The organism is Streptomyces roseofulvus (assembly GCF_039534915.1).
GTDB lineage: Bacteria > Actinomycetota > Actinomycetes > Streptomycetales > Streptomycetaceae > Streptomyces > Streptomyces roseofulvus.
In genome coordinates this window covers 7,838,318-7,894,436 of the sequence record NZ_BAAAWE010000001.1, presented here as the reverse complement: position 1 = coordinate 7,894,436, position 56,119 = coordinate 7,838,318, and the positions used below count along the sequence as shown (strand labels likewise).

Here is a 56,119-nt window from a genome sequence, read left to right as displayed (position 1 = left end):
TGCAAGCCGCGTTGTCCGACCGCGAGTTGGACTGTCCTGCGCAACGACGAAGCTCCTGGTAGACGGGTTCTCGACCAAGATCACCCTGATCCGCCAGGAGCTTCGCGTGCTTGTCTACCCGTCCTCGATTGATCTGTCCAGCCGCACCCTGCGGTTCCTGACCGGACGACTGACAGCCCGGCGGCAGGAGATCGGAACGCGGTGGCGGCGCCTTCCCGCCGCACGTGAGGCACTGCTCGCCCTGGCCCATCTACGGTGCGGTGACACCTATGCCCAGCTCGCTGCCGGGTTCGACATCGGGATCGCGACCGTCTACCGCTACATACGTGAAGCCATCGAGGCCCTGGCCGCCCTCGCCCCGTCCCTGGCCGAGGCGATGAAGACGATCCGGACGAAGGCGTCCGTGATCCTCGACGGCACCCTGCTGCCGATCGATCGCATCGCCGCCGACACCCCGTACTACTCCGGGAAACACAAACGCCACGGCATGAACGTCCAGATCCTCACCGATCCGTTCGGACGGCTGCTCTGGGCCTCGCCGGCTCTGCCCGGCTCGACTCACGACCTGACCGCCGCGCGGCAGCACGGCATCATCGAAGCCCTCGCCGATGCGGAACTCAAATGCTGGGCGGACAAGGCATATCAAGGCGCAGGCGGGCCCGTCCGTGTACCGTTTCGGGGCCGCCGCCTCAAGCGATGGAAGCGTCGCCACAACACCACCCACGTCAAGATCCGCTGCCTCGGCGAGCGGGCCATGGCTACCACCAAGGGCTGGCGCCTCCTGCGGAAGCTCCGCTGCAGCACCAACCGAATCACCGACGTCGTGAAGGCCGTCCTCGTCCTTCACCACGCATCAGTGTGAGGTTGGAAAAGGCTCAGTCTCTGGAACGCAGAAAAGCCCCGCACCAGAAGGTGCGGGGCTTTCCCACAATGATTGTTCGGCGGCGTCCTACTCTCCCACAGGGTCCCCCCTGCAGTACCATCGGCGCTGAAAGGCTTAGCTTCCGGGTTCGGAATGTAACCGGGCGTTTCCCTAACGCTATGACCACCGAAACACTATGAAGTTGAACTCAACCGGAACATGGGAGTTCGTTACTTCAGAACTAACACAGTGGACGCGAGCAACTGAGGACAAGCCCTCGGCCTATTAGTACCGGTCAGCTCCACCCATTACTGGGCTTCCACATCCGGCCTATCAACCCAGTCGTCTACTGGGAGCCTTACCCTCTCAAGGAGGTGGGAATACTCATCTCGAAGCAGGCTTCCCGCTTAGATGCTTTCAGCGGTTATCCCTCCCGAACGTAGCCAACCAGCCATGCCCTTGGCAGGACAACTGGCACACCAGAGGTTCGTCCGTCCCGGTCCTCTCGTACTAGGGACAGCCCTTCTCAATATTCCTACGCGCACAGCGGATAGGGACCGAACTGTCTCACGACGTTCTAAACCCAGCTCGCGTACCGCTTTAATGGGCGAACAGCCCAACCCTTGGGACCGACTCCAGCCCCAGGATGCGACGAGCCGACATCGAGGTGCCAAACCATCCCGTCGATATGGACTCTTGGGGAAGATCAGCCTGTTATCCCCGGGGTACCTTTTATCCGTTGAGCGACGGCGCTTCCACAAGCCACCGCCGGATCACTAGTCCCGACTTTCGTCCCTGCTCGACCCGTCGGTCTCACAGTCAAGCTCCCTTGTGCACTTACACTCAACACCTGATTGCCAACCAGGCTGAGGGAACCTTTGGGCGCCTCCGTTACCCTTTGGGAGGCAACCGCCCCAGTTAAACTACCCATCAGACACTGTCCCTGATCCGGATCACGGACCCAGGTTAGACATCCAGCACGACCAGAGTGGTATTTCAACGGCGACTCCACAACCACTGGCGTGGCTGCTTCAAAGTCTCCCACCTATCCTACACAAGCCGAACCGAACACCAATATCAAACTGTAGTAAAGGTCCCGGGGTCTTTCCGTCCTGCTGCGCGAAACGAGCATCTTTACTCGTAGTGCAATTTCACCGGGCCTATGGTTGAGACAGTCGAGAAGTCGTTACGCCATTCGTGCAGGTCGGAACTTACCCGACAAGGAATTTCGCTACCTTAGGATGGTTATAGTTACCACCGCCGTTTACTGGCGCTTAAGTTCTCAGCTTCGCAACCCCGAAAGGTCACTAACCGGTCCCCTTAACGTTCCAGCACCGGGCAGGCGTCAGTCCGTATACATCGCCTTACGGCTTCGCACGGACCTGTGTTTTTAGTAAACAGTCGCTTCTCGCTGGTCTCTGCGGCCACCCCCAGCTCAGAGTGCAAGACTCATCACCAGGCGTGGCCCCCCTTCTCCCGAAGTTACGGGGGCATTTTGCCGAGTTCCTTAACCATAGTTCACCCGAACGCCTCGGTATTCTCTACCTGACCACCTGAGTCGGTTTAGGGTACGGGCCGCCATGAAACTCGCTAGAGGCTTTTCTCGACAGCATAGGATCATCCACTTCACCACAATCGGCTCGGCATCAGGTCTCAGGCTACGTGTTGTGCGGATTTGCCTACACAACGCCCTACACCCTTACCCCGGGACAACCACCGCCCGGGCTGGACTACCTTCCTGCGTCACCCCATCGCTTACCTACTACCACCTTGGTTCGCCGGCTCCACCACTTTCCTTTCCCCGAAGGGTCCGGAACGGCTTCACGGGCTTAGCATTAATGGGCTCGATATTGGGCGTTTCAAAGCGGGTACCGGAATATCAACCGGTTGTCCATCGACTACGCCTGTCGGCCTCGCCTTAGGTCCCGACTTACCCTGGGCAGATCAGCTTGACCCAGGAACCCTTAGTCAATCGGCGCACACGTTTCTCACGTGTGTATCGCTACTCATGCCTGCATTCTCACTCGTGAACCGTCCACAACTCGCTTCCGCGGCTGCTTCACCCGGCACACGACGCTCCCCTACCCATCACAGCGGGCGTTGGCCCTCATGCTGCAATGACACGACTTCGGCGGTACGCTTGAGCCCCGCTACATTGTCGGCGCGGAATCACTTGACCAGTGAGCTATTACGCACTCTTTCAAGGGTGGCTGCTTCTAAGCCAACCTCCTGGTTGTCTCTGCGACTCCACATCCTTTCCCACTTAGCGTACGCTTAGGGGCCTTAGTCGATGCTCTGGGCTGTTTCCCTCTCGACCATGGAGCTTATCCCCCACAGTCTCACTGCCGTGCTCTCACTTACCGGCATTCGGAGTTTGGCTAAGGTCAGTAACCCGGTAGGGCCCATCGCCTATCCAGTGCTCTACCTCCGGCAAGAAACACACGACGCTGCACCTAAATGCATTTCGGGGAGAACCAGCTATCACGGAGTTTGATTGGCCTTTCACCCCTAACCACAGGTCATCCCCCAGGTTTTCAACCCTGGTGGGTTCGGTCCTCCACGAAGTCTTACCTCCGCTTCAACCTGCCCATGGCTAGATCACTCCGCTTCGGGTCTTGAGCGTGCTACTGAAACGCCCTATTCGGACTCGCTTTCGCTACGGCTTCCCCACACGGGTTAACCTCGCAACACACCGCAAACTCGCAGGCTCATTCTTCAAAAGGCACGCAGTCACGAGACACAAGCAAGCTTGCGTCCGACGCTCCCACGGCTTGTAGGCACACGGTTTCAGGTACTATTTCACTCCGCTCCCGCGGTACTTTTCACCATTCCCTCACGGTACTATCCGCTATCGGTCACCAGGGAATATTTAGGCTTAGCGGGTGGTCCCGCCAGATTCACACGGGATTTCTCGGGCCCCGTGCTACTTGGGTGTCTCTCAAACGAGCCGCTGACGTTTCGTCTACGGGGGTCTTACCCTCTACGCCGGACCTTTCGCATGTCCTTCGACTACATCAACGGTTTCTGACTCGTCCTGTCGCCGGCAGACGACAGAAGAGAGATCCCACAACCCCGCATGCGCAACCCCTGCCGGGTATCACACGCATACGGTTTGGCCTCATCCGGTTTCGCTCGCCACTACTCCCGGAATCACGGTTGTTTTCTCTTCCTGAGGGTACTGAGATGTTTCACTTCCCCTCGTTCCCTCCACACTGCCTATGTGTTCAGCAGTGGGTGACAGCCCATGACGACTGCCGGGTTTCCCCATTCGGAAACCCCCGGATCAAAGCCTGGTTGACGACTCCCCGGGGACTATCGCGGCCTCCCACGTCCTTCATCGGTTCCTGGTGCCAAGGCATCCACCGTGCGCCCTTAAAAACTTGGCCACAGATGCTCGCGTCCACTGTGTAGTTCTCAAGCAACGACCAGCCACCCATCACCCTGACCACTAAGGACCAGGTTCACTGGGGCCGGCATCGCGAAGATACAACCTTGCGGCCGTACCCTCAGATACCCAACAACGTGCCAGATGCGAGCGCCGTCCGTGTCATCCGTTCCACGCCGAAGCAGTACTTGGAGACCTTCAGGTCACTCGCATCCAATAATCAACGTTCCACCCATGAGCTGACCGTGCAGAACGTTTGCCTGCAATCGGTACTGTGCTCCTTAGAAAGGAGGTGATCCAGCCGCACCTTCCGGTACGGCTACCTTGTTACGACTTCGTCCCAATCGCTGGTCCCACCTTCGACAGCTCCCTCCCACAAGGGGTTGGGCCACCGGCTTCGGGTGTTACCGACTTTCGTGACGTGACGGGCGGTGTGTACAAGGCCCGGGAACGTATTCACCGCAGCAATGCTGATCTGCGATTACTAGCAACTCCGACTTCATGGGGTCGAGTTGCAGACCCCAATCCGAACTGAGACCGGCTTTTTGAGATTCGCTCCGCCTCACGGCATCGCAGCTCTTTGTACCGGCCATTGTAGCACGTGTGCAGCCCAAGACATAAGGGGCATGATGACTTGACGTCGTCCCCACCTTCCTCCGAGTTGACCCCGGCGGTCTCCTGTGAGTCCCCATCACCCCGAAGGGCATGCTGGCAACACAGGACAAGGGTTGCGCTCGTTGCGGGACTTAACCCAACATCTCACGACACGAGCTGACGACAGCCATGCACCACCTGTATACCGACCACAAGGGGGCACCCATCTCTGGATGTTTCCGGTATATGTCAAGCCTTGGTAAGGTTCTTCGCGTTGCGTCGAATTAAGCCACATGCTCCGCTGCTTGTGCGGGCCCCCGTCAATTCCTTTGAGTTTTAGCCTTGCGGCCGTACTCCCCAGGCGGGGAACTTAATGCGTTAGCTGCGGCACCGACGACGTGGAATGTCGCCAACACCTAGTTCCCAACGTTTACGGCGTGGACTACCAGGGTATCTAATCCTGTTCGCTCCCCACGCTTTCGCTCCTCAGCGTCAGTAATGGCCCAGAGATCCGCCTTCGCCACCGGTGTTCCTCCTGATATCTGCGCATTTCACCGCTACACCAGGAATTCCGATCTCCCCTACCACACTCTAGCCTGCCCGTATCGGATGCAGACCCGGGGTTAAGCCCCGGGCTTTCACACCCGACGTGACAAGCCGCCTACGAGCTCTTTACGCCCAATAATTCCGGACAACGCTTGCGCCCTACGTATTACCGCGGCTGCTGGCACGTAGTTAGCCGGCGCTTCTTCTGCAGGTACCGTCACTTTCGCTTCTTCCCTGCTGAAAGAGGTTTACAACCCGAAGGCCGTCATCCCTCACGCGGCGTCGCTGCATCAGGCTTTCGCCCATTGTGCAATATTCCCCACTGCTGCCTCCCGTAGGAGTCTGGGCCGTGTCTCAGTCCCAGTGTGGCCGGTCGCCCTCTCAGGCCGGCTACCCGTCGTCGCCTTGGTAGGCCATTACCCCACCAACAAGCTGATAGGCCGCGGGCTCATCCTTCACCGCCGGAGCTTTCCAGACGAGGAGATGCCTCCCCGTCTCGTATCCGGTATTAGACCCCGTTTCCAGGGCTTGTCCCAGAGTGAAGGGCAGATTGCCCACGTGTTACTCACCCGTTCGCCACTAATCCACCCCGAAGGGCTTCATCGTTCGACTTGCATGTGTTAAGCACGCCGCCAGCGTTCGTCCTGAGCCAGGATCAAACTCTCCGTGAATGTGTACCCGTGATCGGGTTCAACACTCGCGTTGAGCGGGACGGTCAGGTCGGAATAAGACCGACCGTCCACAGCGTCCTCGCTGTGTTTTGTTTCAAAGGAACCTCGACCAACCGAAACCGGCTGGACGGGGTATCAACTAATCTGGCGTTGATTTTTGGCACGCTGTTGAGTTCTCAAGGTGCGGACGCTTCCTTCGTTCCTGTTTCCAGGCCCTCCGGGCGCTTCCTTCGTTTCCGACTCTATCAGATCTTTCCGATCCGATTTCCTCGGTGCTTTCCAGTCCCTTTCGCTTTCGCTCCGGGCCCTTCCGGCGTTTCCGACTCTATCAGATCCTTTCGGCGTCTGATTCCCAGTCAGCGGGGTTTGCCTTCCGGGCTGTTGGGCCGTTCCGACGAGTGAGACTTTAGCGGATTCCCGGGCTCCGAAGCGAATCGGGGCCGGCGTCCAGACTTCGAACGTGGATTCCTCATTTCGCAAAAACGCACGGAAAGCAGAACGGCACGACGAATCGCGGCCGTCAGGCTCAGTGGTTCTTGCGGAATGGCTGTCCGGGGCCGACCGGGGCCGGTGCTCACGTCGGACAACTCGGAGGAGAGTACGCATCCGGTAAACCCGTGTCAACTTCGGCCTCGACCGAGCCCGCGGTTGTCTACCCGGCTGCGCCGGCGGGGGGCCTGCCATGAGCGTGGCCGCGGAGGTGCCGTTGTCCTGCATTGACGGCCGAAGGCTTCGTAGCGGCCTGCGAGCGAACCGGTGGTTCGGGGGCGGCGAGGCTGGGGGCCTCAGTGGCGAGGGCGACCTTGCGCATGTCTAGACCCCGAAGTGACGGTCCGGGATGCGTTGGGCACGACGACGTCCGTCGGGCCAGCAGCCCTCTCGCAGGTCACGCGGATGCGGTGCGCGTCCAGGGGGATGGGGGTGATCATGTCGCCGGCTCTCGGCGGAGTCCTTGCTCGCTTCCTCGACGACGGCGTCGTACAGCGCGGGACGGCAGACATGCGGAGGTTGCCCATGGCTGTCGGGAGCCGCTCAGACGGACGGCTCGCGGGCGCGATCGTCCGAGGGGAGACGCCCCGTGACCGGGTAAGCGTTGACCTGATGGTGTTGACCTGATGGTCGACGCAGGCGCTGCCGCAGAGGCCGTGCTGGCGGGCGCCTTCAGGCGACCATGCGAAAGCTCGGCCACTGGTCGCACGTGGCCTGGGCTCCGACGTAGGGGTGCGGGGGTGTGGCGTGGAGGAGTACGGCCGGAGGTGGTTATCGAGCACGGTCGGTCCTCGGCCGGGCACTCTCCGAACTCCCAGGGGCGATGTTGGTGGCCGGGGGCCTGCGAGGGGCACTCACGCGGCTTCTCCACCGCACCAGCAGATGCACCCTGCGCTGCCAGGCCGCGTCGCTCCAGGCAGCGGACGGCGCCCGCACCGACCCCACCGCCGGCCTTCGCCGGCTCAAGAAAGCGGGGGACTACGCACTGGGCCACCAGGACAAAGCTCCCTGGCAGTGCCTTGTCGACCGGCTGATGGAGGTGGTTCGAGACGCGAGGGCCTGGGCCGTTCACGCGGCGGCTTCACCAGCAAGATCCACCTGAGCGCGGACGGATTGTGCCGCCCGCTGTCCCTGATCGTCACGCTGGGGCAGCCAGCCGACTGCACCCAGTTCACTGCGGTGCTGGAGAAGATCCGGGTCCCCCGGCCCGGGGCAGGCAGGCCCCGCAAGAAGCCCGGCAGCGTGGCGGCCGACAAGGCATACGGCAACGGCCTTTGCCGTCAGTACCTGCGGCGCCGCGGCATCCGGAACGCGATCCAACACCGTCGATCGGGCCATCAACAAGCTGCAGAACTCCCCCGCCGTCGCGACCCGTTACGACGACGACCGCGAACACGTCTTCCTCGGCACCGTCACCGCGGCCGCACTCGTCACCTGGCTCCGCACCTGGTTTCGTAACGCGGCCTCAGTCCGCCGAGGCACCCGAAGCCAGTTCCAGGCCCGCCGTCGCGAGGAGGTCTTCATGGGTGATGTCATCGCCGCCGGTGCCGTCGTCCCATTCAGCAAAGAGCCCCGAGCGGCCATCGTCCCGGGACTCCGGCGTGTCGTCCTCGACATCCGGGCCGGGATGCCACTCGACGCTGCCCACGCCATACCTGTACCGGAGGTACCGGAGGTGCAGGTACTCAGCGTGTTCGGTCCGGATGGTCGCGCGTCTGCGGATGCCCCACACCACGCGATCGACGTCGAGGCCACCTGGAAGGTGGTCTCGAGGAACAACCTGCAGCACGCTGCGCGTGATCGGCTCCTAGAACATGGTGTTGTCGTTCCTGGAGGTGGGCGGGATGAGTTGGAGGACGTCCCAGTGTTCGACGATCTTGCCCTCGTCGTCGAAGCGGAAGATGTCGATGCCCGCGTACTCCTCGTCGGGCCAGATCTGGTGGCAGTGCAGGATGACGTGGTCGCCTTCGGCGAAGGCGCGCTTGAAGGTGACGCGCTTGCCCGGGTACTCGGCGGCCATGCGTTCGAAGTAGTCGATGAAGGCCTGCTTGCCGTCGGCGACGTGGGGGTTGTGCTGGGTGTAGGTGTCGCCGACGAAGCGGTCGATGGCTTCGGCCGGGCGGCACTCGTTGAACATGAGGTCGTAGAACGCCTTGGCCGCGGTCTTGTTCTTCTCCGGGTCGCGCATGGTGTCACCGTAGGGTCGGGTTTCGGGTCCGGCATGACGCGTGCGGCAAGCAGGTGCCTGAGGTGTCAGAACAGGCCGTTGGGGTGCGGGAGCTCGGTGGGTGCCGGAGTGATGACGTCCCAGTGCTCGACGATCTTGCCGCCCTGGACGCGGAAGAGGTCGTAGTACGCGACGGGCGCGCCGAACTCGCCTTCGGACTGGAGCAGGACGAGGTCGCCCTGGGCGATCACCCTATGGACGGTCTTGTAGACGAGGTTCTTGCCCTGCTCGGCCCACTTCGCGGCGGCGGCGCCGAAGCCGTCGAGGCCGTCGGCCGCCTCGGGGTTGTGCTGGTGGTACGTCTCGGTCGAGATGTAGTCCGTCAGGACTGTGTAGTCGGCGCCCCTGAGGACCTTCTCCGCGAACTCCAGCACCAGGGCCCGGTTCGCCTCGGTCAGGTGCAGGTCGGACGGCTCGGTGGGGCCGTCGGTCTGGGAACGGCCGGAGACGGTGTCCTTGATCAGCGGGGTCAGGGCGTCCCAGTGCTCGGCGAGCTTTCCTTCGGCGTCGACACGGAAGATGTCGAAGGCGACGAGCGGGTCGGGGCCGAAGCCGTGGTAGGTGCCGTGGAGGGCGACCAGGTCGCCGTCGGCGATCACCCGGGCGCCTTCGTACCGGAAGCCCTCAGGCAGTCCGGCGACCAGGGTGCGCAGGGCGTCCGGGCCGTCGCCGGCGAGCGCGCTGTGCTGGCGGTAGTCGGCGGCGACCCAGCGGTCCACCGCGCCCGGGTCCTTCCTTCCGAACAGCTCGCCGGCGGCGGTCAGGACGGTGTGCACGGTGCTCGCGGTGTGCACGGTGTCCAGGGAGTTCTTGGCGTTGCTCATGGCGGTCTCCTCGCGGATCGGTGCGTGGGGGGGGGCTGGCGGAGGGTCGCCTCGCGCCCAGGTGTCGCTTGCTTCTTTCCGACATCTCCTTGCGCCGGCGGGCTCACTTCTTCCAGCTTGGCGCGTCCGGGCGGCCCGGATCCGGTACGCTGGCGACTCACGATGGCCAAAAAGCGACACGGTGTTGAATCCGAGATCCCCGAGGTCTCCTTCCTCGCCCCCGTCGGTACCCCCGCCGGCGTCGAGGTGCTGGCCCTCACCGACCTCCGCCGCCGGGTGCCCGTCGAGCGGCTCGCGGTGCCCCGGCGGCCGGACTTCCATCACCTGGTCACCCTGACGGGCGGGACCCTGCGGCACACCGTCGATTTCACCGCCCACCTCCTCGAACCGGGCGCCTGGCTCTGGGTGCGCCCCGGGCAGGTTCAGCAGTGGGGCGACCTCGCCCACGCCGAGGGAACTCTGATCCTCTTCCGCCAGGACTTCCTGGACCCCGCGACCTCCGCCGGTGCCCGCGTCGAGGATCCGCACGCTGCCGTGCTGCTACGCCCCCTGTCCGGTGACGCCGCGGCCCTTCGGCTGGCCGCCGATCACCTCGCCGCCGAGTTCCGCGCCCTCGGTCAGCTACCGCTGGAGGTCCACACCGCGGCGCTGCGCCATCTGCTCGCCGTGCTGGTCCTGCGCCTCGCCCACCTCACCGCACCCGTCGGCGCGGCGGTGCCCGAGGCTGACACGACCTATGTGCGTTTCCGCGACGCCGTGGAAAGGGACTTCGCCCGGACTCGCCGGGTGGAGGACTACGCCGGGGCGCTGGGCTACTCGGCGCGTACGCTTTCGCGGGCCACCCTGGCGTTCGCCGGGGTGGGCGCCAAGGAGTTCGTCGACCGCCGGGTCGTGCTGGAGGCCAAGCGCCTGCTGGGGCACAGTGACCAGACGGCCGCGCGTATCGCCGACCACCTCGGGTTCTCCAGCGCGACACACTTCAGCAAGTACTTCCATCAGCGCACCGGGCAGACGCCGATCGCCTTCCGCGAGACGGTGCGCGGGCACTCGACCCTCTGAAGCGCTCAAGCTCCGGTTCGTGCAGCTGCGTGGTGAGAGTGTTCGCGGCCATGTCGCCGGTTCTGGTGCGGCCAGACCAGCCGGGCGACGCTGCCGCTCTCGGCGCCGTAGGCGACCAGGTCCTCCGGCTGGTGGGACCCATCGTGCGCCCTCTCGCAGCGGTGGGGCAGCCCTTGTGTCTCGCGGGACGGGGTGCGTCCGCGTGGGGAGCTGGAGGGGGTGGAACCCGCGCGACGACCCGGCAGCCTCCAGGCCTGACAATCCGTTTCTCCTCCCTTCTCCTGTCGGCTGCTTCGCAGACGTTGCCGACCGCCAGGTCCTGTGACCGCTGGGGACGCGCAGGAGTCCCTTCCTCGATCCTCGTCACGACGAGAGGCGTCGTCGACTCGTGCACCGTGCTCTTGCGGGCGCCGGGTGCGGCGGCGTCCAGGTACCCGGCGGCTGGGGCCTGGGGGCCCCTGACGCACGTCATGGGCTCTCTTCCTCCCCCGTCCTCGTCTGCCGCTTGGACGCACTCGTGCTCAGCACGTACCGAGTGGCTCTGACAGGATGCCGAGATGCCTCTGCCCCGACCTGTTGATCTACCTCGCTGGTCCTGCGGACCGACTTCGGCGACGAGGGGGCCTGGGACGCGGTTCGGGCCGCGTTTGACGCCGCCGGCGGTGCTCACCGCCACGCCACGTACGTGAGCGAGCTTTGCTTTGCCGGTGTGGAGGTCCATGCCCTGACCGCCGAGGGTTCCCGCTCGGTGGTTTCCTGCCATCTCGGCCAACCTGACCATCGCCAACATGGACTGCGCGGAGTTGCCGAGACTGTTGACGAGTCGGGGACGTTTCGCGGCTTCGACGAGAGCTGACGTGATGGCGTCGTAGCTCGTGTGGCGGGATGAGGGTGGGGCCCAGGCGCGGGGGCGCCGCACCGTGCTTGCCGCCTCCTGCTAGGAGCTGTCCGGTCGATCTTGGCGTATGCGGGTCAGATGCCGGTGTTGGTGGCGATCCAGGTCCGGTAGGCGCCGGTGTTGGTGTAGACGGAGGGGTAGTTGCCGCTGCAGTTGGACACGCCCCAGCTGACGACGCCGATGATGAGGCCGTTCTGGATGAGCGGGCTGCCGCTGTCGCCGCCGCAGGCGGCGATGCCGCTGCCCTTGTCGTAGGTGCACAGGTGGGTGAGGTTGATGTTCTGGCCGGGCCAGCGCAGTTGGCACTCGCCCAGGGTCAGGACGGTGACGGTGGCCTGCTGGAGGGTGTTCGGCGCGGTGTCGTTCGCATCGGTGTAGCCCCAGCCGGTGAGGGTGGCGGTGCCGCCGAGCAGGTCGGGCAGGGCGGGCAGGGCGGCCGACTGGACCTGCGGGGTGTAGGTGATCGGGGTGGCGAGTTTCAGCGCGGCGATGTCGTTGGGGATGCCGGCGCCGTTGGCGTTGTAGTTCTCGTGCAGGCGGTACTCCTGCGCCGGGTAGAGGGTGCCCGCGGGGTTAAGGGTGGTGGAGCCGGCCGCGACCCGCAGTCGGCTGGCGGTCTTCCCTTGGAGGCAGTGGGCCGCGGTCAGCACCCATCGCTGGCCGATGATCGACCCGCCGCAGAGGTGGGACCAGACGCCGGAGGTCTGCTGCTGGATCGACACCATGTAGGGGTAGGCGCCCGCTGGGGCGCTGGTTCCGCCGACCACCGCGGCGGCCCTGTCTGCTGTGCCGCCGACCAGCCCCGCCGCTGTCAGTGCCGCCCCGAGCAGCACCGCCAGCAGATGCCGCAGCGCGCCTCGCCGTCGTGCCATCTTCCCGTCCCCCTTTCCGCGCGCCGCCTCCCGGTAGGTGCGGCCCCGGTGGAGCTTTCCGGTCGCGGGGCCGCTCCCGCAAGCGGTGAACCGGTCGTTCCCGATCAACGGGAACGGCCGGACGGCCACCGGGGGCGCGGGGTCAGGCGCCGGTGCCTACGGTGAGGTGGAAGATGTCGGCGAAGGCGGTGCCGAAGGTCAGCAGGGCCGTGGAGCCGATCAGGGCGAGGGCGCGCGCGCAGAGCGCGCGGGCCGTCGTGTCGGCGCGGCGGGTGGTGTTCACGGGCGGGTCCTTGTCTCGGGGCGGGGCGGCCGGGGTTACAGGGGGGTGATGACGGGGCCGAGGATGTTGATCAGGTCGATGATCGTCTGGGTCAGGGTCACGGGGTCTCCTTCAGTGTGCGGATGCGGGTAGGGGTTGGGCCGGGTCCGCGCAGCGGCAGGCCGGTTGTGCGGTGTGTTGTGCTTCGAGGTGGCGCAGGCGACGGGAGAGTTCCTGGACGGCGGCGATCAGGACGCCCTGGGCGTCGACGGTGTCGATGACGGTCTCGCGCCGGCCGTAGCCGAAGGCGGCCCGCCAGTCCTGGGCCATGGGGCCGATGTGCAGGGCATCGGGGTCCCAGTCGTAGCGCCACTCGCTGATCGGAAGGTCGTCCAGGAGGGCGAGGATCTGGGCCCGGGTCAGGGGCTGGTCCCGCTCGGTCCGGGGCGGCCGGGGCCGCAGGAACGTCGAGGCCATCCCCCGGACCAGGGCAGTCAGGTTCACGGCTTGCCCGGTCTGTCGCGGCGGGGTCAGGAGATCGGCTTGATGTCGTGCTTCACGTCACGGTTGCTGGTGATCAGCGGCACGATGATCGGGTCGACGAGGACCTTGAGGACGGCGTCCAGCCAGTTCACGTAGGACTCCACGGGTGAGCGGGGGTGTCGGTCGGCGGACATTTCATCAGCCCGGCCCGCCCGCGTGCAGGGGAAGATCGAAAATGACCGCCGCCCACCGGATTCGATCATGGTGGCGGGCGGGGCTGACCGGGGCGGGCTGCCTCCTCCAGCCCTTGTCCGTTTCGACTCCTTCAGATGTCTTTGATCACCACTTTGGACTTGTGGGATTATTTGTCCGCCACCCGTTCGGGTTCGGCTGTACCCGTCCCGAGGAGTTGCCCTGTGTCCGCATCACCGTCCCCCGCACCGGCCGGCCGCCGGCTGACCTGGCCCTGGTTCCTGGTCGTGGTCGTCGCCTACCTGGCGATCCTCCAGGGCCTGGGCGCGCTGATCGGCGTCGACCGGGGCAGCGGCGACAGCCAGTTCCCCACCACCGAGTCCGTGGTGCGCAACGGCGTGATCCCGATCGGCCTCTCCGTCCTGTTCGGCGCGGCGGTGGTGACCTGGCTCGGCTGGTGGCGCAGCGTCCTGACCTACCGGGCGCCGGTGCGCCGCTGGGTGCGCTTCGTGCCGATCTCCATGCTGGTGGTCGCCGTCATGGCGGTGAACTACCCCAACCTCGCCGACCAGCCGGCCTCGCTGGTGCTCGCGCTGGTGGCGATGACCGCGCTCGTCGGCATCGGCGAGGAGTTGATGTTCCGCGGCATCGGCGTGCAGGTCTTCAAGCGCGCTGGCCTCAGCGAGGGCCAGGTCGCCCTATGGTCCTCGGTGGTCTTCGGTGTCGTCCATGTCAGTAACGCCTTCGGCGAGGGCGCCCAGGCCGTCCTGCAGGCCGTGATCGTCTCCACCTCCGGCTACTTCTTCTACCTGTGCCTGCGCGTCGGCGGCGTCCTGCTGCTGCCCATGCTGGTCCACGGCATGTGGGACTTCAGCCTGGTCTCCAACACGGTCGGCGCCGACCCGAAGACATCCCCCGGGATGGTGCTGCCGATCCTGCTCCAGGTCGTCCTGATCGTCCTGGTGATCGTCAAGCGCCGCACCGTCGAACCGGCCGCCCATCCCGAGGACCCCGCCGTGGCCCCCGCCCACCGCTGACACCCTGCTGCCGTCCGCACCGCCCCGCCACCATGGCGGGGCGGTTTCCTTTGCGGTGCCGGCGGCCCCCGGTCGTGTGACCCCCGGCACTCGCCGCGCGTCGGTACGGGCATGGGGCGGGGAGATCTCACGGACGCCGAATGGGAGCGGCTGCGACCGCACCTGCCGGCCGGCAACCGGCGATGCGGTCGCTGGCGGGACCACCGGCAGGTGATCGACGGGATCCTGCACCGGGTGCGGACCGGAGTGCAGTGGCGCGATCTGCCCGAGCGGTTCGGGCCGTGGAAGACGGTCTACGAACGCCATCGGCTCTGGTCGGCCGACGGGACCTGGGAGCGACTGCTCCAGCGGGTCCAAGCAGAAGCCGACGCGGACGGCGACATCGACTGGGACATCTCCGTGGACTCCACCATCGTGCGCAGCCACCAGCACGCGGCAGGAGCACGCAACGACCCGCCGCCAACCCTTGCGTCAAAGAGGGAACGGGCCGAGAAGACACCAGGACGGGACACCCCGGAAGAGTCGCGCCGCCCACCGGGCGGAGGCGGCGCGGAAGGCGAGGGCCTCGGCCGCTCGCGCGGCGGCTTCACGACCAAGATCCACCTGAGTGCGGACGGCCGCTGCCGACCTCTGTCTCTGATCATCACACCAGGACAACGGGCCGACTGCACGCAGTTCGAACCGGTCCTGGAGAAGCTCCGTGTCCCTCGGATCGGCCCGGGCCGGCCCCGCACGAAACCGGACAGTCTGGCCGCCGACAAGGCATACAGCAACGGGCCGTGCCGTGACTACCTGCGCAAACGCGGAATCCGGCACACGATCCCCGAGAAGACCGACACCCGGGCCGCCCGCCTGCGCAGGGGCGCGCGCGGCGGGCGGCCACCGGGCTTCGACGAGGAGCGGTACAAGAAACGCAACACCGTCGAACGGGCCATCAACAAGCTTAAGCACGCCAGAGCCGTCGCCACCCGATACGACAAACGCGGCTACATCTACCTCGGCACCGTCACCGCAGCATCACTCGCCATCTGGCTTCGCACATGATCGACCGGACAGCTCCTAGCCGGGCCGCCTGCACGGCGCTGGACGCTCAGGTCGCCGCGTACGCCGCCTTCGGTCATCCTGGCCTGCGTAGCGTCGACTGTGAGAGCGGCTCCGCCGCTGTCCGCTCCACCCTGTACGCCCGGGCCCTGCCCGCCCGGGACAGGGGAACGACCCTGGGAATGCTGCGTGCGGTCGTCGGCGGCGGCATCGCCTTGGTGCCGCCAGAGCGCCGGCGCGGGCGCCCTCGTGCTGGCCTGGCACGCTCGCCCCGCCCCGGATCGCAGCCCTGTTCACCATCGCCGGCTGACTTATCGCCGCCGTGCACGTCCTGCTCCTGCGTATCCGCGCCCCCGTTCCGCCGCGCCACCCTGGCGACGAATGCGGTCGTGGTGCTGCTGGCCCTGCGCGAGGTCACATCCCGAGTCGGCAGCTGGACCCTCGCCCTACTGCACACGGCACGTGCCGGGGCACTACGGGCGGGGTCTCCTTCGCCAGCCCGTCGGCCCCATCCTGCTGACCGCCTCTCGTCGTCCCGCGTCCTCGCCGCCGTCATTTCCGGCGCCTCCTCCTCCACGCCGCCCGTCGCCCGGTGGGGCGTGCAGCACCACGCGAAGGCCTACGGGCTGTCCCGTAGACGTTCCCCATGAGCGAGGCTCGGTTCAGGCAGGCAGCTTCGTCGGAGGTTGTGCTCGTGGTGCTCAGGCCTGGGCGGGGAAGTCCGGATGGTCGACGTAGGGCGAGGCGAGGTCGCGCAGGTCGTGGCAGGGCCATGGGTCGCGGGCGTGGCGGGCCAGGATGCGCCGCTTGGCCTCGATCTCGCGCAGGACGCGGGCCGGGTCGTGGAGAGCTACGTGCTGAGCGATCGTGGGGTGGAAGCCGGAGAGGTCGACCTGGCAGAAGTCGACGGTGTGTCCATGGGCAGACCACTCACCGCAGCCGTCACCGTCGCAGCGCCGAGCCAAGTCGGCCTCCTCGTCCAAGCGCGCCTCAAGGAACCTCACCAGCTCGTCAGTCATAGAGGCATTCTCGCGTTGTGCTGGGCCCCGTGAAAAGATCTTGGTGTGGCCGGTGTGATCACGTCGTCGGAGCCTTCCTGTACAGCCCCCATTCACCGGGCTCAGCCCACGGCGGTCCGGCAAGCTGGTGACAGTGCCGCGACGCGCAGGAGCGGACGCGGTCCGCGAGGCCGGCCGTGGAGTGTTCCGCTGGAGGACCGGGCACTGCTGGTTGCGGCCTACTGGCACACGAACCTGCCTGTGCGGCAGCTCGCCCCGCTGTGCGGGGTGTCGAGGTCGGCGGCCGACCGGATCTTCGACCACCTCCCGCCGATGCTCGCCCTCCAGGCCCGCAAGCGGTTCGCGCAGGACAACGTGCTCATCGTGGCTGGCACCCTGGTGCCCACCCGGGGCTCAGGGTGTGCGAGGAGTCCGGCGCGAAAGCCTCCGTCGGCAACCCACTGACGACCGCCGACGGTGGCTAACTTGATCTTTAACGTGCGTCGTCGAACGGTGCGTCGTACTTGATCACTCGGTTCGGTATCCGCCGTACATGGAAGCGGCCTTCGTTTGAACATGTGCTCCGACCAAGGAACACACACGTTCAGCACGAAGGCCGTGAGGATGAGTCTGCAGCATCACGATGCCCGGCGAGAGTCGTTGGCGGAACTGTCACGCTTCCGGGGCGAGTTCTACTCCTGCCTGACTGCTCGTTCGGATGCCCTGTTCGAGCTGGCCGACGCGGTCTTGTGCGGGAACGAGCCGGTGAGATCGCTGGCCGAGCTGTCGCTGGTGGGCGAACACCGCCGCGGGCATGGCGGGCTCTACGCCGCCCTCGCCGAGGGCCGGGTCGACGCCGAGCGGATGCGGCAGGCTCTGACATCGGTGCCGCTGCCTCGGGCGGTCGACGGCCGGCTGGTCCTGGCCGTCGACGTCACCTGCTGGCTGCGGCCGGACGCCCACACCTCACCTCAGCGGATCCTGTGTCACACCTACGGCCGGGGCAAGGACCAGCACATCCCGGTCCCCGGCTGGCCCTACTCGATCGTCTGCGCGCTGGAACCGGGCCGCAGCTCGTGGACCGCGCCCCTGGATGCCCGGCGTCTGGCGCCCGGGGACGACACCGCCACCGTCACCGCACGGCAGCTGCGCGACCTGGTCGAGCGGCTTATCACCGCAGGTCAGTGGCAGACCGGCGACCCGGACATCCTCATCATTGCGGATGCCGGATACGACGCACCCCGCCTCGCCCACCTCCTGCGGGACCTGCCGGTGCAGGTGCTGGTCCGGATGCGGTCGGACCGTGTCCTGCGCAGGCCGGCACCGCCGCGGGAGCCTCACACCAGGGTCCGGCCGCCCCGGCACGGCGGCGAGTTCGTCTTCGGACAGCCCGACACCTGGGGCACCCCGGACACCGAAACCGTCACCGACACCCGCCTCTACGGCACCGCGCTGGCCCGGTCCTGAGACCGCCTCCACCCCAAGCTCACCCACCGCTCGTCCTGGGCCGCGGCCGACGGCACCCTCCCGATCGTCGAAGGCACCGTGATCCGCCTGGACATCGACCATCTGCCCAGCGGAGCCACCCCGAAGCCGGTCTGGCTGTGGTGGTCGGGCACCGACGCCACCGCAGCGGACACTGACCGGCTCTGGCAGGCATATCTGCGTCGCTTCGACATCGAGCACACTTTCCGCCTGTTCAAGCAGACTCTCGGCTGGACCTGCCCGAAGATCCGCACTCCCGAGGCGGCCGACCGATGGACCTGGCTGATCCTGGCCGCCTACACCCAACTGCGACTGGCCCGACCGCTGGCGGCCGATCGGCGCCGCCCCTGGAAGAGGCCCGTTCCCGCCGACAGGCTCACGCCCGCACGTGTCCGCCGCGACTTTCGGCACATCCGCCCGAAGGCCGCCTGTCCCGCCCAAGCACCGAAATACGTCCGCCCTCGACCCGGCAGGCCACCGGGTCGAAAGAACAGCCGGCCCACCCCACGCCACGACGTCCACACAATCCACAAGACGGGCACCACCACGTCTCGGAAGAAGAAATCGACTACCCCACGGCCCCGCCGCACAGGTTAAAGATCAAGTTAGCCTTCGCGCTCATCGGGGCCAGGCCGACGACGCCCCCGCCTTCACCGCCCAGCACCCATCTGCGGCCGTCGTCGCTACGGATCGCGCGGATGTTCACCTGAGAGACGATCCGGTTGCCGCGTTGTTCAACGGCTTCCGCTGAGGGTGGGCGACTGGATCGCCGTCCGGATGCCCAGCCGGAGATGGGATGGTGGCGCCCGTCAACTCCTATGCCACAACACATATTCGATCATGTAAGGTCTGAGCGGCCGGACCACTCCCGGCATCTGCACCGAGCATTGAGCTTGGTGCTCCGTTCGGGACATCACGGGGGTATCCCGAACTCCTTCTTCACCCCGCTCCAGGAGACTTCCATGAAGCGACGCCTGACCGCTCTGGGCGTGACGGTCGCATCGGTTGCCGCTCTGATCGGCTTTGCTCCCGCCGCCAGTGCGGCGGCCGGTCCGTGCACCATTTCCAAGAAGGTTTGGATCAGCGGCCATGAGGCGTGGGTCCCGGCGACGTCCGGCGGCTCGGTCGACTGCATTCTGCGCCAGGGCGACCCGTACCCTAGCGCCATCGGCTCTCTCCAAACCGCTCTCCACTTCTGCAACGGCCACAACAGCCTTTCCAGGGACGGCATCTACGGTCCTCTCACCGCCTCCGCCGTGCGGATCACACAGGAGTTCAACCGGATCCGTGTGGATGGCGTCTACGGACCTCAGACCCGTGCTGCGATGTTCTGGGTGGTCAACGGGGCGGATCACACCACCTGCGTCAAGTACTGATCTCTCGGCCGGAGCGATCGGTCGTCTTCCATGGACGGCGGGCCACGTCGCAACATGTAGGCCGACTCAGCGCGAAGGCTGGCCGCGCATAGCCGTAATCGGCCCTGCCCCTGGACGGCTCCGGGGCAGGGCCGACTGTTTCAGTGGGCAGCGCTGTCGGCGTACTCGCCGATGTGGCTCTGACAAGAATGTCGTGGCTGGAGCCTACCTGCGGCCCTACACCTCGAACGACGAGCGGACAGCCGCCCTGGCAGACTTCCTGCACACCTACAACCACCACCGCTGCCACACCGCACTCGACGGACACCCACCCATCAACCGCGTCAACAACACTGCAGGTCAATACACCTAGCACGGTACCGGGCTCTTCGTCCCGCACCGCCGCAAGCGTGGACAGAACGACGCTCGCGGTGAACCACCCTCAGCCCATGACGGATCCGACCGAGAGGAGACCTTGTCGGCGCAGTCCGGCGGGTCACGCTGTGGTCGATGCCAGCGTCGTTCCACTGACCCCTTTCCAACTTCACGTCGAGCTTCAAGGCGGTCACTCATCCCGGGGGTGGCACTGTCGAGGCTGTAACGGGTTCCGCAGGGATAGTTGACCTGGGAGGATCCCCTCATGGAGGACAATGCGTTGGGGAAGGCCGGAGCGAACGCAGACCTTGAGTGCCAGATCTACGTCGCCGCTCCCAGTCGTGATCGGTTGATGGAGCGGGTGGCAGCGGCCCTGAACGTGTCGCTTGGACCAGACTGCGCGATCTCGTACGGATGTGTCGAGGTGGAGTGGGAGCATAACGGGTACGAAGGCACTGGCGCTCACGTGGAGTTCCTGGACTGGCACTCGCTCCTTGTGTGCCAACCTCGTCCCGACGCCTCACCAACTGCTGTCGTGTCGGACACGGCGACGGTTCTGGAAGCGGTCCGGGAGGTCGGCTACCGGGCCGTCCCCGTTTGCGGCTACGAAGATCTTCTACACAAGCCGGGCACTCAGCCTTATCCAGCCTGACGGTGCTGGCCGTGTGTCGGACAGTTCGGTGAGACAACAAAGCGCCTGGTAGACGGGTTCTCGTCCAAGATCTGCCGAAGCCACCGGGAGCTTCGCGTGCTTGTCTACCCGTCGTCGATGGACCTGTCCAGCCGCACCTTGCGGTGCCTGACGGGACGACTCGCTGCCCGGCGAGGAGAGATCGGGACCCGATGGCGTCGGCTGACCGCCAACCGTCAGGCTCTCCTCGCCCTGGCCCCTCTGCGATGTGGTGACACCTACGCCCAGCTCGCCGCGGGGTTCGGTATCGGCGTCGCAACCGTGTACCGCTACATACGCGAGGCCGTCGATGTGCTGGCCGCCCTCGCACCCACCCTGGCCGAGGCAATGGACATCGCTCGGACCAAGGCGTGCGTGATCCTGGACGGCACCCTGCTGCCGATCGACCGGATCGCCGCCGACACCCCGTACTACTCGGGCAAACACGAACGTCACGGCATGAACGTCCAGGTCCTCACCGATCCCTTCGGGCGGTTGCGTGGGTCTCACCGGCCTGCCCGGCGCCGTCCACGACGTCCGCGCGGCCCGCGAACACGGCATTGTCGATGCCCTCGCCGAGGCCGACATCCCGTGCTGGGCCGACAAGGGCTACCGAGGTGCCGGCGGCACGGTCCGCCCCCGGTGCTGGGGGCGGTGGGAGACCCTGTCCACGGGCCAGCAGGCGGTGAACCGGTCCCATGCGGAAGATCCGCGCCCTCGTCGAGCAGGCCATGGCCACCCTCAAGTCCTGGCGGCGCCTCCGCGAACTCCGCTGTTCAACGACCCGGATCACGAACGTCGTCCAGGCAGTCCTCACCCTCCAACTGGCCAGCTCGGCTGAGGCAGTCACCGAACTCGTATGATCTCGCGGTGAGGACCTGGACGGAGCACCCCGCCAAGGCGGACGTCGAAGCTGTCGTTCGCCGCTACTTCAGCCTGCTCCGAGCCGGAAGGATCCCTGAGGCCGAACAGCTCATCGACCACAGCGCGGTCCGTCATGTGCTCAAGTCGCTGTGGACTGGGTCCGTCGAAGCAAGCACCGATGGGGACGAGGCGAGCAGAAGCCCTGCTGCCGACGAGTGGGAGCAGGATCTGTCCTGGCTTGGCGAACTCAATCTCGCAGACTTCCACTGGGGCGACACTGGCAGCCATTTCTACGTTGAGATCACCTACCGCGCACAGATCATCGAGGTGGCATTGAGCTTCTGGGTCAAGCCTGTCGACGCCAGTTGGGTCATCGCGGGACCGGGCACCCTCTGGTAGGACGCACGAAAGAGCAGCACGATCCAGGGGTCAGTGCAATCCACCTGTCGGCGGCCATCACATGCTGTCGATCAAGGTCCCGGCCGGCCCGAGCACCCCACCCCGACCTACGCCAGCCCCGTGACCTGCAACATCAGGCTGGAGAAGGCTCACTGACCTCATTAGAATCGCGGTGTGTTCGAGTACCACGGCTGGATCACCGTCAGGGAAAGCGCAGTTGATGACGACGATGACTTCCGATTGCGGCAGGTCGTCGATGAGCTTCGAGTTCGCATCGCTTCTATGGCCAGTCCCTATCTCCTCGATCTCCGGTGGATGAACGGCGAGCCGTTCATCCACGTGGGAGGCAATTCCAATCACCATTCGTCGCCCGACGTCGTCGGGCTCTTCGAGCACGTCGCGAAGATCGCTCCCGGCTCCTATGGCCTCCTGCACGTGCTCGACGACGAGGACCCCGGCCACGAGAACGAGGTACGCGTCCTCCGACTCGCTCGGGGTACGGTCACGCAACACACGGAGGCGCTGCTGTCGCCGTGCGTTCCGACGCTGGAAGACCCTTTCGGCGTTTAGGCGTTCCAGCTCGCTGATCACGGCCGAAGCCACGCTCGACTCGGATTCATGGGGCTGGCCGTCGAGTACGACCCGCGGGGACGGATCTGCGACCGTGCCGCCGATGGCAGCGCAACGGCTTCTGGCGCCAGGGCTTCAGTCGGCCCCAGTCCTTGGCCGATCCGTGGGGTGGATCGTGGGGGCTCTGCCAAGATGTGCCTGGCCGTCGAGGAGGGTCAGAAGTACATGTCGATCGTGGCCAAGGCCGGGCAGGGCAGCGACGTCCCGCAGTTCACGAGGCGCCTGTGCTGTTGAGAGAAGTACCCGACGACTCAATTCTTCGACGCAAGTGTCTCGTTGGCTGCCACGCCTGGCGCGCTCGGCCTGCCGCATGCTCGGTCGAATGGGTACCACGCTCGTCGTCACCGGTGAGGGTGGCCGACTCTACAAGTTGCCGCTCCACCAGCGCGCTCTTGTCGGCTTCGGCTGCCTTCGCCGGAGCGAGACGTTCGCGCAGACCGCCGCCGGCTTGGGCCTGTCCGTCGGGGACCGCTCCCTCCCTACGGCAAGGCCGTCGGTGTGCCCGGGCCGCCCTCGAACGTCGGGGCGGCCCCGTGCTCGCCGACCGGGGCCGGGCCTCTGGGTGACCACGCCCATCAGACGACTTCCCGGCCGGCACCTCACCACGACCGACTGACGATCGACCGAGCTCTGCCAGCGGGGGCCGCTTCGCAACGGCCGTCATGCAGTGGAGAGTCGGCTCACGACCAGACAAGTCGGCCTTCGGTGAACCGACAGACCGGAGAGCTTCCCTCGGCGATCCTCGTCAGCGTCTCCGCCACGGATTCGAAGTACCGGGCCATCGACTCGTACTCGCCCGTGACCGTGGGGTCACCCACGAACCAGCTGCCGACGCGGCCGTCCCGCACATCGACGAACTTTCCGCTCCAGCCGTCCTGGTCCGACAGGAACGGGATCCACTCGTTACGCCAGAACGGGTGGTCCGGCTGGTCCGGAGGGTCGAATCCGCAGGACGTGGAGCGGTTCGCGTAAAGCCTCTCCATCGCCCGGACACCCAGAAAGAAGCTTCCCTCGTCGGGGAAGCCGTCGAAGCCGCAGCACATCACGTCGTCGTCGACGTCTTCCTCCGGCAGATCCAGGTTGTTCTGCAGCAGCCACGTCCGCAGGTCCGCATGCAGGGCGATCCCCATCCGCTCTTCGGCTGCCGTGAGCATCTGCTCCGTAGCGGGCCCCGGCAGATCCGCGTGATCGGCCGGCGCGTGCTGTCGAAGAAGGCTCATCACCCGCGACCAACTCTCAGCCACACTCATCGCCTTCGGGCCTCTGTCCTCTCCGCAGGGATGTCTCCGTCCGGCTACACCACTGTGGAGATGGAGAAGTGCCGGCCGGGAGAACCTTGCAGGGATGGTACTTCGAGGGTGTGATCCCTCCCCGCGAAGCGCAGGGCCGGCCCGGAATGGCGGTGAGCAGCACGGATCACGCGCGTCCTCGACAAGCCCGCCGGCATGGACGTGCTGTCACTCCAGGGCAGCGTTGAGGAGAACCTGCGCCAGCTCGCGCGGCTGGGAGAACATCGGCCAATGCCCGGTGTCCATCCTGACCAGCCGCCAGCGCTCGCTGTTCACCAGCGCGGCCACATCTTCGTCGGGCTCGGCGTCGTGCGGCTCGGCCTCCGGCATCACGCACAGGACGTATGTCGCCGGCAGATCACCGAGCGGCCCCGCCAGCACGGCGGGTTCGGTCAGCGTGGCACCCGGGTGGGGCGTCGAGCCACGCACGAGCCGTGCGATCTGCTCGTGGGTGAGACCTTCGCCGTCGTAATGAGCGGCCGGCGCGAGCGGCCAGAACCCTCCGTTCTCGGCGATCGATGCCTCGACCGCCGCGCCGCCGTCCGGCCGAGCGGAGACGAACGACTCGCCGTCAGTCGGAACGCTCGAGTCGACGAAGACCACGCGGGCCAGTCGGTCACCGATCCGCTCCGCGGCCTGGCCGACCGGGATGCCCGAGTAGCTGTGACCCACCAGGACTACGTCACGCAGGGCTCGGCGTTCCACCTCGTCAACGATGTCCTGGACGTGCGTCGCTTGCCCCGCCGGCACGCCCCGCTTGTCAGCGAGGCCGGACAGCGTCAACGGATGGACGCCGTGGCCGGCGGCACGCAGATACGGCACCACGTCGTCCCACGCCCACGCACCGAGCCGTGCACCTGCGACCAACACGAAGTTCACCATGCTCGCACCGTAGACGGGCAGCCTGACGATCTTCTGGAGAAGACTGTCGATACGTGCCAGGTGGGCGGGCCTTGTGGAGGGGGCGACCGTCTGGACCACCCGTGGATGTCTCCGCCCACGACGACTCAAGTCGCGCGTCCGTCGCGTCTGGCCGGGCATCAGCCGAGCGTGGGTGAACTCGGCCGTGGGTGGGCGGAGCTGAGGGGGCGGCGGCAGCGGCGGGGCTGGGCAGCCTGGAGTACGTCGCGTCCGACCGTGGTCGTACGGTTCTGGTGGGTGTCGCGACCGTGGGAGGACGCGGGGCGGGGAGGGGGAACGTAGCGTCCTCGGCATGAACAAGATGATGCGGGCGGCCGCCGCCGCCCTCCTTGCCTGCGCCGTCGCGTTACCGGCCGCCGCCACCGCCTCTGCCGCTTCGGGGCCGGCCGTTCCCTCCGATCTGGCCGGTCTTTCGCGGACCGTGACCGTCGCTCCGGACCGGGGCGACGAGCGGCTGCGGATGCCGGCGCCCACCGGGGCGTACGGGGTGGGGAGTTCCGTGTTGCACCTGGTGGACCGTTCCCGGACCGATCCTTGGGTGCCGACGGCCGACGGCCGTGAGCTCATGGTCACGCTGCACTACCCCGCGGCCCGTCCGGGTCGGCCCGCGCGGTACGCCACGGAGGACGAGGCGCGGCTGCTGCTCGAGGCGGTGAAGGTCGACGACCCCGCGCTGGAGCGGGAGGTGGCGCGGGCCCGTACGTACAGTGCGGTGGACGTGCGTCCCGCGCCGGGGCGCCACCCGCTGGTGGTGCTGTCGCCGGGCTTCGGGATGGCGCGGTACACGCTCACCAGCCTCGCCGAGGACCTCGCCTCCCGGGGTTACGTCGTCGCCTCGCTCGACCACGCCTACGAGACGTCCGGCACGTCCTTCCCTGGTGGTCGCACCCTGACCTGCGTCGCCTGCACCGTGATGAGTGACAGCGGCTGGTCCAAGGGCTCCCTGGTGACGGGGACCCGGGCCGACGACGCCCGGTTCGTGCTGGACCGGCTGACCGGTGCGCGGCCCCCCTGGAAGTACGCGTCCTCCATCGACGCGAGCCGGATCGGCATGGCCGGCCACTCGGTCGGCGGCGCGAGCGCGGTGCCCGCCATGGCCGCCGACCGGCGCATCGACGCCGGGGTGAACATGGACGGTACCTTCTGGGACACCCTGCCCGCCGACGGGCTCGGCGGTCGTCCCTTCCTGCTGCTGGGTGCGGACGAGTACCACCGGCCCAGCGGTGAGGACACGACGTGGAACACCACGTGGAGGGGGCTGAGCGGGAACAAGTACTGGCTGACCGTCGACCGCGCCGACCACCTCGGCTTCACCGACGCGCCCGTGCTCCTGCGCCACCTCGGTCTGCCCTACGGCGACCTCGCGGCCGAGCGTGCGGTCGCGGTCACCCGCGCGTACGTCGCCGCCTTCTTCGACGAGCATCTGCGGGGCCGGGAGCAGCCGCTGCTCGACGGGCCGGACTCCGCGCACCCGGAGGTCGTCTTCCACCGTCCCTGAGGCCGGTTGCGGATGGGCGGCGGACGGGGCGGGTCCGGACCACCGGGCCCGCCCTGGGGGTCGACTGCGCGGTTGGTGCGGTCGGCGGCATGGCGGCCGCGCGTCCGGCGCGTGCGCCGAGTCGCGGTTCGCGCGTCGGCGGGTGGCTCGGGCCCCCGTCGGCGGGTGGTCGGGCGTGCGTCAGGCGGTGTCGGTCAGGGTGGCGTCGAGGCGGTGGAGGACGTGGGGCCAGCCCTTGCCCATGCCCTCGTAAGCCTGGCGGCCCATCGGGGAGTCGAGGTCGAAGCCCGCGTGGGTGAGGACGAGGAGGGTGCCTTCGCCCTGCGGGTGGAGCGTCCAGGTGATGGTGGTGTCGAGGGTGCCCTCGGCGAAGCGGTACGCGAGGAGGCGCTCGTCCTCGACGGCGGTCACCTCGCAGGGCTGGCTGCCGAAGGTGCCCATGTCGAGGGTGAAGCGGTGGCCGACGACGGGCTTGATGTCGCCGGCGGCCCACCAGCGGGCGTGCAGTGCGGGGTCGGTCAGGGCCTTCCACACCGCCGCCGGGGGGTGGGGCAGGGACTTCTCGCAGGTGAGGGTGCCGGGCGTGTCGGGTGTCTCGTGCTGGGTCATTCCGTGCGTCCTTGTTCTTCGTCGAGGAGGTCGGACAGCGCGTCGATGCGCTGCTTCCAGTAGTGCTCGAACGGGTGCAGCCACTCGCTCACCTCGGCCAGTCGGGCCGGTTCGAGGTGGTAGAAGCGGTGTCGGCCGCGTGGTTCCTCGCGTACCAGTCCGGCGGTCCTGAGGACCGCCAGGTGCTCGGAGACCGCCGGCCTCCCGAGTGCGAACAGGCCGGCCAGCTCGCCTGTGGAGCGGGGGCCTTCGCGAAGGCTCTCCAGCAGTCTGCGGCGTACCGGATTGGCGAGCACGCCGAACACGTCGGTGGGAGGCATGGGACGAGTATGCGTCGGAGAATTCCGACGCGTCAAGAATTTCCGACGCGTGTGGAGGGTGCGGCCTTCCTGCCCACCGTCGGCGCGGGACCGGATTCGGGTGCGGGTGCGGTGGGTTCGGGCAGGGTGCGGAAGAGGAGCCAGCTCAGGGCGGGCACGACGATCAGGGGGGTGAGGGCGGTGCGGAGGGAGGTGGAGTCGGCCAGGTGTCCCAGGAGCGGGCTGACGAGGCCGCCGACGCTGACGGTGAGGCCGAGGGTGACACCGCCCGCGGTGCCGATGCGGGAGGGGAGGTAGTCCTGGCCGAGCGTGACCTGGAGGGAGAAGGGGACGTACAGGCCGGCGGAGGTGAGGGCCACGCAGACGAGCATGGCCGGGCCCGGCGCGTGGATCACTCCCGCGACGGCGGCGATCGACAGCAGGTAGGACCAGCGGCAGACCCGGACCCGGTCGTAGCGGTCGGCGAGCGCCCCGCCGAGGACCGAGCCGACCGCGCCGCCCAGGAAGAGCAGGAACAGGGCGACGGTTCCGGCGTTGGCGCTGCCCTCGGTGCGCTGCGTCGCGTACAGGGCGATGAAGGTGCTGAGGCCGGTGAAGACGATCGAGCGGAAGACGACCGCGAGGGACAGTTTCACGAACGAGGTCATGTCGTCGGCGCCCCTGCTCGGGGGCGTCCCGCCGGTACCGCCGCGGGGCCGGGCGTACAACTGGAGCACGGGCACGGTCAGGGCTGCGCCGACGAGCGCGGGCAGGGCCAGGACCGGCGTCCAGCGCAGGGAGCCGTGGCCGATCGCGGCGGCCACCAGGAGCGGGGCGAGCGCGAAGCCGATGTTGCCGCCGAGGGAGAACCAGCTCATCGCGCGGTGGCTGCCCCGGCTCGCCAGGCGCGCCACCCGGGCGGACTCCGGGTGGTAGGCGGCCACGCCGATGCCGGAGATCGCGACGAAGACCAGGGTCAGGGCGTACGAGTCGCCCAGGCCGCTCAGCGCGATGCCCACGCCGCTGAGGAGGGTGCTCACGGGCAGCAGCCAGGGCATCGGCCATCGGTCGGTGAGCGCGCCGAAGACGGGCTGGGCCACCGACGACAGGAGGGACGCGGCGAGCACGATGCCGGAGGCGATCGCGTAGGTGTAGTGCCGTTCGGCCACGAAGTACGGGATCAGCGCCGCGACGGCGCCCTGGTAGACGTCGACGCAGGCGTGGCCCACGGCCAGCAGGGGGATCGAGGTGGTGTTGCGCACCCGCCCCATCCTTGGGGAGGCGGCCGGTGTCGCGCTTTCGATAGATTGCCAGTCGATGCAGAAAATCCGCCACACTCCCGTCGCGCCGACCCGGACCCAACGTCTCGCGTCCGGTGGCGAGATCGACGCGCACCGCCATGACGATCACCAGATCGCCTACGCGAGCCAGGGCACCATCGCGGTGACGACCGACGCCGGCTCCTGGGTGGCCCCCGCCACGCGCGCGCTCTGGATCCCGGCGGGCACCGTCCACCGGCACCAGGCGCACGGGGAGCTCGACCTCCACCTCGTCGGCCTGCCGGTCACGGACAATCCGCTCGGTCTCGACAGGCCGGCCGTCCTCGCCGTCGGGCCCCTCCTACGGGAGCTCATCGTCGCCTACACCCGTACTCCGGGGGACGACAGCGCGCCGCGTCACCGGCTGCGCGCCGTCATGCTCGACCAGTTGAGGGTCTCCCCCGAGCAGCCGCTGCACCTGCCGACGCCCACCGGTCCCCTGCTCCGGGAACTCCACGACATCCTGCGCGCCGACCCTGCGGACAACCGCTCGCTCGACGAACTGGGCCGGCAGATCGGTGCCAGCGCCCGCACGCTCTCGCGCCGCCTCCGCGCCGAACTCGGCCTCTCGTACCCGCGGTGGCGCACCCAGATCAGGCTGCACCACGCCCTGATCCTGCTCGCCGAGGACACGCCCGTCACCACCGTCGCGCACCGGTGCGGCTGGTCCTCCGCCAGCACCTTCATCGACGTCTTCCGCCGCACCTTCGGGCACACACCGGGGTCCCGGACGGCGGACGGTTGAGCCGCCCGGGCAGAGGGTCGTCAGGGTTGCTCGCGCTGCGCGGCGGCCTCCTCAAGGTCGGCGATCGAGCCGGACATGATCGTGCGTACGTGTGCGGTGATGTGCCGCACGGGCCAGTCCCACCATGCGACCGCGAGGAGCCGGGCGATGTCGTCGGCGTCGTAGCGGGTACGGATGAGGCGGGCGGGGTTGCCGCCGACGATGCCGTAGTCGGGTACGTCGCCGGTGACCACGGCGCCGGCGGCGACGATCGCGCCGTGCCCGATGCGTACGCCGGGCATGACGGTCGCGCCGTGGCCGAACCAGACGTCGTTGCCCACGACCGTGTCGCCCCGGCCGGGGAGGCCGGTGATCAGGTCGAAGTGCTGCGCCCAGGAGCCCCCCATGGTCGGGAAGGGGAAGGTGGAGGGGCCGTCCATGCGGTGGTTGGCGCCGTTCATGAGGAACCGGGCCCCCGTCCCCAGCGCGCAGAACTTGCCGATGATCAGGCGCTCGGGGCCGTAGTGGTAGAGGACGTTGCGGGTCTCGAACGCGGTCGGGTCGTCCGGATCGTCGTAGTAGGTGAAGTCGCCGACGTCGATCAGCGGAGACTTCAGCAGCGGCTTGAGCAGTACCACGCGCGGGTGGTCGGGCATGGGGTGCAGCACGGTGGGGTCGGCGGGAACGGGCGGCATCGGGGGTTCCTCTCGGGCGGGGCACGCACCTGGGCGGCGGAAGCGGGTTGCCGGGTGGTGTCGGTCTAGTCCGGGATCTTCGCGGATTTCTCGTCCGGAACGGCGGCGGCGTTCGGATCAGTGGCCGCCTTCGGATCGGTGGAGTGTCGCGGTGCCGCCGGGACGTCCGCGGGTCGGGACCTCGTCAGCCGCAGCCCGGTGAGGACGGCGGTGGCCACGGTGACGGCGCCCGCGAGGAGGAAGGCGGTGTCGAGGCCGGCCTCGAGGGTGGCGCCGTCGGATTGCCGGGTACGGACGACGGCTCCGAGCACCGCCACGCCGAGCACCGCGCCGATCTGGCGGGTGGTGCTGCTGACGCCGGACGCCAGGCCGCCCTCCTGCGGGCTGACGGCCTGGACGGCGGCTCCGGTCAGGGGCGACAGGGTCAGCGCGAACCCGATGCCGACGGCCGTCAGCCGCCACCACACGTTCCCGTAGCCGGTGTCGGCGTGCACCGTGCCGAGCGCGAGCAACCCGAGGCCGGCCAGCGCCAGACCGGTGGTCACGACGGTGCGGAAGCCGTACCGGGCGGCGAGCCGGCCCGCGTAGGGGCTGACGATCACCATGGCGAGGGACAGCGGCAGGGTCTGCAGGCCGGCGCGCAGGATCGAGCTGCCCTGCACGTACACGAAGAACTGGGAGAAGAAGAACGACGAGCCCATGAGCGCGAACCCCACCACCACCATGGCGGTGTTGGACACGGTGAACAGGCGCTGCCGGAACAGGCGTAGCGGCAGCATCGGCGCGGAGCGGCGCGCTTCGACGGCGACGAAGGAGGCGCCGAGGATCACCGCGGCGGTGAAGCCGCCCAGGATGACCGGTGAGGTCCAGCCGCGGGCACCGCCCTCGATCAGCCCGTAGGTCGCCGCCCCCACCGCCAGAGCGGAGAGTGCGGTACCCGGCACGTCGATCGCGGCGGCGTTCGGGTTGCGGGACTCCTCCAGGCGGAGCAGGCCGACCAGCAGCAGGACCAGGCCGACGGGCAGATTGACCAGGAAGGCGGCGGGCCAGCCGAAGGCCTCGGTCAGCACGCCGCCGGCCACGGGGCCGGCGGCCAGTCCGATGCCGCTCAGTCCGGCCCACAGTCCGATCGCCTTCACCCGTTCCTCCGGCACGGGGTGGGCGGCGACGAGCAGGGCCAGCGAGGCGGGGGCCAGCGCCGCGGCGCCGATGCCCTGCAGCACCCGGCCGACGACCAGCCAGCCGAGGGAGGGCGCGAGGGCGCAGACCGCCGACGCGGCGGTGAACACCGCCACGCCGCTCAGGTACACCCGCTTGCGGCCGAACCGGTCGGCGAAGACGCCGCCGGACAGCAGCAGCATGGCGACCAGCAGGACGTACGCGTCGACGATCCATTGCAGACCGGTCAGTGGTGTGTGCAGGCGCTGCTGCATGTCGGGCAGCGCCGCGCCGACGATCGTGTTGTCGAGCAGGACCATGAACTGGCCCAGGCAGGTCACCGTGAGCAACACGGCCCGGCTCGTTCGGCCGCCCGCGGCCGCCGCGTGCGATGCCACGCGGACTCCTCTCCCTCGTCGGTCGCGCCTCTGCACCGGCCGACACTGTCGACCCTCGACGCCTTAAAGCAGCTATGGACTGCTTTAGCCGAAGGTAGGGGAAGCGCTCCCTAAACGCAACCGGCCCCTGCGTTAAGGTGGGGGCATGGACGAGGGACAGCGATCACGGCGGCCCGGGGGGCGCAGCGCCCGCGTCGGCGCTCAGGTGCACCAGGCCGTCACCGACCTGATCGGCGAGCGCGGTTACGGCAACTTCACCGTCGGCGAGGTCGCGGCCCGCGCGGGCGTGGCCGACAGCAGCGTCTACCGCCGGTGGGGCAATCTGGAGAACCTGCTCACCGACGTGGCGCTCACCCGCCTCAACACCCGGTCGCCGATGCCCGACACGGGCAGCCTGGCCGGCGACCTGCACGCCTACGCGGCCGCCGTGGCCCGCGAGATCACCGGGCCCGACGGGCTGTTGGTGGTGCGCCTGGCCGTCGCCCTGTCCAGCAGCGGCCCGCAGGGCCTGCGGGCACGTGACGGCATCCGCGACGAACGCACCCGGCAGCTGCGGGCGATGCTCGACCGAGCCGGCGAACGCGGCGAGGACGCACCCGACGCGCTCGACGTGCTGGACCACATCATGGCGCCGCTGTACATCCGCGTCCTGTTCGGCCTGGAGCTGACTCCGGACTACGTCGACGGGCTGGTCGACCGGCTGCTGCGCCCCCGCCCCTGAGACGGGGCTCGATGACGGGGCAGCCGCGATGTGCGCCGTCGGCCCGTCTACGGCCGCGGATCGAACGGCGTGCTGACTTGCCGACTCAAACGGCGTGCCGTCCTGCCGGTGCGTCGGGCATCATCGCGGGATGATCGGCAAGCGCATCACCCATCGCATGGCGGACGGCGTCCGGGTCCCCGGCACGTGGCGTCACGCGTTCATATGCAACGGCGGCACCTACTTCCTCACCGACCTCTTCATCTACGCCGACGGGATCGTCGACTGCTGGGACCTGGTCACGCTCGACGAGTTCGAGAAGAAGCTCCGCAGCGGGTGGGTGGCCACCGGCCTTCCCGACGGCGGTTCGGCGTCCGCACACCACCTGGGGCGGTGGACGTTCGGCGAGCCGGACACCTGGCTGACTCCGGAGCTGCTGCTCGCCGAGGTCCGCGACACCATCGACGAGCTGAACGGACGTCCCGACTCGACCGGCCGTTGCCTGGCGGCGGTGGAGGTGTTCCTCGCCGAGCCGACGGAGGAGAACCGGTCCGCCGCCAGGGCGGCCTACCTGGCCATCCCCGAGACCGTGCGGCACTACGCTCTCGGCGACATGGACCGCAAGGACCGCCCCTTGCAGGTCCTGGTCGCGGGGCCCGGCGGTCGCCTCCCCGACTGGCCGGACGGGAGGCGGGTCTCCCAGGAGGCGTACGACGAGGCCGTCGCGTACTTCGGGGAACGGGAGCACTGGCGGGCCGAGGCACGGAAGCGGGTGCCGGCGGACGGGGCGGCGCACTCCTTCGCCCCGGCGGTGAAGCTGCCCCACTCGTATCCGCAGCGCGCGCTCGAACGCCCGGACAAGCGGTGCCTGCGCAATGACTATCCCGCACCCCTCACCGTGGACGGCGTCACCTATCCGTCGGTGGCGCACGCCTACTGGGCCCGGTCCGTCGCCGACCCGGAGGCGCGCGGCGCGGTCGTCGCCGCGGAGACGGGGGCGGAGGCCCGGACACTCGCGGCCGGAGCCGCCCGGCGCGAGGGCTGGGAGCGGACCCGTACGGCCGTCATGGCCCGGCTGCTGCGCGCCAAGTACGCGCAGCACCCCGACCTCGCCGCGATCCTGCTGGCCACGGGCGACGCGACCCTGGTCTACGACGACGCCGACTCGGGCTTCTGGGGCGACAACGGCGGCCGGGGCCGCAACTGGATGGGCCGCCTCCTGGAGCTCGTGCGCTCCGAGCTGCCGGCCGACGAGGCCCGCGCGGGTTGAGAACCGGTCCGGCCGATCGCGTGACGGGCGCCGGATCGCCCTCCGTCATCGGCCGGACCGCTCCTCGCGCGGTGGAGCCGCTTCTGCTTGGCTGTCCGCGCACGGGCGGAGGAAGCGGGAGGTGGGAGCGGTGGCATACGCGGGCCGGATGGGGCTCCAGGCGGGGCAGACCGTACGGGAGATCGGCTGGGACGACGACACCGATCCGGAACTCCGGGACGACGTGCGGCAGGCCACGGGCAGCGCACTGCTGGACGAGGACGAGGACGACGGCGTCGCGGTGGACGTCGTCCTGTACTGGTGGCGGTCGGGGGACGGCGATCTGGCGAGTGCGCTGGAGTACGACCTCGGGCCGTGGTCCGAGGGCGGGACGGTCTGGGTGCTGACGCCGAGGACCGGCAAGCCCGGACACGAGAGCGTCGACGACATCGCCGAGGCGGCTGCCGGGGCGGGTCTGCGGCATACGGGGAGCGTCGCCCTGGGTGGCTGGGTCGGGCATCGGATCGGGCGGACGCCCGCTGCCTCGTAGCGCTTCCCCTAGGGGAGTCAGCCGGCCAGTCCGCCGTTGCTCATGAGGAGTTGGCCGTTGATCCACTGGCCTTCCGGCGTGCAGAGGAAGTCCACGAGGTGCGCCGCGTCCTGCGGGGTGCCGAGGCGGCCGAGCGGAGTCCGGCTCAGGACCTGCTCCCGGACGGCGTCGGACATCCAACCGGTGTCCACCGGGCCGGGGTTGACGACGTTGGCCGTGATCCCGAGGTGGGCGAGTTCGTGGGCGGCGGCCAGGGTGATGCGGTCCAGGGCTCCCTTGCTCGCTCCGTACGGCAGGTTGCCGACGGTGTGGTCGCTGGTGAGGGCGATGATCCGTCCCGATCCGGGCGTGCCGGTGAAGCGGCGGCCGTACTCGCGGATCAGCAGCCAGGTGGCGCGCGCGTTCACGGCGAAGTGCCGGTCGAAGCTCTCCAGGGTCGTGTCGAGGAGTCCGGAGTCGACGGACTCGCAGTGGCACATCACCAGGGCGGTGACGCCGCCCAGGCGCTGCTCGACCTCGTCGAAGACGTGCTCCGGGGCGCCCGGGTCGGCGAGGTCCGCCTCCACCGCCGCCGTGTCGGCGCCGCGCTCCGCGAGGGCGCGGGCGATGCTGTCCGCCGCGTCGGCCTCGACGCCCCACGCCATACGGGCGTCGTAGGGCGTCCAGTACGTGAAGGCCACGTTCCATCCGGCCTGGGCCAGCCGCAGCGCCACGCCCGCGCCGATGCCGACGGTGCGGCCGACGCCGGTCACCAGCGCGACCGGCCGTGCGGTGTCGGACCTGGGCTGCTCGTCAGGATGCGTCACCGCGCCATGGTCGGTCCGTGACGCGCGCGGGGCAAGCGGATTTCCGTGGCACTGACGGAGGTCGAGGTCCTTCGACGCTTCTCAGCCGGCGAGCAGCGCCTCCACCGTCGAGACCGGATCCCATGCGGGGTCGAGGCCGGTGAGCCGCTGGGCGACGCGGCGCCAGGCCGTCGGGTCCGTGCCGGGTCCGGAGCGTACGAGCTCCGCGAGCAGGGCACGGGCCCCGGCCGCCTGGGGCGGGGCGTCCGTACGGCGGGCGGCCTCGGCCAGGTAGGCGAGCAGCCGCGCGGCCGGGGCCGCGAGGTGGAGGAGGTCCGTGGCGTCGAGGAGCCCGGCCGTGAGCAGGCCGTCCAGTTGGGTGGTCGGCGCGCACGGGAAGTGGTCGCCGAGGCCGTGCCGGGCGCGTTCCCGGGTGAGCCGGGCACTGCCGGGCAGGCCGTCGGGGCCCGGCTCGGGCAGGAGGGCCGCGTGCCGGAGCCGTACGTCCTCGGGGGTGCCGTCCAGGCGGACGAGGTCCCGCCAGTACGGGAGCGGCTCCTCGGCGTGGACGGCTTCGAGGGCCGCCCAGTCCACGGGCTCGCCGGGCGGAAGGGACTCGACGAGGTCGCGGGCGTGGGGGGCGTGGCGGGCCTTCCGCAGCTTCCGGACGAGTTTCTCGGGCGCCAGTTCGCGGTCGAGCCGGGAGCGGAGGACGGCGGCGGGGTCGGCGGACGCCAGCGCCTTCGCGCAGACGGTGGTGGCGGAGCGGCCCAGCGCGTCGCGGCCCGCGAGCCGGGCCAGCCGGTCGGCGCCGCCGTGCTCGTACAGCCTGAGGCAGCCGAGGAGTTGATGGCCGAGGCCGAGCATCGTCCCTTCTCTGTCGAGCAGTTCCTCGACGAGGTCGGGTTCGGCGGAGCACAGCCACATCAGGCCGCCGGGCGGCCGGGCGGAGCCCTCGGCGCGCCACTCGGCCAGCACTCGGGCGCCGAGGGACGGTGCTCCCGCGGTGGGCCGGGAGCGGGCGACGATCCGGTGGGCGTGGGGGCGCGGCGTCCACTGCCGCAGCAGGGCGAGGTCGACCTCGGGGTCGTCGAGGTCGACCAGGCGCCCGATCGCGCCGCTCCGCCCCAGCCAGCGGGACTGGGCGGCGAGGACGCGCAGCGCCGCGCGGTCGCGGTCCGCGAGCAGCCGGTCGAGGACGGTGCGGGGGGTGCGGTCGTGGCGAAGGAGGTACGCGGCGAGCAGCCACGGGCCGTCGGGGCCGAGGCGGGGCAGGACGGCGTCGACCACGTCGGGGTCGGCGAGGCACAGCAGGGTGCCTTCCGGCCAGGCCCACAGGTGGTCGCCGCGCTCCAGCAGCCTGATGGCCTCGTCGGGGGTGCCCGGCTTGGCCCTGCCGATGACCGCTGCCGCGGGAGCCGCCGGCTCTGCGCCGGACCGGACGCGCTGCAGCAGATCCGCCCAGGTCAGTGCCTCCGAGGCGGCTTCGGACGCCGTGACGGTCGCGGCGAGCCGGAGCCAGGCGTCGGGGTCGGTGCCGAGTTCGGCGCGCAGGGTGCGGGCGAGAGCGGTGCGCCACGCGGCGGCGAAGGCGAGCCGCCGCCAGTCGTGGGGCAGGAGGAGCAGGCGCCGGGCGGGAAGCAGGGTGAGGAGTTCCTCGGCGGACACCACGCCCTGGACGTAGGCGCGTTCGGTGTGCTGGGCGCTGGATCCGTAGGTCTCCGGTGGTTGGGCGCGCAACTCGGCGAGGCCGGGTGCGACGGCGGGCTCGTACGCGCTCAGGGCGCGCAGGACGTCGGGGTCGTCCGGCCGTGGGGCGCCCTCCGGGGCGAGGGAGTACAGGAGGTCGAGGGCGGCCACGGCGTGTTCGTGGTCGCGTCGGTGGAGGGTGTGTGGGGGGCGGTGCGACTCGGCCGGCGGTGCGGGCTCGTCCGCGCCTGCGGCGAGGGGTGGGGCGGCCGCCGCCGGGGGTTCGGTCCTGCCTGCCTCGGCGATCACGTCGGCGAGAGTGGTGGGGTGCTGGGGCAGCAGGGTGTCGAGCGCCGCCCAGGTCTCGTCCCGCTCCCCCAGGTGTGTCGTCGTGCGTGCGCGCAGTTCGGCGGTGGCCGCGGTGCCGAGCAGGTCCCGGTCGGCGAGGCGGGCGAGGGCGCTCAGGGCGTGGGCGGCGGGGCGCGCGGTGACGATCAGGTCGACCGGGTCGAGGAGTCCGGCCACCGCCATGCCCTCCGCCCAGTCGGCGGCGCTCTCGTCGAGTTCCTCCTCGGCGAGGCGCCGCGCGGGCGGGGTGGTGTTGCCGGCGCGGCGGCCTCCGGCGCGCCAGGGCTCGTTGAGGGCGCTGAGGCGGAACGCGTGGCGCTGTGCGTCGGTCGCCGCCTCGTGGCGGGCCAGTTCCTCGCACGCCTTCGGCATGAACGGGGTCTCGGCATGGGCCTCGGCGAGGGCGTCGAGGTCATGGGCGTAGGGCTCGGACAGCAGGTCGCGCAGGGTGCTGGTGCCCCGGGCGGTGGCGAGCAGCGCGGGCAGGCGGGCGGGGTCCTCGTACGGTTCCCCCTGTTCGCGCAGGCGGCGCGGCCCGTCGCCGTCCGGGGCGGCCAGGGCGGCGGTGACGGTGTCCACGGCGGCGCGGCTCAGCCCGGTTTCGGCGGTGGGGGCGGCGAGCAGGGCGCGTACGGCCTCCGGGCCGGTGCGCTCCCAGATCCTCAGCAGGGCGTACTCCTGGGCGACCTGGCGGACCCCCCAGCGCAGGGCCGGCACCACGAGCCGCGGGTCGCCGGTGCCGAGCAGCGGGGTGAGCCAGGTGCGCGGGACGGCGCCGCCCGGCGCGGTCAGTTCGGCGCGGAGGGTGGCGTCGAGCGGGACGGCGTCGAACCGCTCGGCGATGGTGCGGCGCAGGGACTGGGTGGTGCGCGGGTTGCGGTAGACGGTGGCGGTGACGTGGGGGTCGCCGGTCTCGGCCAGCCGGGCCAGGACGCGGGTGTCGAGGCGGGGGTGGCGGGCCAGGGCGGCCCGGGTGCGGGTGTCGCCGTGGGCGACGACGGCGTCGACGAGGGCGGGCGGCGGGAGGGTGCCGCCGGCCAGGAGTTCCGTCGTGACCCGCTCGGGCAGGGCAGCGAACGCGGTGGCGGCGTGCTGCGGCTCGGCGTGTGCGAGGAGCAGGCCGAGGGTGCGGTGGACGCTGCGGGGTGCGGGCGGACGGAGCGCGCCGTCGGTTTCCGGCCGCGCGGACGGCACCGGAGGTACGAGGGCGGCCAGGAGTGCGGGGAGTCCGCCCCGGTGTCCGATCAGCGCGTCGTACAGGGCACACCAGCGTGCCGCGTCCCCGCCGAGGTGACGTGCCGTCAACTCGCTCAGCCGTCGCGCGGTTTCCTCGTCGGCGCCGCCCGCCTCGGCGACCTTGGCCGCGACGGAGCGCGCGGGCCGCGTCTCTTCGACCGCTCGCAGCGCGTCACCGCTCCGCGGGCCCGCGCCGTCCGCGGGCCGATCGTCCGCGACCATCGCGCGCAGCAGCCGTTCCGCCGCCCCCACCTGCGTCCTCGTCATGGCCGACATGCTAGTTCGGCGGATCAGGCGCCGGTCCTGGCGGCCGCCCGGGGTCCGCCCGAGGTACGCCCGGGGCGCCCTCCACGCCCCTCCGGTCCCGGGACCCCGCACACGCCCCTCTCCCCTTCCTCCCCTCGAATGCGTGCGTACATGCGTGAATCCGCGCCATTGTTGCGCGCGAATGCTTCGAAGGGGATGGTAATGAGCATCTATTGACATGCCCTCGGCCGCGCCGTCAGAGTCGTTGCCGCACCCGCTGCCCGCACGGACCGAGGAGCGATGACGAACATGCCAGAAATCCGCGCCGTCTCACGCCGCCTGCTTCTGGGGGGTGCGCTGGCGACCACCGGGGCGCTCGCCGCCGGGGCGGGGGCCTCGTCCGTCGCCGCCGCGGCGCCCTCGGCGGCCCCCGTTCCGCCCCGGCGGCCGGGGCAGAGGTCGATGATCGACGTGCCGTACAGCGCGCACAGGACGGTGCGGGTCGGCGTGATCGGCCTGGGCAACCGGGGCTCCGGCATGACCACCGGATGGTCCGTCGTCCCGGGCTGCGTCGTCACCGCCGTCTGCGACATCCGGGCCGACCGGGCCAGGCGCACCGCCGACGGGCTCGCCGCCGCCGGCAAGCCCCGCCCCGCCGAGTACGGCGGGTCCGCCGACGCGTACGCACGGATGCTGGAGCGCGACGACATCGACCTCGTCTACATCGCCACGCCCTGGGAGTTCCACTACGAGCAGGGCAAGGCCGCGCTGCTGGCCGGCAAGCACGTGATCGTCGAGCTGCCCATCGCCACCGAGCTCGACGAGCTGTGGGACCTCGTCGACACCTCCGAGCGCACCCGCCGGCACCTCATGCTCTCGGAGAACTGCAGCTACGGCCGGAACGAGCTGGCCATGCTGAAGATGGCGCACGAGGGCCTGTTCGGCGACATCACCAACGGACACGGCGGCTACCAGCACGACCTGCGGGCGCTGCTGTTCTCCGACACGTACTACACCGACGCGTGGCGCCGGCTGTGGCACACCCGCAGCACCGCCTCCTTCTACGCCATGCACGGCCTCGCGCCGATCGCCGCGGCCATGGACATCAACCGGGGCGACCGGATGACCACGCTGACGGCCACGGCGACGGAGCCGAAGGGCCTGGCCGACTACCGGGCGCGGTTCGTGCCCGCCCACCACCCGTCGTGGAAGGAGACGTACGTCAACGGCGATCTGGTCACCTGTCTGATCGAGACCGCCAAGGGCCGGATCATCCGCGCCGAGCACGACGTGAGCTCGCCGCGCCCGTACAGCCGGATCAACACGCTCGCCGGCAGCCGGGGGATCTTCGAGGACTACGCGGGCGTGGTGTCGGCCGGCGGCGGGCGCATCTACGTGGAGCCCGACCACAGCGGGCACTCCTGGCGGGACTTCGGCTCGTACCGCAAGGAGTTCGACCACTGGCTGTGGAAGAAGATCGGCGACGACGCCGCGAACAACGGCGGCCACGGCGGCATGGACTACGTGCTCCAGTGGCGGACCGTCCAGCTCATGCGGGCCGGCCTGGTGCCCGACATCGACGTCTACGACTCCGCCGCCTGGTGCGCCCCCGTGCCCCTGAGTGTCATGTCCCTGGCAGCCAAGGGCCGTCCGGTGGAGATCCCCGACTTCACCCGTGGCGCCTGGGTCAACCTCCGCATGGGCCTCGACTCGCGCACGACCGAGATGCCTCCCGTCGCCTGACCGGGCCTCCTCCCCTCCCCCGAAGGAGCAGCACGTGAGACCAACAGGACTGATCGGCTCGCTCGGAGCGATGGCCGTGGCGGGCGCGCTCAGCCTCGCCCCGGCCTCGACGGCCACGGCCACGGCCCCTGTACAGACCGCGGCCACAGCCGTCTCGTCGGAAACCCGCCCGGCCGCCGCCGGGACCGAGGTGGCCATCTCGCCCGTCGATCTGGACGGCCCGGCCATCTCGACGGTGAAGGTGACCGTCACCAACGCCGGGCCGCAGCGCATGCGTGCGCTGAAGGTGACCTTCGGCGGGCCTGTCGGCTGGGCCGTGCAGCCGTCCGCCGTCCAGGTGGACGGGGCCCTGGCCGCAGGTGCCTCCGCCGTGGCCACCTTCCGGATCCAAGTCCCGGAGAAGCGGGCCGGGTTCACCATCCGCACCTTCACGGCGACCGCCACGTACCAGGGCGGCGACGGCGCCGGCTCCGCCACCGCCACGCGCACGGAGCGCAGCGGTACTCCCCTGCCGGGGCTGGCCGCCGCGTACAACAACGTGGGCGTGACCGACGAGAGCGACACCAGGCCCGGCAACTACGACGGCGAGGGCAACAGCTTCTCCGCGCAGAAGCTCGCCGCCGTCGGCCTGCGCCCGGGCGAGCCCGTCTCCGCCCTCGGCGCCACCCTCCGCTGGCCGGACGTCCCGAGCGGCACCAGGAACAACGTCTCCTCGGCGGGACAGGCCATCACCCTGGCCGGGAGCGGCAGCCGGCTGGTCCTGCTGGGCTCGGGCGTCACCAGCGGGGCGTCCGGCACCGTGACCGTCTCCTACACGGACGGGACGAGCGACACCGGCACGATCGGCTTCCCGAACTGGTCGTTCGACCCGGCGAACGCCCACGGCGCGACGCTCGTCGCGTCGAGCGACGGGCGCAACCGGCCGAGCGGCTACGGAAACGCGGGCATCGCGTACCGCGTCTTCGCCCACTCCGTCCCGCTCGACCCCGCCAAGCAGGTGGAGTTCGTGGTGCTGCCGGCCAACGGCAACGTCCACGTCTTCGATCTGGCGATCGCACCCTGATCCCCCGCACGTGATCCCGCCGCCCCGGACGTCCCCCCATGGCGCCCGGGGCGGTTCCGGCTGTCGGGGACCCTCAGACCCTGAGCACCTTGATGCCGACGTCCTCCAGTCGGGCGACCGCGTCCGCGGGGGCCTCCGCGTCGGTGACGACGACGTCGACGGCGTCGAGTCCGCAGATCCGGGCGAAGGCACGCTTGCCCATCTTCGACGAGTCGGCGACCACGACGACCCGCTGGGCGCGCTCCGCGAACAGCCTGCTGATGCTCGCCTCGTCCTCCTGGCGGGTCATCACGCCGAGCCGCGGGTCGATCCCGTCGACGCCCAGGACGGCGACGTCGAGGACGACCTCGTCGAGCACCCCCGCGGTCAGCGGACCGACCAGCTCGTACGTCTGGGGCCGGGCCACGCCGCCGGTGACGACGAGCTTGATCTGGGGGCGCACGGCGAGTTCGCCGGCGATGTTGAGGGCGTTGGTCACGACGGTGAAGACGGGGGCGGTGACGTCCGTGGCGTCCGACGCCTCGCGCCGGCCCCCGCCGGCCCGGAGGGCCAGGGCGCGGGCCACCTCGGTCGTGGTCGTCCCCCCGTTGAGTCCCACCACGTCCCCCTCGCCGACGAGCTCGACGGCGGCGGCGGCGATGCGCTGCTTCTCGGAGGCGTGGCGGGAGGACTTGTAGCGGAGCGGCAGCTCGTAGGAGACGCCGTGCGCGAGGGCGCCACCGCGTGTGCGGACCAGCATCTGCTGCTCGGCGAGCTCGTCGAGGTCCCGGCGGATCGTGGCGGCCGAGACGTCCAGCGCCACGGCGGTCTCCTCGACCTCCAGCCTGCCCTCGGTGGCCAGCAGCTCCAGGAGCGCGTTCCACCTCTCCCGCTTGGACATGCCCCGGAACTCCTTAGACCTCTGACCGCGATGGTGTCGGCCCACCCTACTCCGGCCACCCGCCTGTTCGGACATGACGGAAAAGCGCCCTGCGCACGAGCTTCCGCGCATCGACGCGCTTCGGCTCCGGCTCCGGCTCCGGCGTCGGCAGCGCTCCGGGTGCAAGATCGTAAAGTCGCACCATGAGCGACACGCGTCCGCACGCCGCCGAAGGCGACCCGGCGATCTCACCCGCCGCCCACGTCCGCATCGCCCGGCCGTCCCGCGATCTCGCCGCCGCCGAACGCTTCTAGGTCGGCGGGCTCGGGCGCGCGGTGCAGTGGCGTTCCACCGCGGACGAGCCGGGGACGCACGATCTGCTGATGGTCGGCCCGCGGGGCGGCGGCCGGCACTTCGAGCTGACCCGCGACCCGGCGGCCCCGCTCGATCCCCCGCCCACCGTCGACGACCCGTTCGTGGTCTACCTGGGCGAACCGCCCGACGAGGCCCTGAGCGGCTGGTCGCGGCCGGCGGCACCCGGGTCGTCTCGCACCACCCGTACTGGGACGCGTACGGGGTGACGGTGGAGGACCCGGACGGCCACCGCCTGGTGCTGTGCTCCCGCACCTGGGCGTGACCGCGCGCGGCCGCCCCGGGCGGATCTCTCACGGACGTCCGTGAGGTCCGGCCGGGGCGGCACGGAGAGCGGGGGTCAGCGGCCGGCGTACGGCAGCAGGGCCATCTCGCGGGCGTTCTTGACGGCGGTGGCCAGGGCGCGCTGCTGCTGGGCGGTCACCCGCGTGACGCGGCGGCTGCGGATCTTGCCGCGGTCGGAGATGAACTTCCGCAGCAGGTCGGTGTCCTTGTAGTCGATGTACGTGATCCCGGCCGCGTCGAGCGGGTTGGGTCGGCGCGCGGCGGGCTTGCGGGGTTCGTGGCGTCGGGCCATCGGGGCGTCTCCTTGGGGCGGGGTCCCGGGCCCGCCGATGCGGGCGGGGCACGGGGTCGTACGGACGGGTGGGGGTCAGGCGGCGTCGAGGAGGGTGTCGAAGGCGGCGGGAAGCTCCTTCCACGCCTCGCGCCCGGAGGCGTACTCCGCGTCCGTCAGGAGGCAGGAGTCGAGGAGGCGTTCCAGGCCGTCGCGGTCGAGTCCGGGCGACGTGAAGACGAGGTGCTGGCAGCAGTCGCCGTGCTCGGGGTGCCAGTCGAGCGCGGCCGCGGCTCGCCGCATGGGCGGGACCAGCTCCCAGGCCGCGTCGGGCAGTGACGCCAGCCAGGGGCCGGCGTTCTCCACGCAGAGCGCTCCGCCGGCCGCGTCCCAGGCGAGCAGGGTGTCGGGGCGGTCGGCGAGCCAGAACCGGCCGCGGCTGCGGGCGGCGGCGCAGCACAGGTCCTCCAGCGCCTGGTAGAGGCGTTCGGGATGGAACGGGCGCCTGCGGTGCCAGACGAAGGTGGCGACACCCGAGGCGTCGGCCTCCTGCGGCAGCAGCGCGCAGGCCGGGTGCTGGGCGGCGGCGGCCGCCTCCACGTCGAAGCCGGCGAGGGCGATCCGGGCGAGTTCGGGGGAGCCGGCCGGTACGCGGCGGGCGGTGGGGTGCAGTTGCGCGAGGAGGGCGTGGTCCTCGTCGTCGGCCGCGTCGCTGTCGACGACGGCGAGGACGGGCGCGTACTCCAGCTGCCGTGCCCAGGTGTCGCCGACGGTCCGCTGGTCGGTGGCGGCCGCGGCGAGGCCCGCCTCCGCGAGGTCGTCGCCGTTGGCGAGGCAGGGCAGGACGAGGGCGGGGTCGACGGCGGTGATGACGTTCGTGAGGACGATCTTGTCCCCGCCGTGGCCGGCGATCACCTCGGCCATGGCCCTGGGTTCGACCGAGTCCCACAGTTCGACGACGGCGAGGCGGGTGAGGCCGCCGTCGGCGAGCCGCTCGAGTTCGGGGACGAGGTCCTCGCGCAGGGCGCAGCAGGCGCAGTCGTTGACCAGCGGGGTGTCGCCGCGCGAGAGGGTGCCGGTGGCGTCGCGGATCGTGCGGGCGACGGCGCCGGCGGGCGCCTCCGCCAGGTCGTGGTGGAGCGCGACGCTGCCGGGGACGGACCGCAGGAGGTGGTCGACGACCTCGGTCCTCGCCTCGGCGTGCAGGCCGGCGACGATCACGACGGGGAGCTGGTGGGTGTACGGCCGACGCATCAGCGGGCACCGTAGCGGCGCTGGAACTTCTCGACGCGGCCGGCGGTGTCGAGCACCCGCGCCGTGCCCGTGTAGAAGGGGTGGCTGGCGGAGGAGATCTCCACGTCGACGACGGGGTAGGTGGTGCCGTCCTCCCATTCGATCGTCTTGTCGCTGGTCATGGTGGACCGGGTGAGGAACGCGTTGCCGGAGGCGGTGTCGCGGAAGACGACGGGCTCGTAGGCGGGGTGGATTCCGGGCTTCATGGCAGGCCTTTCGGGGGCGGTGGGGTCGAGGGGTGGTGCGGGCCGCGCGGCTCAGCGCTCTTCGCGGAAGTCCACGTGGCGCCGGGCGACGGGGTCGTACTTGCGGAGCACCATCCGGTCGGGGTCGTTGCGGCGGTTCTTGCGCGTCACGTAGGTGAAGCCGGTGCCTGCCGTGGAGCGGAGCTTGATGATCGGGCGGATCTCGTTGCGTGCCATGCCGCTAGTATATGACAATGATTTCCATTTCCAACACCACCTCCGACCGAGAAGGGCCGACCCACCCATGTCCGCACACTGCCAACTGACCGGCGCCAAGCCGGGATTCGGCAACACCATCTCCCACTCCCACCGGCGCACCTCGCGCCGCTTCGACCCCAACATCCAGCGCAAGCGCTACTGGCTGCCCAGCGAGGGACGCCATGTGCGCCTGACGCTGAGCGCCCGGGCGATCAAGACGGTGGACGCCATCGGCATCGAGGCCGCGGTGGCCCGGATCCGCGCGCGCGGAGGGAAGGTCTGATGGCGAAGAAGAGCAAGATCGCGCGGAACGAGCAGCGCAAGCGGGTCGTCGAGCGGTACGCCGCCCGGCGGGCGGAGCTGAAGGAGATCATCCGCCGCCCGTCCTCCACGCCTGCCGACCGCGAGGCCGCCCGGGCGGAGCTGCGCCGGCAGCCGCGCGACGCCAGCGCCACCCGCGTCCGCAACCGCGACAGCGTGGACGGCCGCCCCCGCGGCTACCTCCGGACCTTCGGGCTCTCGCGGGTGCGGCTGCGCGAGCAGGCCCATGCCGGCTTCCTGCCGGGAGTGACCAAGTCCTCCTGGTAGCGGTGGCCGAACGGACGGGCCGCGCGCGTGCGGCCGGGGCCATGCCCCGGCGCATGCCGCGCGGCCCGTCCGCGGCTTCGCGCGCCGGAGCCCAATTGCTCATGACATTCGTTTTCATATAGGCTCGCCGAGTCACCCCCCCCCCGGACCGAGGAGGAGTCCCCCATGGCCGTCCCCAAGCGGAAGATGTCCCGCAGCAACACCCGTCACCGCCGCGCCCAGTGGAAGGCGAGCACGCCCCAGCTGGTCCCGGTCACCGTCGACGGCGTCGTCCACCAGGTCCCGCAGCGGCTGGTGAAGGCGTACGAGCGCGGCCTGATCCGCCCGGAGGGTTGAGAGTCCCCGTGAACGCGCACGACCGCCTTCCCGTGACCGTCCTCTCCGGCTTCCTGGGCGCGGGCAAGACCACTCTGCTCAACCATGTCCTGGCCAACCGCGAGGGATTGCGCGTCGCGGTCATCGTCAACGACATGAGCGAGGTCAACATCGACGCCGCACTCGTGCGCGGCGGAGAGGCCTCGCTGTCCCGTACGGAGGAGCGCCTGGTCGAGCTGACCAACGGGTGCATCTGCTGCACCCTGCGGGACGACCTCCTGGAGGAGGTCGACCGGCTCGCCCGCGAGGGCCGCTTCGACTATCTGCTCGTCGAGTCCAGCGGGATCTCCGAACCCATGCCGGTCGCCGCGACGTTCTCCTTCCCCCGCGACGACGGGGCCACCCTCGGCGACCTCGCCCGCCTGGACACGATGGTGACCGTGGTGGACGCGGCGGGGTTCCTGCCCGAGCTCGACGGCGGCGACGAACTCGCCGCGCGCGGTCTCGCCCCGTACGAGGGCGACGAGCGGACCGTCAGCGATCTCCTCATGGACCAGGTCGAGTTCGCGGACGTCATCGTGCTCAACAAGCTCGACCTGGTGGGTCCGGAGGAGACGCGCCGGCTCCGCGCCGCGCTGACCCGGCTCAACCCGCAGGCGAGGATCGTCCCGGCCGTGCACGGCCGGGTCCCCCTCGAACTGGTCCTGGGAACCGGTCTGTTCGACGTGGAGACGGCGCAGCAGGCCCCCGGCTGGGTGAAGGAGCTCAACGGCGACCACGTGCCGGAGACCGAGGAGTACGACATCTCCTCGCTCGTGTACCGCTCCGCCCGCCCCTTCCACCCCGGGCGGCTGTGGACCTTCGTCACCGAGGGCCTCGACAGCGGTGCGTACGGCCGGATCCTGCGCTCCAAGGGCTTCTTCTGGCTCGCCAGCCGCCCCCGGGTGACCGGCCTCTGGTCCCAGGCCGGCGCCGTGGCCCGGTTCGAACCGTCCGGCGCCCGCGACGCCGGGACCACCCAGGGCCAGGAACTGGTCTTCATCGGCACCGGTCTGCGCGCCGACGCCCTCCGGACGGCCCTGGACGCCTGCCTGCTGGCGCCGGACGAACCGGCCCCCGCCGACGACGAGTTCCCCGCCTGGGAGACGTTCGGCATCGAGGACGCCTGCGCCCATGAGCACGCGGCCTGAACAACACCCCTGAAGCCCCCGACCCCACCCTCGACCAACACCCCTGAAGCCCCCGACAAAACCCCCGGACAACACCCCGCCCCACACTCTCCGGGCCGGACGGTGGTCGCAGCCACGGCACCGTCCGGCCCGGCCCGTTCTCCGCGGGTCAGACGGTCTCGTCCCCGTAGCCGCCGTCGCTTCCGTGGCCGCCGTCGCCGTCCTTGAGGAGGGCGCAGACGAAACGTTCCTCGGCCGCGCGGAGGCGGGCGAGCAGCGCGGGGTCGAGGGGGACCTGGCTGGTGACGGAGACGGTGACCGTCCGGCGGCCGTCACCGGTGGCGGCGGCGAACTGGGTGTAGCCCGGGGTGTTCCCGGTGTGCCCCAGCACCGTGCCGCAGCGGGTGGTGTAGCGGAAGAGGCCCAGGCCGGCCGCGTTCGTTCCCGGGCCGGCCGGCTGGGAGTCGCCGGGGACGAAGCGCGTCTGGGCGTGCCGCGTCTTCGGGGAGAGCAGGGCGGGTCCCGCGTAGCCGCCGAAGAACGCGCCCAGGTCGGCCGGGGTGGAGACGATGCCGCCCGACGCCCACGCGCCGGAGGCGCTGACCGCCTCGCTGACGTCCTCGGGCGCCTCGCCGGGGGCCGTGGCATAGCCGTGGAGGAAGGGGCGGGGCAGCCGGAAGCCGGAGGGGAGGCTGGTGTCGCGCAGGTCGAGCGGGCGGTACACGAGTTCCTTGAGGAGGTCCTCGTACCGGCGTCCGGTGGCCTGCTCGGCCATCAGGGCGACGGCGATGTTGTCGGAGTTGGAGTAGGCGTAGCGGGTGCCGGGCGTGAAGGCGAGGCCCTGGCCGGCGGCGAACTCCAGCAGGCGCCGGGAGTCGAAGCGGTGCCGGGGGTCGGCGCGGACGATCGTCTGGAAGCCCTCGGTCTTGCTGTAGTCGGGCAGTCCGCTGGTGTGCTGCAGGAGTTGACGCAGCGTCACCGCGTGCCAGGCCTTGGGCAGGTGCGGGAGGCGCTGCCCCAGGGTGTCACCCAGGCGGAGCGCCCCGCGGTCCACGAGGCTCAGGGCGACGGCCCCGCTGAACGCCTTGGCGACGCTCGCGATCCGCATGTGGTCGTGCGGGCGGGGCGGTCTCGCCGTGCCGACCTCGGCGGTGCCGGCCCGGTAGACCTGCCGGACGCCGTCCCTTGTGAGGACGGCGATCGCGCCGGGCGGTCCGCCGGGGGCGGCGACGAGGTCGGCGAGGGCGCGCCGCAGCTCCTGGTCCGAGGTGTCGGTGGCGCCGGCCCGCGGTGACGGCCGGTCGCCCGCACTGGCGTACGGAAGGGTGGGGGCGGTCAGCGCGGCGGCGAGGAGCAGCGCGGTGACGGTGGCCCGGCGCGGCCGGTAGGGGTGCGGGGCCGGGGCGGATCGGGGCATGCGGGACCTCCTGGACGGACCGGCGGCCGAACGCGCCGGCCCGTCCAGCTTCGGCGCACGACCGCCGCGCCGCCGGTCCGGGCGAGCCGCCCTGCGCCACCCGGCGGTGTGGAACCCCCCGGCAGAAGGCTTCGGGGCGTCGGCCGTTGGGCCGATCGGGGCCGTCCCGTTCCGCGAGCCCTCCGCTTATCGGTAATGATTTTCATTCTGATAAAGTCCGGATCTCACTCCCCCACACCACCCCGAGGACTGCTGTGTCTCCCCTGCCCACCCGCACCCCCGCCCTCCGCCGCCGCATACTCGCCCTCACCGCTGCCGCCACCGTCTCGGCCCTCCTCGGCGGTTGCTTCGCCGGCGGCGCGAACGAAGCCGACGGAGGCGGCGAGGGCGACGACCGGCGCATCCGGGTCGCGATGATGCAGCCCCCTCGGTCGGGGCTCTCCCCGCTCTCCGACGACGCGTTCAAGCTGTCGCGCTGGTCGACCGCGGAGACGCTGGTCCGGCTGGACCGCGACGGCGACGCCCTGCCCTCCCTCGCCACCGGCTGGCGGCAGCAGGGCCGGACCTGGACCTTCACCCTGCGCCAGGGCGTCACCTTCCACGACGGCACCCCACTCACCGCCGCCGACGTCGTCCGCTCGCTCTCCACCGCCGCCACGGCCTCCCCCAAGCCGCGGATCCTCGACGGCGTCGACCTCACCGTCCGGGCCACCGGACCCCGCTCGGTCGGCGTCACCACCGCGGCGCCCGACCCCCTCGTCCCGCACCGGCTCAGCTCCCCGCAGCTCTCGATCCTGGCCGCCAAGGCGTACCGGGGCAGGACCGTCGACCCGGTCGGCGCCGGAACCGGACCCTTCGTCCTCGTGCGCGCCCAGGGCACCGCGTCCGCCACCCTCGACCGGTACGACCGCTACTGGGGAGCCAAGGCCAAGGCCGCCGGCATCGACGTGCGCTACGTGCCCGACGGAACCGCCCGGGCCGCGGCGCTGCGCAGCGGCGAGGCCGACATCGTCGAGGCCGTCCCCGTCTCCCAGGCCGGACTGCTGGACCCGAAGCTCGTCACCGAGGTCCCCATGCCCCGGACCAACACCCTGTACCTGAACACCGGACGCGGCACCTTCCGCGACCCGGCGCTGCGGGCCGCCGCCCGGGAGGCCGTCGACACCCGGAGCCTCGTCTCGGGCGTGTACGAGGGCCGGGCGGACCGCGCCGGCGGGCTGCTCGGGCCGGCGCTGCCCTGGGCGGCGAAGCTCCGCACTCCCGTCCGGCACACCGCGGCGACCGCCCCGAAGGGCGCCAGGATCACCATCGGCACCTTCACGGACCGCGCCGAACTGCCCGAGGTCGCCCAGCTCCTCCAGCAGCAGCTGCGCAAGGCCGGGTTCGAGGTCGAGCTTGACGTGCGCGAGTACGCGCACATCGAAGCCGACGCCCTGGCCGGGAAGTTCGACGCCTTCGTCCTCTCCCGGGCCACCGTCCTCGACTCCGGGGACCCCGCCGCCTACCTGTACAGCGACTTCGCGGGCGACGGCTCCTTCAACCTCTCCCAGCTCTCCGATCCCGCCGTCGACGCCGCGCTCACCACCGCCGCGGCGACGGCCACCGGCGAGGCCCGCCGGAAGGCCGTCGTCGCCGCGGAGGCCGCCGTGCTCGCCACCGACGCCGCCGTGCCCCTGCTGCACGAGCGGGTCATCCAGGGCGACGGCGCGAACGTCGTGGGCGCCGCACACGACCCGCGCGAGCGCGAACTCGTCACCGCCGACACCCACGTACGGTGACGGCTCCCGTCCCCGGCGGACGCGGCGACCGCGCCGCAGCCGTCGCACCGGCGAAGGCCCGGCGAGGCGGCCGCAGGGAGGCGGTTCGGCTTCCGGAGACCCGGCCCGCAGGGCGGCGCCCGTCGGCCGCCGCCCTGGGGGCCGGGGCCGTACGGCTCGTCACCCTGGCCGGCGTGGTGACCACCGTCGGACTGCTGCCGTGGCTCTCCGGCAGGGACCCGGCGCTCAGCCTGCTGCGCGCCCGGTCCGCCGAACAGGCCCCGACACCCGAGGCGCTCTCCGCCATCCGCGCCGACCTCGGCCTGGACGCCGGCCCGGGGGGCCTGCTGGGCGGGTGGCTGAACCGGCTGCTCCACGGCGACCTGGGCGTCTCCTGGGTGTCGGGCGCCGAGGTGCTGCCGGCCGTCGGCGCCGGACTCGGCGTCTCCCTGACCCTGATGGGCGCGGCGCTGGTCGTCGCCCTCGCCGTCGGGACGCTGCTCGCCGCCCCCGCGCTCCTGCGCGGCCGGGCCACCGGCGGGACGGTGGCGGCGGTGCTCGCGGCCGTCCCCGAGTTCCTGTTCGCCCTGGTGCTGCTGCTCACCGCCGGCGTCTGGCTGGGATGGCTGCCCACCTCGGGCTGGGCGGGCCCGGCGCATCTGGTGCTGCCGGCGGTGGCCCTCGGCGTCCCCGCCGGCGCCCTCCTCGGCCGGCTGGTCGCCGACGCGCTGCCGCCCGTCCTCGGCGAGCGGTGGGTCGAACTGTGGCGGGGCGCGGGCACCGGCCGGTGGCGGATCGCCGGCGCGGCGGTCCGCCGGGGGATGCCCGCGCTCGCCGGGCAGTTCGGCATGGTGGCCGTCGGTCTGACCGGCGGCGCGGTCGCCGTCGAGACGGTCTTCGCCGTGCCCGGGATCGGCCGTACCGCGCTGGGCGCCGCCACCTCCCAGGACCTGCCGCTGCTCCAGGGCTGCGTCCTCGCCCTGCTGGGGCTCGGTCTGCTGGCCGGGACCGCCGCCGCGCTGGTACGCCGCCGGCTGCTCGGGCCCGCGTCCCGCGAGGCCGGGCTCGGGCTGCCCGCACCGGCACCGCGGCGGATCCCGCTCGCCGTACCGGCGGGGCTCGCGGCGCTGCTGGCCGGCGTGATCGGCTGGGGGCTGCTGCGCGATCCGTACGCCGTGGACGTGGCGGCCCGGCTCGCCGCGCCGTCACCGGAGCATCCGCTCGGCGCGGACGCGCTCGGCCGAGACGTGCTCGCCCGCCTCGGGCACGGCGCGGCGACCACGGTGGGCACGGCCGCGGCCGTCACCTGCGTGAGCTGGCTCGTCGCGGTGGCGCTCGGCTTCGTCCCCGGCGTGGCGGCCGGCTTCGCGGACGTCGCCAACGCGCTGCCGCCGGTCCTCACCGGCCTGCTGGTCGCGGCCGTGACCGGTCCCGGAAGCGGGGCGGCGGCGCTCGCCGTGACCCTGGTGTCCTGGCCGCCGCTCGCCGCGCACGCGGCGGCACTGGTCCAGGAGATCCGGGCCTCCCGCTTCCTCCTGGCACAACGCGCCCTCGGCGCGGGGCCGTGGTGGGTGTGGACGCGGCACATCCTGCCGTCGGTGGCCGGGCCGGTCGCCCGGCACGCCGTGCTCCGGCTCCCCGGCATCGCGCTCGCGCTGGCGTCGCTCGGCTTCCTGGGCCTGGGCGCGCGGCCCCCGTCGCCCGAATGGGGGCTGCTGCTCGACGAGTCGGCCGACTACGTGGAGCGGGCGCCGGTCCCCGCCCTCGCCCCGGCGGTGGCGCTGGCCCTGCTCGCGGCGCTCGCGGTCTGCCTGTCGACGTCCGCCGGCGGGCGAGGCGCCGCCCCCGCGCCCCGTGTCCTCCGTCTCCCTCTCCAGCTCCGACTCCTTCTCCACCTACGGCTCCCTCTCCGCCTCCGCCTCCGTCCGTCTTCCGTTGTCGCTTCGAGGAAAGTCCGGCCTCTTGTCCCGCCCCACGCAGCTCCCCCTGTCCGAACCCCTCGTCCCCCTGTTGCGGGTGGACGGTCTTCGGGTCGGCTTCCCTGACGGCGAGGCCGTGCGCGGAGTCTCCTTCGATATGGCCGCGGGTGAGGTGTTCGCGCTGGTCGGCGAGTCCGGAGCAGGCAAGTCGCTCACCGCGCGGGCGCTGCTGGGGATGGTCCCGCGTGCGGCCCGCCTCCACGGCCGGGTCCTGCTGGACGGCGGCCCGGTCACGCCGGCCGATCTCGGCCGCCGCCTCGCCTGGATCCCGCAGGACGCGATGTCGGCCCTGTCGCCCGTCCACCGCGTCGAGGACCAGCTCGCCTTCGCCGTGCGGTCCGTGTCGGGCGCGCGGCGGCGCGAGGCGCTGGCCGTGGCGCGCCGGGCTCTCGGCGAGGTCGGGCTGGGGCCCGAGGCGGCCGGCGCGGTGCCGCACGCCCTGTCGGGCGGCATGCGGCAGCGTGCGGTGATCGCGATGGCCCTGGTCAACGGCCCCGCGCTGGTCGTCGCCGACGAGCCGACCACCGCGCTCGACCCGGCGCGCCAGGAGCAGGTGCTCACCCTGCTGCGGGAGCGCTGCGCGGCCACCGGGGCCGCCCTGCTGCTCGTCAGCCACGACCTCGCGGCGGTACGCCGACACGCCGACCGGGTCGCCGTGACGTACGCCGGCCGGATCGTCGAACTCGGCGCGGCGGACGCGGTGTTGGACCGGCCGGTCGCCCCGTACACGCGCGGACTGCTCGCCTCGCTCCCCCACGCCGGGATCCCCCGGCGTACCCGTCTCCCCGTCCTCGCCGGCGCCCCGCCCGCGCCGGGCGCTTCCGGCGCGGGGTGCTCCTTCGCGCCGCGCTGCCCGCACGCCGCCGAGCTGTGCCGGCGGGAGGAACCGGCGCTGCGAGTGGTGGACGGCCGGGCGGTGGCCTGTCATCACCCCGCCGGGGAGGTCGCGTGAACGCCCTCCTGGAGGTCCGGGACCTCGACGTCCGGTACGGAGCACGGCGGGTCGTCGACGGCGTGTCGTTCACCGTCGGCGCCGGGGAGGCGGTCGGGCTCGTCGGCCCGTCGGGCTGCGGCAAGTCGACGACGGCACTGGCCGTCCTGGGGCTGCTGCGGCCGCACTCCGGCTCGGTGCGCTTCTCGGGCGTCGAGCTGACCGGCCTCCGCGCACGCGAACTACGGGCGCTGCGCCCCCGGTTCCAGCCCGTGTTCCAGGATGCCTACGGCGCGTTGAGCCAGCGCCGCGAGGTACGCCACCAGATCGCGGAGCCCCTCCGGGTCCACGGACGGTGGCGGGCCGCGGACGGCCCGGCCCGGGTGGACGAGCTCCTGGAACGCGTCGGCCTCTCCCCCGCGCACGGGCGACGGCTGCCGCACGAGCTGTCCGGCGGCCAGTGCCAGCGCGTCTCCATCGCCCGCGCCCTCGCGACCCGGCCGGAACTGCTCGTCCTCGACGAACCGACCTCGGCACTCGACCCCTCGCTCCGCGCGGGGATCCTCAACCTGCTCATGGATCTCCAGGACAGCCTGGGAGTCGGCTTCCTGCTCATCTCCCACGATCACGCGGCGGTCCACCACGTCGGCGACCGCATCCTGACGATGAGGGACGGGAGGCTCGTGGCGTGACCCTGGGTGCTCGCCTCCTGGTCGACTGTCGCCAGTCCCTCGCAGCCGAACCTCCCACACGCCCCTGACAGTGCGGTGCTCTCGACGACCGGAGGTGACGCACCCGAAATCCGATGGAGCGCCGGGGGTTCGGCGAGGCACAATCCCCCGGAACCGGGGCGAAGGGGAGCTTGTTTGGACGTGTTCGTGTGTGCCGGGTGCGGTACGGAGTTGACGGCGCCCGTGGCGCGGGTCGCGCTGCCCGTGCACGCGCACCACGGCGGGTGGGAGGAGTTGCATCCGCCGCTGATGGAGCCCGCGACGTACGCCGTCGAGCCGCAGCCGACCGGACCGCCCTGGCGGCCTTGGGAGGAGGTCGGCGCGGAGGAGGCGGCTCGGCGGGGGGTGTTCGTGCCGGTTCCCTTCGTCTCCTTCGGGGCGCGGGACCGGATCGTCATCGCGCCGGGTGACTCCCGGTCCATGACGCTGATCCTCGACAGGTGCGACGGTCACTGCCGCGGCGTGGACGGTCGCGGTGGTCCCAACCTGGCGTGCGAGGGGTGCGGGCGTGCCGTCGCGACCCGTGTGGACGACTGCGGCGACTGGCAGGCGGTCTGGCTGGAGCCGGACGCGGTCGTACGCCGCGCCTCCCGGCTTCCGGCGGGCCCGCCGCCCGGCTGGGACGACCTCGCGCGTCCCGAGCACCGCGTCCCGCCCGTCGAGCCCGACGGTGCGTGGAGTCTGCGCTGGCACGCGGCGCTCGGTGTCGCGCTCGCCCACCTCGTCGCCGTCTCCGGGGACCGCCCGGTTGCCCTCCCCGCCGGTCGCGTCACCGAGTTGCTCGGGCACGCGGTGCGGCAGTACCTCTCCTCCGGCCCGGACGCCCTGTCCACGGCACTGGCCGGTCCGGGGCTTCCGCTGCCCCGTCCCCGCCCGGACCTGCTCCTCGTCCCCCGTCATCCGCTCACCGGTGCGCCGTGGACTCCGCCCCATGACGAGGGGCCCGTGGTGCCGCTGGACAGCGGGGTCTGGGCGTACCTGGCCCATCCGGGCGAGACGTCGCCGATTCCCGCGACGGGCGTGCTCCCGGAGGGCGTACTGCGTGATGACTACCCGCTTCCGCCGAGCCCCGGCTGTTTCCTGACGGCGCATCATGGTGCCTTCGAGGCCACCCTGGCCAGGCTGCCCGCCGCACGCACCCTCCGGCAGCGCGGTGCCCGGTGGCCCGCCCGGTGAGTCGAAGTGCCGGAGCGGACGTCCACCTCCGCCGACGGGGGGTCAGCCGGTGCGCTTCGCGGCGACCGCCAGGGTGGCGTAGTGCATCGTGAAGCTGCCTCCTGCCGCGTCGATGGCGGCGCCGACGCCCGCGAGGACCTCCTCCAGCTCGGGTTTCGGGAGGCGGGTGAAGGCGCCCTGGGTGGGGAGCTGGTCCAGCCATTCGTCCCGCGTGTAGGGGCGTTCCCAGTCGAACCGCCAGTGTTCCGGGTCGGCGAATCCGTTCGCCTTGCCGATGCCTTCCGCCGCCTTGGCGCACAGCGCCGTGTAGCCGTCCACCGCGGACGTCGCGCTCTGGCGTGCGGCGAGCGTGTCGGGCGTCACCCGACGGTAGACCTCGGCGAAGGCGTCCGCCACGGCGGGGGCGGGCCGTCCCGCGTTCCAGAAGAGGGCCAGCAGGCCGCCGGGGCGCAGCACCTGTGCCTCCCTGGCGGCGCCGGCGACCGGGTCCACCCAGTGCCAGGTCTGGCCGGACACGACGGCGTCGAACGCGCGGCCGGCCGGTTCCCAGGCCTCGAACGCCGCCACCTCGACGTCGAGTCCGCGGCGGCGGGCGAGGTCGGCCATCCGGGCGTCGACGTCGACACCCAGGACCCGGCAGCCGGCGGCCGCGAACTGCCGGGCCACGATGCCGGTGCCGCAGCCGACGTCCAGGACCTGGCGGCCGGGGACGACGCTGACGATCCGGTCGATCAGGGCTGCGGGGTAGCGGGGCCGAGCCCGGTCGTAGCGTGCGGCGTCCGCGCCGAAGGACTCGGCCACCTGACGGTTCTCATGGGAGCCACGGGCGCGGTGAGGGCCTCGCTCCGGCGGTAAAGTGGGCATGCGCCCACTATGAGTGGGCGCATGCCCACTCGTCAATCGGGACGGGTCGGCCGAGGAGAGGACGGGGGCCGCACGATGCCCACAGGGGTAGCCATCCGCGACGTGCGCGGCCAGTTGTTCGACGCCGCCGAGCGCGTCCTGCTCCGGGACGGGCCGAGCGCGCTCACCAGCCGGGCCGTCACCGTGGAGGCGGGCTGCGCCAAAGGGGTCCTGCACCGGCACTTCGCCGATTTCGACGCCTTCCTCGCGGAGCTCGTGCTGCACCGCGTCGACCGCGTCGAGGAGCGGGCCGCCGCCCTGCGCGCGTCCGCCGGGACCGGCAGCATCGCCGACAACCTGACGCGGGCACTGCTGGAGCTTTTCGAGTCGGTCGCGGTGGCCGTCGTCAGTCTCGTCACCTCGCGGGACGGCCTGCGCGCCCGCCTGCGCGACGCAAGGCCCGCCGGCGTCCCGCTCCTGACCGACGCCGCGGCGGCGATCGCCGCCTACCTCGCCGCCGAACGGGACCTCGGTCGCGTCAGGGCGGACGCCGACCTCGACACGCTCGCCCCGACGCTCATCGGTGCCGCGCACATGCTGTTCGCGGACCGGCAGGCCGTCCCACCGGCGGCGGACGACGTCCGGAAGGTCGTCACCGCGGTCGTCGCGGGCGCGGAGCAGGAACCGCCCGGCGCCCGCGGCGCGAGGTGACGCACCGGAGGGCTCGGCGGATCAGTCCAGCCGGGGCGGGACCCAGGCGTGATGCCGCAGGATCATGCTGATCGCGGTGCGGGAGGGCGTCAGCCGCATCGCCGTGTTGCGCAGGGCGACGGCCAGGGGATGGGAGAGCTGCTGCCCCATCCGCCCCGCCTGGCGGGCGGCCGCCGCGACCGCCTGGCTGCGCGGACGGCGCTCGGCGTCGTAACGGGCCAGCGCCGCCTCGACGGTGGGCT

At 70.8% G+C, this 56,119-nt stretch carries 50 protein-coding genes, 3 rRNA genes and 5 pseudogenes (1 of these 58 only partly in view); 30 read left to right on the top strand and 28 right to left on the bottom strand.

Translation table 11 applies throughout. The features are described 5' to 3' along the window. The first annotated feature begins 106 nt into the window (after positions 1-106). Entirely contained in the window at positions 107-862 is a 756-nt protein-coding gene (locus ABFY03_RS36355; RefSeq protein ID WP_346172029.1) for a transposase family protein, read from the top strand. 74 nt (positions 863-936) lie between these two features. Here the strand turns inward: ABFY03_RS36355 and rrf are convergent. The 3 genes from rrf to ABFY03_RS36340 form a co-directional block, all read right to left on the bottom strand. Beyond that, positions 937-1,053 (bottom strand): 5S ribosomal RNA (gene rrf / locus ABFY03_RS36350). Positions 1,054-1,127: 74 nt separating this feature from the next. Next, a 23S ribosomal RNA gene (locus tag ABFY03_RS36345) occupies positions 1,128-4,248 on the bottom strand. Between the two features lie 284 nt (positions 4,249-4,532). Further along, positions 4,533-6,058, bottom strand: a 16S ribosomal RNA gene (locus ABFY03_RS36340). Together the 16S, 23S and 5S rRNA genes form the textbook arrangement of a ribosomal RNA operon. A gap of 1,371 nt (positions 6,059-7,429) precedes the next feature. Between ABFY03_RS36340 and ABFY03_RS36335 the strand changes: the two genes are divergently transcribed. Next, a complete protein-coding gene (locus ABFY03_RS36335; RefSeq protein ID WP_386723675.1) occupies positions 7,430-8,005 on the top strand; it encodes a transposase in 576 nt (191 codons plus the stop codon). A gap of 7 nt (positions 8,006-8,012) precedes the next feature. On the opposite strand, the gene ABFY03_RS36330 is transcribed toward ABFY03_RS36335, so the two are convergent. The 3 genes from ABFY03_RS36330 to ABFY03_RS36320 form a co-directional block, all read right to left on the bottom strand. Then, a complete protein-coding gene (locus ABFY03_RS36330) occupies positions 8,013-8,195 on the bottom strand; it encodes a hypothetical protein (RefSeq protein ID WP_346172028.1) in 183 nt (60 codons plus the stop codon). A 159-nt stretch (positions 8,196-8,354) separates the two neighbouring features. Then, a complete protein-coding gene (locus ABFY03_RS36325) occupies positions 8,355-8,735 on the bottom strand; it encodes a nuclear transport factor 2 family protein (RefSeq protein ID WP_346172027.1) in 381 nt (126 codons plus the stop codon). Between the two features lie 65 nt (positions 8,736-8,800). Further along, complete coding sequence (locus ABFY03_RS36320) at positions 8,801-9,598, bottom strand: nuclear transport factor 2 family protein (RefSeq protein WP_346172026.1); 798 nt, start codon at positions 9,596-9,598, stop codon at positions 8,801-8,803. 162 nt (positions 9,599-9,760) lie between these two features. Between ABFY03_RS36320 and ABFY03_RS36315 the strand changes: the two genes are divergently transcribed. Next, positions 9,761-10,657: a helix-turn-helix transcriptional regulator gene (locus ABFY03_RS36315; protein ID WP_346172025.1), complete on the top strand. Its 897-nt coding sequence runs from the start codon at positions 9,761-9,763 to the stop codon at positions 10,655-10,657. A 589-nt stretch (positions 10,658-11,246) separates the two neighbouring features. Then, positions 11,247-11,513 (top strand): DUF6924 domain-containing protein, encoded by a 267-nt coding sequence (locus ABFY03_RS37995; RefSeq protein ID WP_386723676.1) that lies wholly within the window; start codon positions 11,247-11,249, stop codon positions 11,511-11,513. Between the two features lie 116 nt (positions 11,514-11,629). On the opposite strand, the gene ABFY03_RS36310 is transcribed toward ABFY03_RS37995, so the two are convergent. From ABFY03_RS36310 to ABFY03_RS36300, 3 genes are all read right to left on the bottom strand, one after another. Next, on the bottom strand, positions 11,630-12,427 hold the full coding sequence (locus ABFY03_RS36310) for a serine protease (protein ID WP_346172024.1): 798 nt from the start codon (positions 12,425-12,427) through the stop codon (positions 11,630-11,632). 142 nt (positions 12,428-12,569) lie between these two features. Then, the gene (locus ABFY03_RS36305) at positions 12,570-12,710 is read right to left on the bottom strand and encodes a hypothetical protein (RefSeq protein ID WP_346172023.1); all 141 of its coding nucleotides are present in this window, start codon (positions 12,708-12,710) and stop codon (positions 12,570-12,572) included. 111 nt (positions 12,711-12,821) lie between these two features. Beyond that, positions 12,822-13,193, bottom strand: coding sequence for a tail fiber domain-containing protein (locus ABFY03_RS36300; RefSeq protein WP_346172022.1), 372 nt, complete (start codon positions 13,191-13,193; stop codon positions 12,822-12,824). Positions 13,194-13,588: 395 nt separating this feature from the next. On the opposite strand from ABFY03_RS36300, the gene ABFY03_RS36295 reads away from it, so the two are divergent. Together ABFY03_RS36295 and ABFY03_RS36290 are read left to right on the top strand one after the other, a co-directional pair. Continuing rightward, positions 13,589-14,401: a CPBP family intramembrane glutamic endopeptidase gene (locus ABFY03_RS36295; RefSeq protein ID WP_346172021.1), complete on the top strand. Its 813-nt coding sequence runs from the start codon at positions 13,589-13,591 to the stop codon at positions 14,399-14,401. A 111-nt stretch (positions 14,402-14,512) separates the two neighbouring features. Then, positions 14,513-15,445 carry an IS5 family transposase gene (locus ABFY03_RS36290; RefSeq protein ID WP_346172020.1) on the top strand — a complete coding sequence of 311 codons (933 nt, stop codon included), beginning with the start codon at positions 14,513-14,515 and terminating at the stop codon, positions 15,443-15,445. Positions 15,446-16,143: 698 nt separating this feature from the next. Here ABFY03_RS36290 and ABFY03_RS36285 read toward each other — a convergent pair. Next, positions 16,144-16,461, bottom strand: coding sequence for a DUF6221 family protein (locus ABFY03_RS36285; RefSeq protein WP_346172019.1), 318 nt, complete (start codon positions 16,459-16,461; stop codon positions 16,144-16,146). 45 nt (positions 16,462-16,506) lie between these two features. Between ABFY03_RS36285 and ABFY03_RS36280 the strand changes: the two are divergent. From ABFY03_RS36280 to ABFY03_RS36255, 6 genes and pseudogenes are all read left to right on the top strand, one after another. Next, a pseudogene (locus tag ABFY03_RS36280) lies at positions 16,507-16,902 on the top strand (helix-turn-helix domain-containing protein); the annotation flags it as partial. Positions 16,903-17,064: 162 nt separating this feature from the next. Then, a pseudogene (locus ABFY03_RS36275) lies at positions 17,065-18,522 on the top strand (NF041680 family putative transposase). 365 nt (positions 18,523-18,887) lie between these two features. After that, positions 18,888-19,301, top strand: a complete 414-nt coding sequence (locus ABFY03_RS36270) for a peptidoglycan-binding domain-containing protein (protein ID WP_346172018.1) — start codon at positions 18,888-18,890, stop codon at positions 19,299-19,301. Between the two features lie 202 nt (positions 19,302-19,503). Further along, positions 19,504-19,653: pseudogene (locus ABFY03_RS36265) on the top strand (IS481 family transposase); the annotation flags it as partial. A gap of 750 nt (positions 19,654-20,403) precedes the next feature. Further along, positions 20,404-21,188: pseudogene (locus ABFY03_RS36260) on the top strand (transposase family protein). Positions 21,189-21,195: 7 nt separating this feature from the next. Then, a complete protein-coding gene (locus ABFY03_RS36255; protein ID WP_346172017.1) occupies positions 21,196-21,588 on the top strand; it encodes a hypothetical protein in 393 nt (130 codons plus the stop codon). A gap of 57 nt (positions 21,589-21,645) precedes the next feature. On the opposite strand, the gene ABFY03_RS37990 is transcribed toward ABFY03_RS36255, so the two are convergent. The 3 genes from ABFY03_RS37990 to ABFY03_RS36240 all read right to left on the bottom strand — a co-directional run bounded on the left by ABFY03_RS37990 (position 21,646) and on the right by ABFY03_RS36240 (position 24,389). Further along, a complete protein-coding gene (locus ABFY03_RS37990; RefSeq protein WP_428838201.1) occupies positions 21,646-22,179 on the bottom strand; it encodes a hypothetical protein in 534 nt (177 codons plus the stop codon). Positions 22,180-22,898: 719 nt separating this feature from the next. Then, positions 22,899-23,468 carry an SMI1/KNR4 family protein gene (locus tag ABFY03_RS36245; RefSeq protein ID WP_319009998.1) on the bottom strand — a complete coding sequence of 190 codons (570 nt, stop codon included), beginning with the start codon at positions 23,466-23,468 and terminating at the stop codon, positions 22,899-22,901. 207 nt (positions 23,469-23,675) lie between these two features. Further along, positions 23,676-24,389, bottom strand: a complete 714-nt coding sequence (locus tag ABFY03_RS36240; RefSeq protein ID WP_346172015.1) for an alpha/beta fold hydrolase — start codon at positions 24,387-24,389, stop codon at positions 23,676-23,678. A 331-nt stretch (positions 24,390-24,720) separates the two neighbouring features. Between ABFY03_RS36240 and ABFY03_RS36235 the strand changes: the two genes are divergently transcribed. Beyond that, complete coding sequence (locus tag ABFY03_RS36235; RefSeq protein ID WP_346172014.1) at positions 24,721-25,926, top strand: alpha/beta hydrolase family protein; 1,206 nt, start codon at positions 24,721-24,723, stop codon at positions 25,924-25,926. 180 nt (positions 25,927-26,106) lie between these two features. Here ABFY03_RS36235 and ABFY03_RS36230 read toward each other — a convergent pair whose 3' ends face one another. From ABFY03_RS36230 to ABFY03_RS36220, 3 genes are read right to left on the bottom strand one after another with little or no spacing between them, the layout of a single operon-like run. Beyond that, positions 26,107-26,535: an SRPBCC family protein gene (locus tag ABFY03_RS36230; RefSeq protein WP_346172013.1), complete on the bottom strand. Its 429-nt coding sequence runs from the start codon at positions 26,533-26,535 to the stop codon at positions 26,107-26,109. Continuing rightward, positions 26,532-26,855, bottom strand: a complete 324-nt coding sequence (locus tag ABFY03_RS36225; RefSeq protein ID WP_319009995.1) for an ArsR/SmtB family transcription factor — start codon at positions 26,853-26,855, stop codon at positions 26,532-26,534. The genes ABFY03_RS36230 and ABFY03_RS36225 overlap by 4 nt, the downstream gene beginning before the upstream one ends. A gap of 32 nt (positions 26,856-26,887) precedes the next feature. Then, positions 26,888-28,096, bottom strand: coding sequence for an MFS transporter (locus tag ABFY03_RS36220; RefSeq protein WP_346172012.1), 1,209 nt, complete (start codon positions 28,094-28,096; stop codon positions 26,888-26,890). Positions 28,097-28,151: 55 nt separating this feature from the next. On the opposite strand from ABFY03_RS36220, the gene ABFY03_RS36215 reads away from it, so the two are divergent. Then, positions 28,152-28,898: an AraC family transcriptional regulator gene (locus tag ABFY03_RS36215; RefSeq protein ID WP_346172011.1), complete on the top strand. Its 747-nt coding sequence runs from the start codon at positions 28,152-28,154 to the stop codon at positions 28,896-28,898. Between the two features lie 20 nt (positions 28,899-28,918). Here ABFY03_RS36215 and ABFY03_RS36210 read toward each other — a convergent pair whose 3' ends face one another. Both ABFY03_RS36210 and ABFY03_RS36205 read right to left on the bottom strand, forming a co-directional pair. Next, positions 28,919-29,572 (bottom strand): CatB-related O-acetyltransferase, encoded by a 654-nt coding sequence (locus tag ABFY03_RS36210; RefSeq protein WP_346172010.1) that lies wholly within the window; start codon positions 29,570-29,572, stop codon positions 28,919-28,921. A 65-nt stretch (positions 29,573-29,637) separates the two neighbouring features. Continuing rightward, positions 29,638-31,128 (bottom strand): MFS transporter, encoded by a 1,491-nt coding sequence (locus ABFY03_RS36205; protein ID WP_346172009.1) that lies wholly within the window; start codon positions 31,126-31,128, stop codon positions 29,638-29,640. A 145-nt stretch (positions 31,129-31,273) separates the two neighbouring features. Between ABFY03_RS36205 and ABFY03_RS36200 the strand changes: the two genes are divergently transcribed. The 3 genes from ABFY03_RS36200 to ABFY03_RS36190 all read left to right on the top strand — a co-directional run bounded on the left by ABFY03_RS36200 (position 31,274) and on the right by ABFY03_RS36190 (position 33,627). After that, a complete protein-coding gene (locus tag ABFY03_RS36200) occupies positions 31,274-31,849 on the top strand; it encodes a TetR/AcrR family transcriptional regulator (protein WP_319009990.1) in 576 nt (191 codons plus the stop codon). A 130-nt stretch (positions 31,850-31,979) separates the two neighbouring features. After that, positions 31,980-33,098: an NADAR family protein gene (locus ABFY03_RS36195; RefSeq protein WP_346172008.1), complete on the top strand. Its 1,119-nt coding sequence runs from the start codon at positions 31,980-31,982 to the stop codon at positions 33,096-33,098. A gap of 121 nt (positions 33,099-33,219) precedes the next feature. Beyond that, positions 33,220-33,627, top strand: coding sequence for a DUF3052 domain-containing protein (locus ABFY03_RS36190; RefSeq protein ID WP_346172007.1), 408 nt, complete (start codon positions 33,220-33,222; stop codon positions 33,625-33,627). A gap of 17 nt (positions 33,628-33,644) precedes the next feature. Here the strand turns inward: ABFY03_RS36190 and ABFY03_RS36185 are convergent, their stop codons facing one another. Next, positions 33,645-34,433 (bottom strand): SDR family oxidoreductase, encoded by a 789-nt coding sequence (locus ABFY03_RS36185; protein ID WP_346172006.1) that lies wholly within the window; start codon positions 34,431-34,433, stop codon positions 33,645-33,647. Positions 34,434-34,514: 81 nt separating this feature from the next. Further along, positions 34,515-37,952, bottom strand: a complete 3,438-nt coding sequence (locus tag ABFY03_RS36180) for a hypothetical protein (RefSeq protein ID WP_346172005.1) — start codon at positions 37,950-37,952, stop codon at positions 34,515-34,517. A 288-nt stretch (positions 37,953-38,240) separates the two neighbouring features. Between ABFY03_RS36180 and ABFY03_RS36175 the strand changes: the two genes are divergently transcribed. Together ABFY03_RS36175 and ABFY03_RS36170 are read left to right on the top strand one after the other, a co-directional pair. Continuing rightward, positions 38,241-39,674: a Gfo/Idh/MocA family protein gene (locus ABFY03_RS36175; RefSeq protein WP_319009985.1), complete on the top strand. Its 1,434-nt coding sequence runs from the start codon at positions 38,241-38,243 to the stop codon at positions 39,672-39,674. A 34-nt stretch (positions 39,675-39,708) separates the two neighbouring features. Then, the gene (locus tag ABFY03_RS36170; protein ID WP_346172004.1) at positions 39,709-40,737 is read left to right on the top strand and encodes an NEW3 domain-containing protein; all 1,029 of its coding nucleotides are present in this window, start codon (positions 39,709-39,711) and stop codon (positions 40,735-40,737) included. A gap of 73 nt (positions 40,738-40,810) precedes the next feature. Here the strand turns inward: ABFY03_RS36170 and ABFY03_RS36165 are convergent, their stop codons facing one another. After that, positions 40,811-41,617, bottom strand: a complete 807-nt coding sequence (locus ABFY03_RS36165) for a DeoR/GlpR family DNA-binding transcription regulator (RefSeq protein ID WP_319009983.1) — start codon at positions 41,615-41,617, stop codon at positions 40,811-40,813. Positions 41,618-41,799: 182 nt separating this feature from the next. On the opposite strand from ABFY03_RS36165, the pseudogene ABFY03_RS36160 reads away from it, so the two are divergent. After that, a pseudogene (locus ABFY03_RS36160) lies at positions 41,800-42,233 on the top strand (VOC family protein). A 75-nt stretch (positions 42,234-42,308) separates the two neighbouring features. Here ABFY03_RS36160 and rpsR read toward each other — a convergent pair. The 4 genes from rpsR to rpmG all read right to left on the bottom strand — a co-directional run bounded on the left by rpsR (position 42,309) and on the right by rpmG (position 44,239). After that, positions 42,309-42,545 (bottom strand): 30S ribosomal protein S18, encoded by a 237-nt coding sequence (gene rpsR, locus ABFY03_RS36155; RefSeq protein WP_031013565.1) that lies wholly within the window; start codon positions 42,543-42,545, stop codon positions 42,309-42,311. A 75-nt stretch (positions 42,546-42,620) separates the two neighbouring features. Continuing rightward, a complete protein-coding gene (locus tag ABFY03_RS36150) occupies positions 42,621-43,778 on the bottom strand; it encodes a CobW family GTP-binding protein (protein WP_319009982.1) in 1,158 nt (385 codons plus the stop codon). Then, complete coding sequence (locus ABFY03_RS36145; RefSeq protein WP_346172003.1) at positions 43,778-44,023, bottom strand: type B 50S ribosomal protein L31; 246 nt, start codon at positions 44,021-44,023, stop codon at positions 43,778-43,780. The genes ABFY03_RS36150 and ABFY03_RS36145 overlap by 1 nt, the downstream gene beginning before the upstream one ends. A gap of 51 nt (positions 44,024-44,074) precedes the next feature. After that, a complete protein-coding gene (gene rpmG, locus ABFY03_RS36140; RefSeq protein WP_031013560.1) occupies positions 44,075-44,239 on the bottom strand; it encodes a 50S ribosomal protein L33 in 165 nt (54 codons plus the stop codon). Between the two features lie 67 nt (positions 44,240-44,306). On the opposite strand from rpmG, the gene rpmB reads away from it, so the two are divergent. From rpmB to ABFY03_RS36120, 4 genes are all read left to right on the top strand, one after another. Continuing rightward, a complete protein-coding gene (gene rpmB / locus ABFY03_RS36135) occupies positions 44,307-44,543 on the top strand; it encodes a 50S ribosomal protein L28 (RefSeq protein WP_030493468.1) in 237 nt (78 codons plus the stop codon). Beyond that, positions 44,543-44,848, top strand: a complete 306-nt coding sequence (gene rpsN, locus ABFY03_RS36130; RefSeq protein ID WP_319009980.1) for a 30S ribosomal protein S14 — start codon at positions 44,543-44,545, stop codon at positions 44,846-44,848. The genes rpmB and rpsN overlap by 1 nt, the downstream gene beginning before the upstream one ends. Before the next feature lie 165 nt (positions 44,849-45,013). Further along, complete coding sequence (gene rpmF / locus ABFY03_RS36125) at positions 45,014-45,184, top strand: 50S ribosomal protein L32 (RefSeq protein ID WP_031013557.1); 171 nt, start codon at positions 45,014-45,016, stop codon at positions 45,182-45,184. Positions 45,185-45,192: 8 nt separating this feature from the next. Further along, a complete protein-coding gene (locus tag ABFY03_RS36120) occupies positions 45,193-46,353 on the top strand; it encodes a GTP-binding protein (RefSeq protein WP_346172002.1) in 1,161 nt (386 codons plus the stop codon). Positions 46,354-46,501: 148 nt separating this feature from the next. On the opposite strand, the gene ABFY03_RS36115 is transcribed toward ABFY03_RS36120, so the two are convergent. Beyond that, a complete protein-coding gene (locus tag ABFY03_RS36115; protein WP_346172001.1) occupies positions 46,502-47,749 on the bottom strand; it encodes a serine hydrolase domain-containing protein in 1,248 nt (415 codons plus the stop codon). Positions 47,750-48,012: 263 nt separating this feature from the next. Between ABFY03_RS36115 and ABFY03_RS36110 the strand changes: the two genes are divergently transcribed. The 5 genes from ABFY03_RS36110 (at position 48,013) to ABFY03_RS36090 (ending at position 54,323) form a co-directional block, all read left to right on the top strand. Next, positions 48,013-49,527, top strand: coding sequence for an ABC transporter substrate-binding protein (locus ABFY03_RS36110; protein ID WP_386723515.1), 1,515 nt, complete (start codon positions 48,013-48,015; stop codon positions 49,525-49,527). A 173-nt stretch (positions 49,528-49,700) separates the two neighbouring features. Further along, complete coding sequence (locus tag ABFY03_RS36105) at positions 49,701-51,551, top strand: ABC transporter permease subunit (protein WP_346171999.1); 1,851 nt, start codon at positions 49,701-49,703, stop codon at positions 51,549-51,551. Continuing rightward, positions 51,523-52,437 (top strand): ABC transporter ATP-binding protein, encoded by a 915-nt coding sequence (locus ABFY03_RS36100; protein ID WP_346171998.1) that lies wholly within the window; start codon positions 51,523-51,525, stop codon positions 52,435-52,437. Before ABFY03_RS36105 ends, ABFY03_RS36100 begins: the two co-directional genes overlap by 29 nt. Further along, positions 52,434-53,108, top strand: a complete 675-nt coding sequence (locus ABFY03_RS36095) for an ABC transporter ATP-binding protein (RefSeq protein ID WP_346171997.1) — start codon at positions 52,434-52,436, stop codon at positions 53,106-53,108. Before ABFY03_RS36100 ends, ABFY03_RS36095 begins: the two co-directional genes overlap by 4 nt. A gap of 210 nt (positions 53,109-53,318) precedes the next feature. Continuing rightward, a complete protein-coding gene (locus tag ABFY03_RS36090) occupies positions 53,319-54,323 on the top strand; it encodes a hypothetical protein (RefSeq protein WP_319009974.1) in 1,005 nt (334 codons plus the stop codon). Positions 54,324-54,365: 42 nt separating this feature from the next. Here ABFY03_RS36090 and ABFY03_RS36085 read toward each other — a convergent pair whose 3' ends face one another. After that, positions 54,366-55,187 (bottom strand): class I SAM-dependent methyltransferase, encoded by an 822-nt coding sequence (locus ABFY03_RS36085; RefSeq protein WP_386723513.1) that lies wholly within the window; start codon positions 55,185-55,187, stop codon positions 54,366-54,368. Between the two features lie 75 nt (positions 55,188-55,262). Between ABFY03_RS36085 and ABFY03_RS36080 the strand changes: the two genes are divergently transcribed. Next, the gene (locus ABFY03_RS36080) at positions 55,263-55,877 is read left to right on the top strand and encodes a TetR/AcrR family transcriptional regulator (protein WP_346171995.1); all 615 of its coding nucleotides are present in this window, start codon (positions 55,263-55,265) and stop codon (positions 55,875-55,877) included. Between the two features lie 21 nt (positions 55,878-55,898). Here the strand turns inward: ABFY03_RS36080 and ABFY03_RS36075 are convergent, their stop codons facing one another. After that, on the bottom strand, positions 55,899-56,119 hold the 3' portion of the coding sequence (locus ABFY03_RS36075) for an FAD-dependent monooxygenase (protein WP_346171994.1). 1,207 nt of this gene lie beyond the right edge of the window; 221 of the gene's 1,428 nt are visible here — the last part of the coding sequence; its start codon lies beyond the right edge, outside the window; its stop codon occupies positions 55,899-55,901.

Coding starts and splice junctions, on each gene's coding strand:
- ABFY03_RS36335 (WP_386723675.1), top strand. CDS start 7,430: ATGCACCCTGCGCTGCCAGGCCGCGTCGCTCCAGGCAGCGGACGGCGC.
- ABFY03_RS36325 (WP_346172027.1), bottom strand. CDS start 8,735: ATGCGCGACCCGGAGAAGAACAAGACCGCGGCCAAGGCGTTCTACGAC.
- ABFY03_RS36320 (WP_346172026.1), bottom strand. CDS start 9,598: ATGAGCAACGCCAAGAACTCCCTGGACACCGTGCACACCGCGAGCACC.
- ABFY03_RS36315 (WP_346172025.1), top strand. CDS start 9,761: ATGGCCAAAAAGCGACACGGTGTTGAATCCGAGATCCCCGAGGTCTCC.
- ABFY03_RS36310 (WP_346172024.1), bottom strand. CDS start 12,427: ATGGCACGACGGCGAGGCGCGCTGCGGCATCTGCTGGCGGTGCTGCTC.
- ABFY03_RS36290 (WP_346172020.1), top strand. CDS start 14,513: ATGGGGCGGGGAGATCTCACGGACGCCGAATGGGAGCGGCTGCGACCG.
- ABFY03_RS36285 (WP_346172019.1), bottom strand. CDS start 16,461: ATGACTGACGAGCTGGTGAGGTTCCTTGAGGCGCGCTTGGACGAGGAG.
- ABFY03_RS36270 (WP_346172018.1), top strand. CDS start 18,888: ATGAAGCGACGCCTGACCGCTCTGGGCGTGACGGTCGCATCGGTTGCC.
- ABFY03_RS36245 (WP_319009998.1), bottom strand. CDS start 23,468: ATGAGTGTGGCTGAGAGTTGGTCGCGGGTGATGAGCCTTCTTCGACAG.
- ABFY03_RS36240 (WP_346172015.1), bottom strand. CDS start 24,389: ATGGTGAACTTCGTGTTGGTCGCAGGTGCACGGCTCGGTGCGTGGGCG.
- ABFY03_RS36235 (WP_346172014.1), top strand. CDS start 24,721: ATGAACAAGATGATGCGGGCGGCCGCCGCCGCCCTCCTTGCCTGCGCC.
- ABFY03_RS36230 (WP_346172013.1), bottom strand. CDS start 26,535: ATGACCCAGCACGAGACACCCGACACGCCCGGCACCCTCACCTGCGAG.
- ABFY03_RS36225 (WP_319009995.1), bottom strand. CDS start 26,855: ATGCCTCCCACCGACGTGTTCGGCGTGCTCGCCAATCCGGTACGCCGC.
- ABFY03_RS36215 (WP_346172011.1), top strand. CDS start 28,152: ATGCAGAAAATCCGCCACACTCCCGTCGCGCCGACCCGGACCCAACGT.
- ABFY03_RS36210 (WP_346172010.1), bottom strand. CDS start 29,572: ATGCCGCCCGTTCCCGCCGACCCCACCGTGCTGCACCCCATGCCCGAC.
- ABFY03_RS36200 (WP_319009990.1), top strand. CDS start 31,274: ATGGACGAGGGACAGCGATCACGGCGGCCCGGGGGGCGCAGCGCCCGC.
- ABFY03_RS36195 (WP_346172008.1), top strand. CDS start 31,980: ATGATCGGCAAGCGCATCACCCATCGCATGGCGGACGGCGTCCGGGTC.
- ABFY03_RS36180 (WP_346172005.1), bottom strand. CDS start 37,952: ATGACGAGGACGCAGGTGGGGGCGGCGGAACGGCTGCTGCGCGCGATG.
- ABFY03_RS36175 (WP_319009985.1), top strand. CDS start 38,241: ATGCCAGAAATCCGCGCCGTCTCACGCCGCCTGCTTCTGGGGGGTGCG.
- ABFY03_RS36165 (WP_319009983.1), bottom strand. CDS start 41,617: ATGTCCAAGCGGGAGAGGTGGAACGCGCTCCTGGAGCTGCTGGCCACC.
- rpsR (WP_031013565.1), bottom strand. CDS start 42,545: ATGGCCCGACGCCACGAACCCCGCAAGCCCGCCGCGCGCCGACCCAAC.
- ABFY03_RS36150 (WP_319009982.1), bottom strand. CDS start 43,778: ATGCGTCGGCCGTACACCCACCAGCTCCCCGTCGTGATCGTCGCCGGC.
- ABFY03_RS36145 (WP_346172003.1), bottom strand. CDS start 44,023: ATGAAGCCCGGAATCCACCCCGCCTACGAGCCCGTCGTCTTCCGCGAC.
- rpmG (WP_031013560.1), bottom strand. CDS start 44,239: ATGGCACGCAACGAGATCCGCCCGATCATCAAGCTCCGCTCCACGGCA.
- rpmB (WP_030493468.1), top strand. CDS start 44,307: ATGTCCGCACACTGCCAACTGACCGGCGCCAAGCCGGGATTCGGCAAC.
- rpsN (WP_319009980.1), top strand. CDS start 44,543: ATGGCGAAGAAGAGCAAGATCGCGCGGAACGAGCAGCGCAAGCGGGTC.
- rpmF (WP_031013557.1), top strand. CDS start 45,014: ATGGCCGTCCCCAAGCGGAAGATGTCCCGCAGCAACACCCGTCACCGC.
- ABFY03_RS36115 (WP_346172001.1), bottom strand. CDS start 47,749: ATGCCCCGATCCGCCCCGGCCCCGCACCCCTACCGGCCGCGCCGGGCC.
- ABFY03_RS36085 (WP_386723513.1), bottom strand. CDS start 55,187: ATGCCCACTTTACCGCCGGAGCGAGGCCCTCACCGCGCCCGTGGCTCC.
- ABFY03_RS36080 (WP_346171995.1), top strand. CDS start 55,263: ATGCCCACAGGGGTAGCCATCCGCGACGTGCGCGGCCAGTTGTTCGAC.